Source organism: Alkalibacterium sp. m-11 (assembly GCF_054658155.1).
On record NZ_BAAGIR010000001.1, the window covers coordinates 1 to 57,671 of the forward strand.

51 protein-coding genes and 1 riboswitch (1 of these 52 running past the window's edge) are annotated in these 57,671 nt (G+C 41.9%); of the genes, 3 read left to right on the forward strand and 48 right to left on the reverse strand.

The genetic code is table 11. The annotated features are described in order from the left end of the window. Positions 1-226 precede the first annotated feature (226 nt). The gene (locus ACYQ2O_RS00005) at positions 227-1,294 is read left to right on the forward strand and encodes a tyrosine-type recombinase/integrase (protein WP_459769892.1); all 1,068 of its coding nucleotides are present in this window, start codon (positions 227-229) and stop codon (positions 1,292-1,294) included. 259 nt (positions 1,295-1,553) lie between these two features. On the opposite strand, the gene glnA (ACYQ2O_RS00010) is transcribed toward ACYQ2O_RS00005, so the two are convergent. The 26 genes from glnA (ACYQ2O_RS00010) to ACYQ2O_RS00135 all read right to left on the reverse strand — a co-directional run bounded on the left by glnA (ACYQ2O_RS00010) (position 1,554) and on the right by ACYQ2O_RS00135 (position 31,340). After that, entirely contained in the window at positions 1,554-2,897 is a 1,344-nt protein-coding gene (gene glnA, locus ACYQ2O_RS00010) for a type I glutamate--ammonia ligase (RefSeq protein ID WP_459795766.1), read from the reverse strand. A gap of 235 nt (positions 2,898-3,132) precedes the next feature. Further along, complete coding sequence (glnA, locus tag ACYQ2O_RS00015) at positions 3,133-4,473, reverse strand: type I glutamate--ammonia ligase (RefSeq protein ID WP_459795767.1); 1,341 nt, start codon at positions 4,471-4,473, stop codon at positions 3,133-3,135. Between the two features lie 200 nt (positions 4,474-4,673). Beyond that, positions 4,674-4,949 carry an HU family DNA-binding protein gene (locus ACYQ2O_RS00020; RefSeq protein ID WP_091266765.1) on the reverse strand — a complete coding sequence of 92 codons (276 nt, stop codon included), beginning with the start codon at positions 4,947-4,949 and terminating at the stop codon, positions 4,674-4,676. 216 nt (positions 4,950-5,165) lie between these two features. Beyond that, a complete protein-coding gene (gene der, locus ACYQ2O_RS00025) occupies positions 5,166-6,479 on the reverse strand; it encodes a ribosome biogenesis GTPase Der (protein ID WP_346024600.1) in 1,314 nt (437 codons plus the stop codon). Positions 6,480-6,590: 111 nt separating this feature from the next. Then, positions 6,591-7,988 carry a 30S ribosomal protein S1 gene (rpsA, locus tag ACYQ2O_RS00030; protein WP_428830609.1) on the reverse strand — a complete coding sequence of 466 codons (1,398 nt, stop codon included), beginning with the start codon at positions 7,986-7,988 and terminating at the stop codon, positions 6,591-6,593. 97 nt (positions 7,989-8,085) lie between these two features. After that, a complete protein-coding gene (gene cmk, locus ACYQ2O_RS00035) occupies positions 8,086-8,763 on the reverse strand; it encodes a (d)CMP kinase (protein WP_459795768.1) in 678 nt (225 codons plus the stop codon). Positions 8,764-8,796: 33 nt separating this feature from the next. Next, a complete protein-coding gene (locus tag ACYQ2O_RS00040) occupies positions 8,797-9,417 on the reverse strand; it encodes a LysM peptidoglycan-binding domain-containing protein (RefSeq protein ID WP_459795769.1) in 621 nt (206 codons plus the stop codon). Between the two features lie 61 nt (positions 9,418-9,478). Continuing rightward, complete coding sequence (locus ACYQ2O_RS00045; protein WP_459795770.1) at positions 9,479-10,924, reverse strand: RecQ family ATP-dependent DNA helicase; 1,446 nt, start codon at positions 10,922-10,924, stop codon at positions 9,479-9,481. Further along, positions 10,921-11,970 (reverse strand): helix-turn-helix domain-containing protein, encoded by a 1,050-nt coding sequence (locus tag ACYQ2O_RS00050; protein ID WP_346024709.1) that lies wholly within the window; start codon positions 11,968-11,970, stop codon positions 10,921-10,923. Before ACYQ2O_RS00050 ends, ACYQ2O_RS00045 begins: the two co-directional genes overlap by 4 nt. Before the next feature lie 237 nt (positions 11,971-12,207). Next, positions 12,208-12,816 (reverse strand): ECF transporter S component, encoded by a 609-nt coding sequence (locus ACYQ2O_RS00055; protein ID WP_459795772.1) that lies wholly within the window; start codon positions 12,814-12,816, stop codon positions 12,208-12,210. 170 nt (positions 12,817-12,986) lie between these two features. Then, positions 12,987-13,105: riboswitch (FMN riboswitch) on the reverse strand. A 94-nt stretch (positions 13,106-13,199) separates the two neighbouring features. Continuing rightward, entirely contained in the window at positions 13,200-15,011 is a 1,812-nt protein-coding gene (locus ACYQ2O_RS00060; protein WP_459795773.1) for a sensor histidine kinase, read from the reverse strand. Between the two features lie 5 nt (positions 15,012-15,016). Beyond that, on the reverse strand, positions 15,017-15,766 hold the full coding sequence (locus ACYQ2O_RS00065) for a response regulator transcription factor (RefSeq protein WP_281241338.1): 750 nt from the start codon (positions 15,764-15,766) through the stop codon (positions 15,017-15,019). Between the two features lie 122 nt (positions 15,767-15,888). Further along, positions 15,889-16,611: a pseudouridine synthase gene (locus ACYQ2O_RS00070; RefSeq protein ID WP_459795775.1), complete on the reverse strand. Its 723-nt coding sequence runs from the start codon at positions 16,609-16,611 to the stop codon at positions 15,889-15,891. Positions 16,612-16,647: 36 nt separating this feature from the next. Beyond that, positions 16,648-17,202, reverse strand: coding sequence for an SMC-Scp complex subunit ScpB (gene scpB / locus ACYQ2O_RS00075; RefSeq protein WP_346024707.1), 555 nt, complete (start codon positions 17,200-17,202; stop codon positions 16,648-16,650). Between the two features lie 16 nt (positions 17,203-17,218). Further along, positions 17,219-17,965, reverse strand: coding sequence for a segregation/condensation protein A (locus tag ACYQ2O_RS00080; protein ID WP_346024706.1), 747 nt, complete (start codon positions 17,963-17,965; stop codon positions 17,219-17,221). A gap of 14 nt (positions 17,966-17,979) precedes the next feature. Then, entirely contained in the window at positions 17,980-18,348 is a 369-nt protein-coding gene (locus ACYQ2O_RS00085) for a GNAT family N-acetyltransferase (RefSeq protein WP_346024705.1), read from the reverse strand. A gap of 11 nt (positions 18,349-18,359) precedes the next feature. After that, the gene (gene lysA, locus ACYQ2O_RS00090) at positions 18,360-19,697 is read right to left on the reverse strand and encodes a diaminopimelate decarboxylase (protein ID WP_346024704.1); all 1,338 of its coding nucleotides are present in this window, start codon (positions 19,695-19,697) and stop codon (positions 18,360-18,362) included. A gap of 253 nt (positions 19,698-19,950) precedes the next feature. Next, positions 19,951-20,772 (reverse strand): purine-nucleoside phosphorylase, encoded by an 822-nt coding sequence (locus ACYQ2O_RS00095; protein ID WP_346024703.1) that lies wholly within the window; start codon positions 20,770-20,772, stop codon positions 19,951-19,953. A 35-nt stretch (positions 20,773-20,807) separates the two neighbouring features. Then, complete coding sequence (gene deoB / locus ACYQ2O_RS00100) at positions 20,808-21,977, reverse strand: phosphopentomutase (protein ID WP_459795777.1); 1,170 nt, start codon at positions 21,975-21,977, stop codon at positions 20,808-20,810. 116 nt (positions 21,978-22,093) lie between these two features. Continuing rightward, positions 22,094-22,990, reverse strand: coding sequence for a site-specific tyrosine recombinase XerD (gene xerD / locus ACYQ2O_RS00105; RefSeq protein WP_346024712.1), 897 nt, complete (start codon positions 22,988-22,990; stop codon positions 22,094-22,096). Next, on the reverse strand, positions 22,983-23,462 hold the full coding sequence (fur, locus tag ACYQ2O_RS00110; protein WP_346024701.1) for a ferric iron uptake transcriptional regulator: 480 nt from the start codon (positions 23,460-23,462) through the stop codon (positions 22,983-22,985). The genes xerD and fur overlap by 8 nt, the downstream gene beginning before the upstream one ends. Before the next feature lie 102 nt (positions 23,463-23,564). Beyond that, the gene (locus ACYQ2O_RS00115; RefSeq protein ID WP_346024700.1) at positions 23,565-24,431 is read right to left on the reverse strand and encodes a S1-like domain-containing RNA-binding protein; all 867 of its coding nucleotides are present in this window, start codon (positions 24,429-24,431) and stop codon (positions 23,565-23,567) included. Between the two features lie 153 nt (positions 24,432-24,584). Next, complete coding sequence (gene pyk, locus ACYQ2O_RS00120; RefSeq protein WP_459795778.1) at positions 24,585-26,342, reverse strand: pyruvate kinase; 1,758 nt, start codon at positions 26,340-26,342, stop codon at positions 24,585-24,587. Between the two features lie 82 nt (positions 26,343-26,424). Then, on the reverse strand, positions 26,425-27,387 hold the full coding sequence (gene pfkA, locus ACYQ2O_RS00125) for a 6-phosphofructokinase (RefSeq protein ID WP_346024698.1): 963 nt from the start codon (positions 27,385-27,387) through the stop codon (positions 26,425-26,427). Positions 27,388-27,591: 204 nt separating this feature from the next. Then, positions 27,592-30,912: a DNA polymerase III subunit alpha gene (dnaE, locus tag ACYQ2O_RS00130; RefSeq protein ID WP_346024697.1), complete on the reverse strand. Its 3,321-nt coding sequence runs from the start codon at positions 30,910-30,912 to the stop codon at positions 27,592-27,594. Between the two features lie 86 nt (positions 30,913-30,998). Then, positions 30,999-31,340 carry a metal-sulfur cluster assembly factor gene (locus tag ACYQ2O_RS00135; RefSeq protein WP_091266826.1) on the reverse strand — a complete coding sequence of 114 codons (342 nt, stop codon included), beginning with the start codon at positions 31,338-31,340 and terminating at the stop codon, positions 30,999-31,001. Positions 31,341-31,516: 176 nt separating this feature from the next. Between ACYQ2O_RS00135 and ACYQ2O_RS00140 the strand changes: the two genes are divergently transcribed. Further along, positions 31,517-32,329, forward strand: coding sequence for a Cof-type HAD-IIB family hydrolase (locus tag ACYQ2O_RS00140; RefSeq protein WP_346024696.1), 813 nt, complete (start codon positions 31,517-31,519; stop codon positions 32,327-32,329). 59 nt (positions 32,330-32,388) lie between these two features. Here ACYQ2O_RS00140 and ACYQ2O_RS00145 read toward each other — a convergent pair whose 3' ends face one another. From ACYQ2O_RS00145 to ACYQ2O_RS00205, 13 genes are all read right to left on the reverse strand, one after another. After that, positions 32,389-33,879, reverse strand: a complete 1,491-nt coding sequence (locus tag ACYQ2O_RS00145) for a phytoene desaturase family protein (RefSeq protein ID WP_346024695.1) — start codon at positions 33,877-33,879, stop codon at positions 32,389-32,391. Positions 33,880-33,899: 20 nt separating this feature from the next. Further along, the gene (locus tag ACYQ2O_RS00150) at positions 33,900-34,568 is read right to left on the reverse strand and encodes an ABC transporter ATP-binding protein (protein ID WP_346024694.1); all 669 of its coding nucleotides are present in this window, start codon (positions 34,566-34,568) and stop codon (positions 33,900-33,902) included. Between the two features lie 9 nt (positions 34,569-34,577). Then, positions 34,578-35,675, reverse strand: coding sequence for an ABC transporter permease (locus tag ACYQ2O_RS00155; protein ID WP_346024693.1), 1,098 nt, complete (start codon positions 35,673-35,675; stop codon positions 34,578-34,580). 196 nt (positions 35,676-35,871) lie between these two features. Then, positions 35,872-37,764, reverse strand: coding sequence for an oligopeptide ABC transporter substrate-binding protein (locus ACYQ2O_RS00160; protein WP_346024692.1), 1,893 nt, complete (start codon positions 37,762-37,764; stop codon positions 35,872-35,874). 18 nt (positions 37,765-37,782) lie between these two features. Further along, the gene (locus ACYQ2O_RS00165) at positions 37,783-38,730 is read right to left on the reverse strand and encodes an ABC transporter permease (protein ID WP_346024691.1); all 948 of its coding nucleotides are present in this window, start codon (positions 38,728-38,730) and stop codon (positions 37,783-37,785) included. A gap of 34 nt (positions 38,731-38,764) precedes the next feature. Continuing rightward, the gene (locus ACYQ2O_RS00170) at positions 38,765-39,724 is read right to left on the reverse strand and encodes an ABC transporter permease (protein WP_346024690.1); all 960 of its coding nucleotides are present in this window, start codon (positions 39,722-39,724) and stop codon (positions 38,765-38,767) included. A 2-nt stretch (positions 39,725-39,726) separates the two neighbouring features. Then, positions 39,727-40,719 carry an ATP-binding cassette domain-containing protein gene (locus ACYQ2O_RS00175; RefSeq protein WP_346024689.1) on the reverse strand — a complete coding sequence of 331 codons (993 nt, stop codon included), beginning with the start codon at positions 40,717-40,719 and terminating at the stop codon, positions 39,727-39,729. A gap of 2 nt (positions 40,720-40,721) precedes the next feature. Then, a complete protein-coding gene (locus ACYQ2O_RS00180; protein ID WP_091478800.1) occupies positions 40,722-41,726 on the reverse strand; it encodes an ABC transporter ATP-binding protein in 1,005 nt (334 codons plus the stop codon). Between the two features lie 222 nt (positions 41,727-41,948). Further along, entirely contained in the window at positions 41,949-42,188 is a 240-nt protein-coding gene (gene acpP, locus ACYQ2O_RS00185) for an acyl carrier protein (RefSeq protein WP_346024688.1), read from the reverse strand. Between the two features lie 168 nt (positions 42,189-42,356). After that, positions 42,357-43,355: a phosphate acyltransferase PlsX gene (gene plsX / locus ACYQ2O_RS00190; protein ID WP_346024687.1), complete on the reverse strand. Its 999-nt coding sequence runs from the start codon at positions 43,353-43,355 to the stop codon at positions 42,357-42,359. Between the two features lie 28 nt (positions 43,356-43,383). Then, entirely contained in the window at positions 43,384-45,426 is a 2,043-nt protein-coding gene (recG, locus tag ACYQ2O_RS00195) for an ATP-dependent DNA helicase RecG (protein WP_346024686.1), read from the reverse strand. 78 nt (positions 45,427-45,504) lie between these two features. Continuing rightward, complete coding sequence (locus tag ACYQ2O_RS00200; protein ID WP_428830613.1) at positions 45,505-47,163, reverse strand: DAK2 domain-containing protein; 1,659 nt, start codon at positions 47,161-47,163, stop codon at positions 45,505-45,507. A 45-nt stretch (positions 47,164-47,208) separates the two neighbouring features. Further along, complete coding sequence (locus ACYQ2O_RS00205; protein ID WP_346024685.1) at positions 47,209-47,574, reverse strand: Asp23/Gls24 family envelope stress response protein; 366 nt, start codon at positions 47,572-47,574, stop codon at positions 47,209-47,211. A gap of 362 nt (positions 47,575-47,936) precedes the next feature. Here ACYQ2O_RS00205 and rpmB point away from each other — a divergent pair, with 362 nt between their 5' ends. Next, positions 47,937-48,125, forward strand: coding sequence for a 50S ribosomal protein L28 (gene rpmB / locus ACYQ2O_RS00210; RefSeq protein WP_346024684.1), 189 nt, complete (start codon positions 47,937-47,939; stop codon positions 48,123-48,125). A gap of 194 nt (positions 48,126-48,319) precedes the next feature. Here the strand turns inward: rpmB and ACYQ2O_RS00215 are convergent, their stop codons facing one another. From ACYQ2O_RS00215 to priA, 9 genes are all read right to left on the reverse strand, one after another. After that, positions 48,320-48,694 carry a PilZ domain-containing protein gene (locus ACYQ2O_RS00215; protein WP_346024683.1) on the reverse strand — a complete coding sequence of 125 codons (375 nt, stop codon included), beginning with the start codon at positions 48,692-48,694 and terminating at the stop codon, positions 48,320-48,322. A gap of 328 nt (positions 48,695-49,022) precedes the next feature. Beyond that, positions 49,023-49,667, reverse strand: coding sequence for a thiamine diphosphokinase (locus ACYQ2O_RS00220; RefSeq protein ID WP_346024682.1), 645 nt, complete (start codon positions 49,665-49,667; stop codon positions 49,023-49,025). Then, a complete protein-coding gene (rpe, locus tag ACYQ2O_RS00225; protein ID WP_346024681.1) occupies positions 49,668-50,321 on the reverse strand; it encodes a ribulose-phosphate 3-epimerase in 654 nt (217 codons plus the stop codon). After that, positions 50,321-51,235 (reverse strand): ribosome small subunit-dependent GTPase A, encoded by a 915-nt coding sequence (gene rsgA / locus ACYQ2O_RS00230; RefSeq protein WP_346024680.1) that lies wholly within the window; start codon positions 51,233-51,235, stop codon positions 50,321-50,323. The genes rpe and rsgA overlap by 1 nt, the downstream gene beginning before the upstream one ends. A 14-nt stretch (positions 51,236-51,249) precedes the next feature. Continuing rightward, a complete protein-coding gene (pknB, locus tag ACYQ2O_RS00235) occupies positions 51,250-53,262 on the reverse strand; it encodes a Stk1 family PASTA domain-containing Ser/Thr kinase (protein WP_346024679.1) in 2,013 nt (670 codons plus the stop codon). Next, a complete protein-coding gene (locus ACYQ2O_RS00240) occupies positions 53,263-53,991 on the reverse strand; it encodes a Stp1/IreP family PP2C-type Ser/Thr phosphatase (protein WP_346024678.1) in 729 nt (242 codons plus the stop codon). 103 nt (positions 53,992-54,094) lie between these two features. Beyond that, positions 54,095-55,447, reverse strand: a complete 1,353-nt coding sequence (rsmB, locus tag ACYQ2O_RS00245) for a 16S rRNA (cytosine(967)-C(5))-methyltransferase RsmB (RefSeq protein WP_346024677.1) — start codon at positions 55,445-55,447, stop codon at positions 54,095-54,097. Then, a complete protein-coding gene (gene fmt, locus ACYQ2O_RS00250) occupies positions 55,440-56,384 on the reverse strand; it encodes a methionyl-tRNA formyltransferase (protein ID WP_346024676.1) in 945 nt (314 codons plus the stop codon). The genes rsmB and fmt overlap by 8 nt, the downstream gene beginning before the upstream one ends. A gap of 19 nt (positions 56,385-56,403) precedes the next feature. Beyond that, positions 56,404-57,671, reverse strand: partial view of a primosomal protein N' gene (gene priA / locus ACYQ2O_RS00255; RefSeq protein WP_459795780.1) — the 3' portion only. The gene runs 1,147 nt beyond the window's last position; only the last 1,268 of its 2,415 coding nucleotides appear in the window; its start codon lies beyond the right edge, outside the window — the gene reads right to left on this strand; it ends in the stop codon at positions 56,404-56,406.

Here is a 57,671-nt window from a genome sequence, read left to right on the forward strand (position 1 = left end):
ATTGAGGCATTTGAAAATCCAGGCAGTGCAGTACGAGTGGGTGAGATTACGAAGAAGCAGTCGCAATTATATAACACCTTAGGTGTTGTGCCCCCGACCACGTTATAATTTTTTGGGAATCTAGGTTTTAAAAGAAAATCAGCTGAATCAAATATCAAAAGCGGCATAATAATCGGTACCAAGTCAATGACACCAAGGGTCAAAGGCTATTTTTTAACTGCAAAACTTGAGTTATAAAGATTACTTAACAGGAAAATATAAGGAGAAAGCCAAGTATAATTTTAAACGTAAAAAGGATGCATTACTTTGGGAAGCTAATATGAAACTTAACAAAGCCAGTGGAATGGATATTGGGAGCAACCCTTATTTTTATGATTACTTTGAGAAATGGATTGATACATATAAATCAGTACCCAATGTATCAGCACGTACGTTTGATAATTATGTTACCACGAAGAACCATGTTAAAACATATTTTGAATTTGTAAAAATAAAAAATATAACAAAGGTGAACTACCAAACGTTCTTAAATGAACTAGCCTCTAAAAAAGCTAAATCAACTAATCAGAAGATGAATAAACATATCAGGTCATGCGTTAAGGATGCCATTGAATCAGGTATAATAACAAAAGATTTCACGTATAATGTAACGGTATCTGGATTAGAAGGACAGTCTGAAGAAGATAAATTTTTATCTGAAGATGAAATCAAACGTGTAATGTCTGAAATAAGAAATGGGATAACTTTAGATATGACCACTCGTTGGATGGCTATTCTACAATTTGCTGCTGGATTACGATATTCAGAAGTAGCTGGTTTAACAGTTGATGATCTTAAAAATAATACATTACGTATCAATAAAGCCTGGGATTTTAAAGGGAAAAAACTAGGGCCAACTAAGAATGGCCTTAATCGGACGATTCGTATTGAACCTGCCGTTTTTAAAGAGTTGAGAGCCTATGCCATCAAAAAGAAAGAAATGAACTTAAAACAAGGTATTTCCAACGATTTACTCTTTACAACTATTGAGGGTCTACCACCCTCTCATACTGCGATGAACAAAACTCTTAGAAGAGCATGTAAAAGAGCTGATGTGAAAAAAGTGACGTCTCATGCTTTACGACACACACATGTCTCTTTACTAATTTATCATGGTATGGATATAGTAAGCATATCTAAAAGAATTGGACATTCTAGTCCAACAACAACTATCGAAAAATACTCTCATATCATTAATGAGTTAGAGCATAAGAATGATCAAATCTCGGATGAAATGATTGCTAGCATCTTCTAAATTTGTTCAGAAACTATTCAGAAATTTATTCCTGAATGGCGATTTATGCCGGTTATCTAATTGTCTGATGATGATTAAATCAGTATAGAGGTTGATAACGAGCATGTATTTAAGTTCTCCCGAAACGTATAAAAAAAGCAAGTGATCCTGAAGATCACTTGCTTTTTTTATTTGATCCTCTTTCCAATACAAATAGAACCGGCAGACTATCCACAGCCTGCCGGTTCTATTTATTATTATTTCTTAAAAGTACAGGTGATCAATAAAGGTGCAAGTAGTTGTCTTTCTCCCACTGACTGACCGCAGCTTTATAAGAATCCCATTCGACCATTTTAGCTTTAACGAAATTCGTATAGATATGATTACCTAAAGACTCCTTGATCACATCATTTTTCTTCAGTGCTTTAAGAGCGCTATGAAGGCTGGTAGGTAAAGACTTGATTCCCTGCTGTTCCAGCTGAGCCTCGTCCATATCATAGATGTTGTCATTCGTTTCTTCAGGTGGTGTCATTTCATTGGTGATGCCGTCCAGTCCAGCTTTCAGCATCGCTGCTAATGCCAGGTACGGATTAGCCATCGGATCAACTGAACGTACTTCCAGACGAGTAGACATGCCTCTTGATGCTGGAATTCTTATCATCGGTGTACGGTTACTTCCAGACCAGGCGATATATACAGGAGCCTCATAACCAGGTACCAGACGCTTGTACGAGTTAACGGTTGGATTGGTAATCGCAGTAAATGCCGGGGCGTGATGGAGCAGGCCTGCCAGAAATTGATACGCTTCTGTACTTAATTGTCTTTCATCCGACTCATCATAAAATACATTCTCGTTATTTCTGAATAAAGACATGTTACTGTGCATACCTGATCCATTAATACCAAATACAGGTTTAGCCATGAATGTCGCATGTAATCCATACTTACGGGCGACCGTCTTAACAACTAATTTAAAGGTCTGAATATTATCACAGGCTTCAACTGCATCTGCATACTTCCAGTCGATTTCATGCTGTCCAGGGGCCACTTCATGATGACTCGCTTCAATTTCAAATCCTAGATCTTCCAGTTCAAGAACGATATCCCGTCGGCAGTTTTCAGCCAGATCAGTTGGAGCCAAATCAAAGTATCCACCATTATCATTAGGTCTTTCAGTTATTTCATCGTTTTCATCTAGTTTAAGTAAAAAGAATTCAGGTTCGGGCCCAAGATTGAAAGACGAATAGCCCAAATCTTTTGCTTCTTTAAGTACACGTTTCAAATTGTTTCTCGGATCTCCCAAAAACGGCGTCCCATCAGGATTCACGATATCACATATCAATCGTGCCACACGCCCTTTTTTAGTCGATTCCGTTTCCCAAGTAAATACCAGCCAAGTATCAAAGTCTGGTTTCAGATACATGTCCGATTCCTGTATACGAACAAACCCTTCGATAGAAGATCCATCAAACATCATTTTGCCGTCCAGAACTTTATCAAGCTGACTTACAGGCACCTCTACGTTTTTTACTGTTCCCAGTATATCTGTGAACATCAAGCGCAAAAAGCGTACATTACTCTCTTTTACATCTTTCATTATTGTTTCTCTTGTCACCTTTGTCATGTCTTCCTCTCCCCTATCTATACCACTTGTTGTATTACTTACATTTAGGTTGCTATTAAAAGCACTTTTGAATGGTACCACTAGATGATGCACCATGCAATAGGAGGTTAATATGTAAATGAAATACGGTTATTTACAGAAGATTATTAAGTTCAAGGTGAATATACTTTCGATAATTAATAACCCACCTGCCTCCCTGCTGCTTTTCAGCAACAGGAAGACAGGTGGGTATATTTTAATAGAGTTCAAAGTAACGATCGGTTTCCCACTGCGTAACAACCTTGGTAAAGTTATGCCAGTCTGCAGATTTCGCTGCGACAAATCGTTCAAAAATATGCTCTCCTAATCCGTCGATAATTGTTTGATCTTTTTTAAGAGATTCAATTGCTTCATAAAGGTTCTGTGGCAGAGACTGTATATTATTTTCGTCCCGCTCGATCTGGTCCATATTATAGATATTCTTGTTAACTGGACTAGGCGCGCTTTTTGCTTCACCGATGCCTTTTAGTCCTGCTTTGAGCAATACTGCTAATGCCAGATACGGGTTAGCTGTCGGATCTACGCTTCGCAACTCAACTCGCGTAGAATTGCCTCTAGAAGCCGGTACTCTAACGAGTGGGGTTCTATTAGTTCCTGACCAGGCAACGTAAACAGGTGCTTCATATCCAGGCGTCAGACGCTTGTATGAGTTGACTATCGGATTACATACCGCAGTGTAGGCTTGAGCATGATCCAGAAGGCCTGCAATGAACTGGTAAGCTGTTCCACTTAATCCATCTTCAGATTCAGAATCGTAAAATGCGTTACCCTCTTCATTGAAAAGAGACATATTGAAATGCATACCGGATCCACTGATGTTTTCGATCGGTTTAGGCATAAATGTCGCATGAAGGCCGTGCTTTCTGGCTACCGTCTTGACAATCAGCTTGAATGTCTGGATATTATCACATGCTTCAACGGCATCTGCATATTTCCAGTCAATTTCATGCTGTCCGGGAGCAGCTTCATGGTGGCTTGCTTCTATTTCAAATCCGAGAGCTTCCAACTCCAGAACAATGTCTCTACGACAGTTTTCAGCCAGATCTGTAGGCGCCAGATCAAAGTAACCACCATTATCATTTAATGTTCTGCTCGGTTTACCATTCTCATCTAGTTTAAAGAGGAAAAATTCAGGCTCTGGTCCCAGATTAAAGGATGTGAAGCCAAACTCCTTCATTTCCTTCACAACACGTTTAAGGTTGTTTCTTGGGTCTCCCGCAAAAGGCTGACCGTCAGGCATGTGGACATCACAAATAAAACGGGCAATCTTGCCGTCACCATTTTCAAGTTTCCATGGGAATATCAGCCATGTATCTAGATCAGGATGCAGCTTCATATCACTTTGATCAATTTCTACAAATCCATCTATTGATGAGCCGTCAAACGCCATTTCATTATTCATGACTTTTTCCAGCTGACTAACTGGTACCTCCACATTTTTGATTACTCCATCGATATCTGTAAACATCAATCGGAGAAACCTCACATTCTTCTCCTCTGCTTCTTTTCGAATCGTCTCTTTTATCTCGGCGGACATAGTCCTGTCATCATTCCTTTCACCACTTCTCAGCGGCTCTTTTTATTCATACATATTAGGGTACTAGTAAGACAGACTGATGTCAAACGAGAGGTCTTGATGTGTGAATTCAAAATTATACACTCTTCTGTTCATTTTTTAGATAGAAGCAAAAAAAAGCCGAGATCAGCTGATCTCGACATAACAAAAGTAATTACTTTTTATTTTACTGCGTCTTTCAATGCTTTACCAGCTTTGAATGCAGGGACTTTGCTTGCAGGGATCTGGATTTCTTCCCCAGTTTGAGGGTTACGTCCTTTACGTGCAGCACGATCACGTACTTCAAAGTTACCAAAGCCAATTACTTGAACTTTTTCACCTTCAGCTAGTGAATCTTTGATTGTTTCGAAAACCGCTTCTACTGCTGCAGTCGCGTCTTTTTTAGTAAGGTCAGCTGTTGCTGCTACTTTTTCGATTAATTCTGCTTTATTTGCCATTGTATTCTTTCACCTCCTCAAAAGAAGATCGATGCATGAAGACCATTAAGTCCACTTGCGATCTTGCAACATTCCTTTGTTTTGAATGTAATGGGTGAAATAGTCTATTCTTGACATTTCATTTAAAAAGATACCACAGAATCGTTGATACTGCAATGGTTTTGTCAAATTCTCTTCCATTCCTCACATAGGGCCAGCCGATTATTTTGTTAGAAACTACTTTCGTCGTCTCGGTATAATACGAATAGGTGTTCCTTCAAATCTGAATGTATCACGGAATCTGTTCTCCAGATACCTTGCATATGAAAAGTGCAGCAGCTCCGGATCGTTCACAAATATAACGAATGTCGGAGGTGATACAGCGACTTGGGTCGTATAATAGATCTTCAGACGGCGCCCTTTATCAGTAGGCGTCGGATTCGTAGCGACGGCATCCATCACGACATCGTTCAAGATTGAAGACTGAATTCGAAGATTTCGGTTCATAAATACTTCTTCAATTTTATCCGGCAGCAGGTGAAGACGCTTTTTGGTCATAGCGGATACGAAAATGATTGGAGCATAGGCTAAGTACTGAAACTCATCTCTGACATCCAGTTCAAATTCCTTCATTGTATTTGTTTCTTTCTCAATCGTGTCCCACTTGTTGACGACCAGTATGATTCCTTTGCCAGCTTCATGAGCATAGCCGAATACACGCTTATCCTGCTCTCTGATACCTTCTTCAGCATTAATGACACATAAGACCACATCAGAACGTTCAATTGCTCTCATTGCTCTTAGAACACTGTATTTCTCTGTATCTTCGTATACTTTCCCTTTTTTACGCATGCCTGCGGTATCGATCATGACAAAGTCACGGCCATCTTTCGTTTCAAAACGCGTATCGACCGCTTCTCTAGTCGTTCCTGCTATATCAGAGACAATGACTCTTTCCTCTCCGATAATGGCATTAACCAGGCTGGATTTCCCTACGTTGGGTCTTCCGATCAGACTGAACTTGATAGTTGATTCATCGTATTCTTCTTCCATGTCTTCAGGAAATTCCTTGATCACTGCATCCAGAACATCTCCAAGTCCCAGTCCATGAGCCCCTGAGATAGGATACGGTGTGCCTAGACCTAATGAGTAGAACTCATAGATTTCCGTACGTAATTCCGGATTGTCTGCTTTATTGACAGCCAATATGATCGGCTTTCCAGACTTGAATAATATAGGCGCGACCTGTTCGTCTTCATTAGTGACACCTTCTCTGACACTGGTCAGCATGATGATCACGTCAGCTTCTTCGATAGCGATTTGAGCCTGATTTCTAATCTGAATATTCAACGGTTCATCTTCCATAGTGATCCCACCGGTATCGATAAGAGAGAATTCTCTGCCAAGCCATTCGGCATCAGCATAGATTCGGTCTCTTGTGACTCCCGATGAATCTTCTACTATAGAGATACGTTCGCCAACTATTCGATTAAAAATAGTGGATTTGCCCACATTTGGTCTTCCAACGATCGCTACTGTTGGTTTAGTCATTCAAACACCTTCTTCCATAACACTTTGCTTTAAATAGTCACACCCAACTAAAGCAGGCATAACACCTGCTTTAGTTGGGTGCGGTAATAATATACCGATTTGTTTAGCTGACTAGTCTTCGTCGCTGTCGTTATCCATAAATCCAGATAACTGGTCGCCGATCTGGTCACCTAGAGTAAACGCACCTTCGGCATCATCATCACGAAGTGAAGGCTGTTTAACTGAAAGTCTTTCATTCTGAGAAGACTGCTGGGGTGCCTCTTTAGCAGGAGCACTTTCGGTGTTTTCTGTGAGTGCTTTGATGCTTAGAGAAACACGTTCTTCCTGAGGATTGACACTCAGAACTTTCACTTCAATTTCTTCGTCTTTAGCTACAATTTCATGAGGAGTTTCCACATGTTTATGAGCCATTTCAGAAATATGAACTAATCCTTCAACACCAGGTTTCACTTCAACAAAGGCGCCGAAGTCAGTCACTCTTTTCACTTTACCTTTAACGACTGTTCCAGGAGCAAGCTCTTCTTCAACGTTATCCCACGGTCCAGCTAGTGTTTCCTTGATAGATAGGGAGATGCGTCCCTGTTCTTTATCGACTTTTAGGACTTTAACGTCTACCTGATCACCAATAGACAATTTGTCTTTAGGATGATTGATACGCTCATGAGCAATTTCTGAAATGTGAACCAGACCATCTGCACCACCGACATTGACGAATGCGCCAAAGTTGGTCAGACGAACGACTTCACCAGAAACTACAGATCCTTCTTCAAGGTTTTCAAGAGCTTTCTCTTTTTCAGCAGCCTGTTCTTTTTCAAGCAGAACTTTACGAGATAAAATCAGCTGGCGCTCATTCGGATCGATTTCTAGAATCTTGAATGTGTAGGTTTGTCCTTCAAACTGACTTAAATCGCTGACAAATGATGTATCCATCTGAGACGCAGGTACAAACCCTCTAACGCCCAGATCAACTGTCAATCCGCCTTTAACTACTTTAGATATAGGTGCTTCAACTGTTTCATCATTATTATATTTTTCCTGAAGCTCTTCCCAGACTTTACGCTGATCGACACGCTTCTTGGATAGTATGAAGCTTCCCTGTTCTTTATCTTTTATATCTCTTAGTACGACTACATCGATAACATCTCCGACAGAGACGATATCTGATGGATGATCAAAGCGTTCAGAAGCAAGCTCTCTAGGAGGGATGTGCCCTTCCTGTCCTCCACCAAGACCGACAATAACTTGTTTTTCATTGTCGATGGCGAGTACTTCACCTTTGACTAAATCACCCGGTGTAATGTCGACAACGTCTTTCATAACGTCTGACATTGACTCCGAATGCGTGTCATCTGTTTCAACAGCAGGCTGAACTTGAGCCTCTTCGTTTTCTGCAATCACATCTTCTGGAGATGTATCAGCAGATGAATTTACTTCAACTTGTTCATTCGCTGTTTCCACCGCTTCTTCGTTTGTCACTTCTTCTTCATTTCTGTTTTCTTTTTCTGTCATCTTTGTATGCCTCCAATACCAATAATTCCTACACTATTAATTGTACCGAATATGCTTTTTAAATTCCAGTAAAACATTTTCAGTTAAAAATCACCGTTTAGTTTAACTTAGTGCTAATCAATGACTTGATTTTTTCGACTACTTCTTCAATAGACAATTTAGTCGTATCGATGCGCACCGCATCCTCTGCCTGCTTAAGCGGTGATGTGTCTCGCGTTGAGTCCTTATAGTCTCGTTCAGCGATATCTTTTTTCAATTGTTCCAGATCAGAGAAAATACCTTTGCTTCTGTTTTCCTTGTGGCGGCGTTCAGCCCGCTCCATTACGCTAGCCACCAGAAAAATCTTTACATCCGAATCCGGAAGAACAACTGTACCAATATCTCTTCCGTCCATGACCACACCATTATTTTCAGCTAGTTTCTGCTGACGGGTCACCATCTCTTCTCTTACTAGCGGGTGAGCCGCTACGATTGAAACAGTATTGGTCACATTATTCTTACGAATATCTTCAGTGACATCTTCATTGTTCAGATAGACAGACTGGGCCATGTTTCTCTTTTTCAGAGTGATTTCTGTATGTTTGAGGAGCTCTAATAGAGCGCCCTCATCTTTAATGTTGACCTTCTTTCTTAAAGCTTCAAAAGTCAGCGCTCTGTACATTGCACCTGTATCGACATATATCAGGCCAAGATCATCTGCTATGCGTCTGGCCACCGTACTCTTCCCCGAAGAAGCTGGTCCATCAATAGCAATCGTTACATTATGGGTTTCCATTCACTTTACACATCCAATATAATATTTTAGCAATTATTCAACTCGGAGTTCCTGTCCTACATATACTGTTTCTACCGTCAAGCCGTTCAGCTGCATCAGCTCTTCAGTACTCATGCCGTGATTCAGAGCGATACGGTACATATTATCTCCTGCTTTAACCGTATAGTATTCTCCCTGACCAGCAGGTTCTGGTTCAGGCTCGGGTTCGGGCTCTGGCTCGGGCTGAGGCGCCGCTGGCTGCTCAGTTACTGGGGGTGTCTGAACATTTTCCTGTTCTTCTTCCAGTTCAGGCTCCACTTCAGGTTCAACTTCTGGCTCTGGTTCATTTTCTTCCTCATCTGGTTCCTCATCTTCGATTTCCGGTTCTTCCTCTTCCGGTTCTTCTTCATCATTGACAGCCAATGACTGCTCAACTGAGGGGGATGAGGGATCCTCGGACATATCTTCCCTGTTTGAAAACCATGCATACGCAGAGATAGGTAAAATAATTAATAATGCCAAAAAAATCACGATTACTGTTAAAATAGGGGAAATACTCTGTTCTCTTTCTCGCTTCGCTTTTCTGGACATCGGTTCATCATCAGTATAATCAACTTCTTCATCAAAACGTTTGGACCAGAGTTCTTCCATCGATTCACGATCTTTTTTACTCATTCATATACTCCTCTCAAACTAATCGTGTCTCATTATATCATAGAATCCTTATTCTTTGAGTCTAGCTTTGCAAATTAAATAAAAATTTTAGCTTGTCCTGCCACAGATCTTCACTCTTTTGTAATAAATTGGGCCATTCAAATGGTTCATAAGGAAGTGAGAGGGGCCGGATGCACCCAGTGCAGCAGCCATTACGTCTAACTTCAGGTTTTTCACCAAAATAATCGAGTAGAGCTTCGCGTTTGCATCCCTGTCGTTTAGCGTAATCCACCATGGTCCTTAGCTGGACTGATTTATGTGTATGATAACGGTCAACCATTTCAGCAGCCTGTTCAAAAGGAATGTTCTGCTCTATAAAATGCCGACTTATATTTATCTTGGTGTCGTCTTTCAGATGATCGAGTGTCTCAGCATGTCTGTAAGCGAAAATCAGTTCATCTCTGTTCGGTAGAGTATTTTCCTGCAGTCTCATCTGGATCGCCTCATCGCCATTTTCATAAAGAAGTAAAGCGACCCCACCTTTTCTGTCTCTGGAACACCTGCCGATTTCCTGCAGGTACATCTCCGGACTTCCAGGTAGATGGTAGTGAATGATGAATCTGATGTCCGGCTTATCGATCCCCATCCCAAAAGCACTGGTAGCACAGATAACGGGTAAGGCATCTGATAAAAATTGAGACTGTATCCTGCGCTTGTCCTCTTTATCCAGATCACTATGGTAACTTTCACAGGGAATCCCCATTTGTGATCGTATCAGTTCGGCCAGTTGATCGGCAAGTTTCTTACTGGAAAAATAAATAATGCCAGGTCCTTTGAACTCACTGACTGCATGTAGCAGCCGGTCCTGCTTGTCTCCGGCAGACTGTTCCACTCTCAGTTGTATAGACGGCCGGTCCACAGGATAAATAATCTGGTCCACTTCTGAACTGAGGTTAAGTACAGAAAGAATATCCTTTCTCACCTGTTCAACTGCCGTAGCAGTCAGTGCCAGTGTCAATGGATTGTTCAATTCCTGCCTGACTTTACCCAACTTCAGATAGTCTGCTCTGAAGTCCATTCCCCATTGAGAAATACAATGAGCTTCATCTACTACAAGTAGAGACAAGTTGATTTGTTTCAGCTGATCGATCATCCCTCGCTGCTGAAGCATTTCGGGAGACACGAATATAAATTTATATGCTGATAAATTCCGAAGAATATCCTGCTTTTCCGTATAGGAAAGAAAACTGTTCAGTGCAACTACCGACTTTTCACCGCTGCTTTTCATTTTTTCCACCTGATCTTCCATAAGTGAAAGCAGTGGCGAGATGATGACAGTCGATCCGCCAAGAATGTATGATGGAAGCTGATAACAGAGCGTTTTCCCCGTGCCTGTCGGCAGCATGACAAGTGCATGCCTCTCTGCAAGAACACTGCTTATCGCTTCTTCCTGTCCAGGGCGAAACTTATCAAATCCAAATTTGTCATTTAAAAGTTTTTTAGCCTGATTACTCCTGTCATTTATCATAAAAATCCACGGATCCTTTCGATTTCAATTAATCGATACCAGAAAAACTCAAGCTGCTGAATCTCCTGTTGTGCCTGAGCATAGGTTAGAGACGGATTGTTTTTAAAAAGTTCTTTCAGTCGATCTCGAACACGCCCTGGAATTAATGATTCGTACCCTTCATACCGACTCATCAGCACTGCTTCAAGAACATGTTCTTTTATCGTATTCTCTTTTACTTTACGCAGGGCTGCTGTTTTATGAATCGTACTTCCATTCATTAAAAGTGTCAGACTTCTATAGGCACTAGCACTGAGTCCATAATGACAGGACTTGTGAACACTCTCCCACAAAGATTTCAACAGGACCGATTCATCAAGAGACTGGTATAATCTGGCCATGAGAATCTCTGTAGTGATCAGGACTTCTAAAGGTGTCATATCATATTTCTGAGCTGTCTGTCTTTTAGTCATCCCTTCATAGTTATGACCGATCATCTGATCTACCATAAATGAAGGATATACATCTGGCAAGGTCTCGAGAAACACCTTAATCTCTTCCGACCATTTTACAGACAAGGATCTCTGAGGAAAACCTTGTTCTGCTAACCATTTTTTTATGCGGTTCTGACTGATTCTGTTACTGATATAAGGCATATATTCCTTGTTACCATAACTGAACTCAGATAAGATCTGGCTGACAAATATGAACGAATGCCAGAATTCTTTACGTGTCAGCGCACTGGACATATCCAGCCTGCAGTCCAGCATTGTATACTCTGAAATGAATGCTTGTTTAGCCTGCTGACCTTTGGTAGTCGCCTGGTATCGTCCTTCTTTTTCTGAGAGCCAGCCCAGAGCTGACAGTTTATACATCCTGTCTGTCCATTGTGCTGTAGATAGTGACAATGGAGAAAGAAAAAGAGATTGGAGCTGATTCTTCTCAGCAGTAAATAGGGTGGAAGGCGTCCGCTTTCCTTCTGCGATCAATTCCAGCTGTCTGATTGAAACAGCTGTTTCCTGAGAAAACAAGTAATTGATGTAGTTCAATTCAAACCTTTGTGTCATACGTCACCCACTGTATTCATATTAGTTTCTCCACCTCTACAATACACTATACAAGCAAATAATTTAAGTTCTTTATTATGTCATGTAATTTTGCAGAAGGAAACGTCGCCTGTGAACTGAACATGTAAAAAGCCTGCAGAGACTTGAACAGAAGCATTACAGGAGTGACCCTGTCATAATCCATACAAATTTCTGCAGACTGAAGTGTTCATATACAACGATACTTAATGTGTCTTCTTAAGATTGAGATACAGTAACCTGTGTCTGCTTCTTACGATTAATTTTCTTTCTAGTCTTATCAAGCCAAGGTTTGAGTTTCGAAAAGGCAATAAAGAACAGTACTGCTACTATAGGACCTTTAATCATATTGAAAGGCACAATAGCAAACAGCAGATAAGTTCTCATTGGTCCGACACTGAGACCCATTACTGCCATATAGGCAGGTGCAATAAACAGCCAGTTTGCTAAAGCCATAGTTGCAGTCAAAGAAACACTAGCAGCACCGCCAGCAAGAAGTTTAAATTTCAAGGCAGTTCCTTTTTTTGCGATAATCAAGTACAGCGGAAGTGTATAAGATAATGTTGCAATAAAAGCTGCTGTATCTCCAATCGGAAATCCCATTTCTCCGCCCTTTTGAGCGTACGACAGGAGTGAGCGAATGAATGCAATAGCAACACCAGCCAGTGGTCCGTAGACATACATTCCGAAGAGCACCGCAAGATCACTGAAATCTATTTTCAGGAATGGTGATCCGGGCAGTATTGGGAATGAAATCATGGATATGACCCATGCAAGGGATGCCAGCATAGCAATGCCTACCAGTCGTTTTGTTTTGTTATTTGTCATAATAAATCCTCCTGAAAGGATCCATCCTGCTTAGGGTGAACTTAATGATGAGAGTGTTCTGGCCCTCTGCTTGTCTGATACTTGAAGCAGGAAAGACAAAAAACTCTGCCAGTTCCCCACCTCAGGTCACTAACAGAGCAAAAAGACAGAATTTATTTTCAGTCAGAAAGCTCCATCTTCTTTATCCAGACTATACTGTCGGTACTGGAATTACACCAGTTCAGCAATCACTGATCGCTCGTGGACTTTACCACCGGTCGGGATTTACACCCTGCCCCTGAAGATGAATCGTTATATTTATTTCTGATATTATTATACTGAGTATAATCGATGAAGTCAAGCGCTCTTGCTCAACATTACACAGGACACTAAAACTATTGACATTATTCACTTTCCCCAGTTTCGATCGGAAGATGAATAAGGAACGACGCCCCTTTTCCTAATGTTGATTCGACTTCTATATACCCTTCATGTGCTTCTACGATGTTCTTAACTAATGACAGTCCAATGCCTGTACCATTTGCATTGAATGAGTAATTATTTCGGGATTTATCTGCTTTGAAGAATCGGTCGAAGATATACGGAACATCTTCTTCCGGTATTCCAGTCCCAGTATCTTTCACGACCATAACTACTTCGTTCAAGTCCTGCTCATTGTATAGCTGTAGCGTCACGACTTTTTCAGACTTATCAGTCATACTTGTGTGTCTGATCGCATTATTTATTAAATTGACAAACACCTGATCCATCTTATCTTTATCCATGACGAGATGAACGTCTTCTTTAGGCATGTCAAGCTGAAGCGAGACTTCGGATTCATTCGCCATTTTATCAAAACGGAAAAGCAGGCTTCTCAAGTAACTGTTAAGGTTCACATCAGTTTTCTGAAGCTCGATATAACCTGCTTCCATACGTGACAAATCAAGCATCTCATTTACCATACGGTTCATTCTCTGTGATTCATCACGAATGATCGCCGCCATCTCTTTTTTCTCTTCAGTGCTTTCCGCAACGTCGTCGAGTATCGCTTCACTGTAACCCTGAACCATGACCAGAGGGGTTCTCAATTCATGAGAGATATTATTAATAAAGTCGACTCTCATTTTATCAAGTCGATGTTTCTTCGTCTGATCATTAGTTGAAACAAGAATACCTCTTAAGTCTTCAGTAAAATCATCTACTAGAGGGAGAATCGTTACATCGTGATAAGATTCTTCCATTTCGATTGAAAACTCTCTGATTTTCTTATGTGTAACCACTTCCCGCAGCTGGTCCCCCAGATCGATAAACTCTTCATCATGTGAAAATGCAGATTTTTCGATTTGATATTGGGTAAGAAATAAGTCCCCGACCGGGTTGGACAGCAGGAGGGTCAGTTCTGAATCATAATAAAGAATACCTGTTTCGATGTTTTCCAATATATGAGCAAGCAGTTCTTTTTCCTGCTTAACCACTGTCCTGTTCGTTTCAAGTGAATGACCCATTTTATTCATTGCCATAGCCAGTTCAGACAAATCATCTCGCCCAGAAATCGGAAGCTGATGACTAAAATCGTCTCTTGCAAAGTCAAATGCTATATTCGTCATCGCATTTATTGGTTCGGACACATTTTTTTTGAGATACATGTAATAATAAGCTGCAATAAGCAGGTGAAGGATAGTCAAACCAGTAATGACCCAGGTCATCTGTCTCTCAATTGAGATAAGAAAAAATAGATCCGCATACGAGTATAGGATGAGTTCCTCTTCTTCTGTAGATGTCGGCTGGATACGAAACACAAAAGGAATGTTATAACTCACTTCATTATCCTGATCTGAGCGTATATTCACATGTTCCTCCTGGGGCTGAAAGTTCTGGATGATATCCGGTTTATTTTCCATTGTATCAAGGACATCCGCTGGGAAAGAGTAGACCCATGCTTCACCATCTGGAGAATCGAACGTTTCAGAAGCCAGAGCGAAATGAATACTCGAATGGAGATTATTAATAGACTCAATGTTATCTATTAAAAAATGTGGATCCGCAATAGCTAAGCGTTCCACATTTATAATAATTTCTTCAAAGTCATTCATGAAGTTTTCTTTAATCTGCTGGGAATAAAATACACCGTAAAACACTGTAGTAGCAATAAAAGAAAATAGAGTGATACCAAAGGTGATAAGCCATATTCTGATTGCAACTACATTGATTTTCATGCTGTCTACTCCTCTTCTTCATGAGGATAAGAATTCAGCTTATATCCTAGTCCCCAGACTGTCTCGATCATTTTCGCTGCCACATCAGATTCTTTTTTGAGCTTTTCTCTCAAACGTTTAACATGGGTATCAACTGTTCTCAAGTCCCCGAAAAATTCATATTTCCACACTTCTCTTAAAAGCTGCTCTCTGCCAAAAATCTGATCAGGTGCTGACATGAGGTAATGAAGCAAATCATATTCCTTCGGAGTCAGATTGACAGTTTTCCCGTCCGCAGTAACACGTCGGGAATCGTTGTCGATTTCAAGATGAGGAAGCTTGAGGGTATCTGAAACATCTCCTGCAGCATCTGTTCCACCTGCGCTTGATTTTGTCCGCTTAATGATCGCTGCTACACGTAAAACGATTTCTCTTGGACTGAAAGGTTTAACGATATAATCGTCTGCTCCTACTTCAAACCCTTGTATCCGGTTTAGCTCTTCCCCTTTTGCCGTAAGCATCATGATAGGTGTCTCTTTTTCTTTTCGGATTTCTTCAGCTACCTGAATCCCGTCCATCTCAGGCATCATGACATCGAGCAGAATCAGGTCATATTCATTTTCCAGTGCGAGGTCCAGAGCAATCCTGCCGTTTTCAGCTTCATCAATATCGTAATCAGCTTTTTCAAGATACATTTTCAGTAAACGTCTGATTCTATCTTCATCATCTACAACTAATAACTTTTTAGCATTCCCTTGACTAGTCTCTTCGGTCACTTTAAGACACTCCTCTAAATAATAGTGGGTTCGTTCACTTATCGATCGCTGTTGATCTCTTGTCTATCATTATAAATGAAGAACAATGATACTTCCAATCATTTCGCCTGTGATCCGGTGGGTTAGGACTCTTCGACAAGCTGCTTGAGTTTATTGACCTCGAACTGTTTAAGTTCTCTCCATTCACCTGATTGAAGCCCTTCAGCAGTCAGGAAGCCGTATTTATCACGATTCAGTTTCTCGACTGGAAAGCCGACACTTTTAAGCATCTTTTTAACCTGATGGTTTTTCCCCTCATGAATCGTCAGTTCCACAAGACTAGTATTTTTTTTAGAATCCACATCAATAATTCGCGCTTTAGCCGGTCGTGTCTTGTAACCATCGATCACTACGCCTTTTTCTAGTCTGATTACAGGTTTTTTATCGATCAGACCAGTGACTTTAGCAATATATGTTTTTTCCACGCCAAATTTAGGGTGAGTCAACTGATTTGTCAATTCACCATCATTGGTCAAGATAATCACACCAGTTGTATCATAATCCAGACGACCTACAGGATAGATGCGCTGTTCAACCCCGGAAAGCAGATCAACAACTGTTTTTCTTCCTTTAGGATCATCTGCGCTCGAGATTACACCCCTAGGCTTATTTAAAAGAAAATAGTACTTCTGTTCCTGTACAATAGGGACACTGTCCACTTCAATCAGATCAGTCTTTTTTACATTAATCCCCATTTCTTTCACTACTGCACCATTCACCTTGACTCTGCCCTCTTTTATCATCTTTTCAGACGCTCTTCTAGAAGCTACACCTGCGTGAGCCATGACTTTCTGTAAACGTTCCATAAACGTTTCTCCTCCATCTCTAGTATCAGACTATAACTAAAAATCAGCTGACTCTTCAAATAAACTCTGATTAGTCAATTCTTCTTCCAGTTCTAGTTCAGGTAATTCTGTTAAATCGTTCAAGCCGAAATAATCGAGAAAATAGTCAGTCGTACCGTAAAGTACAGGTTTACCGGGAGCATCAAGTCTTCCAATTTCCTGAATAAGATCACGGAGCTTCAATTTCTGAAGACTGGACGACAGCTGAACTCCTCTAATTTCTTCGATTTCCATTCGTGTGATCGGCTGCTTATAAGCAATTACCGCTAATGTCTCAACAGAGGCTTTACTCAGTTTCTTGCTCAATGGCGACTGAGCATATACTTGAATTGCTGGTGAGTATACTTTTTTTGTTGCAAGCTTGAAACTATCTGCTGTTTCGAGAAGGGTCAGTCCGCTTGTATCATCGCCTTCATATTTCTCTTTCAGCTTAGTCAGACAGACCTTTGTATGGTCCATCGTCGATTTTGTTAGCTGAGCCAGTTCATTTAACGTAACTCCTTGTTCACCTGCCACAAACAGCAATGCCTCTAATGTACCTAATTCATTCATCGCCTGTCGCTTCCTTTCATTGACCCACTGCTGAACTAAGATATATTTCTCCGAAACACTCTTTCTGTTCAATAAACAATCTGTTTTCTTTTATCATTTCAAGAACAGCTAAGAAAGTGACGACGAATTCCTTTTTTGTCGGCACGGTGAACAGGTCTATGAATAATATTTTCTGTCTGTTCTCCGATAACTTTTTCTCAAGCCATTCTATCTTATCACTGATCGTAATTTCTTCAAGATCAATAGTGGTCGGCCCAGGCTCCATCCACTGTTTTTTTCTGATCATTTCACCAAAGACACCCACAAGGTCGCCCAGTGACAGTTCATTGGGGCTCAACGGAATGGACTGCTGAAAATGTGTAAGATCTGAATGATCTTTTAAATAATACTGCTCCCTGTCATCCCTACGTTCAGACAGTTGTGAAGAGGCGTACTTAATTCTGCGATATTCAAGAAGGCGCTCTTGCAGCTTTTCAATAGAGTCTTCTTCAACATCGAACAGTTCGCCTTCTTCTTCCCACTCATCATTACGAGGAAGGAGAAGCTGACTCTTGATCGACATCAGGGTGGCAGCCATTACTAAATAGTCTCCAGCAATGTCGAGCTGCAGCATCTGCATTGCGTGGAGATAATTCAAGTACTGATCGGTTATTTCTTTTATCGGTATATCATAAATATCGATCTCATATTTATTTATGAGATGCAGCAGTAAATCCAGAGGCCCTTCAAAGACATCAAGATTGACTTTCCATTTTTCACTCATATGCTGTCCCTGCTTTACTCATCTCTATCGGCTTCTTTTTTCCACTTTGTCACGAGTGGAGCAGTTTCCAGTGTGCCGACAATCTTCTTAGGTGAACAGATCCTTGACAGAGCTGTCAGCATTCGAAACGCCATGCCTTCTTCTCGATAAGACGGATTGATTGCAATGTGTCTGAGAAGAACAATTTCCTCTTCATCTTCAATACCGATCACTCCTGAAAGATCACCGGTTTCCTGACTTTTCCATAGGTAAAGCTGTCTGTTTTCTTCCTGTTCGTACCACTGCATCTCATTTGTGAGTCGAGTAGTATCTTTTAGATCAGGTACATAGGAAAGCAGTCCCATCGTTATTTTCTGGTAGTCTGATTTATATTTAATGAGCATCTTTCGCCCTCCTATCCCTCAAACTGTTGTGTGCTAACTTCCAGGTTAAGAAAATCAGTATAAGTTTCTCGTTTAACTGCCAGCGCATGTCTGCCTTCTTCGACGAAGACGACTGCTGGTCTCGGTAACCGGTTGTAGTTACTGGCCATTGAATAGCCGTACGCACCAGTACTGAATACAGCCAGTATATCATCCTGAGCGGGTTTTGTAATGGAAAGATCCCAGATAAGCATATCTCCGCTTTCACAAGCTTTACCTGCGACAGATACTTCTTCTGTTTTTTCACCATTCACTTTATTGGCTAGAACTCCCGTGTATTTTGCCTGGTATAAAGCAGGACGAATATTATCAGCCATGCCTCCGTCTACAGAGATGTACTTTCTAATACCAGGAATTGATTTCTCAGTACCGATCGTATATAAAGATGTCCCCGCTTCTCCGACAATACTTCTACCCGGTTCGATCCAGATCTCAGGCAGGTCCATTTCCAGCTTCTGTGACTGATCTCTGACAGCTGCCATGATTGCATTAGCATAAGTGGATAGTGGCAGCGGCGCATCTTCCTGGGTGTAACGGATACCGAATCCCCCTCCGGTATTTAATACCGAGAGAGTAAAATCATATTTATTTTCCCATTCTTTTGCTTTGGCCATCAGTTTTGCAATAACTGCCTGATACCCGTCTACTTCAAAGATCTGTGAGCCTATATGAGCATGCAGACCGATAACGGTCAAATAAGGGGAATCCCGAAGCTCTCTGATTGCCTGTTCGGCCTGATCCGAAGACAAGTCAAACCCGAATTTAGAGTCTTCCTGTCCGGTGGTAATGTAATCATGGGTGTGAGCAGCCACGCCCGGTGTGACCCGGATGAGTACGTCCATCTGCTTTTTCTTGTTCTCAGTCAGTTCTTTCAGCATAGATAACTCGACGAAATTATCTACAACGATACAGCCGATATTATAATCGATGGCTTCCCTCAGCTCCTGCCATGACTTATTGTTGCCATGGAAATGAATTCTTTCTGCAGGAAAGTCTGCTTTGATTGCCAGAAACAATTCTCCTCCAGAGACGACATCAAGCGAGACATCTTCTTGGGCAAGAATCTCATATAATGCAAGGGACGAAAATGCTTTACTCGCATAAGCCACTTGGCTTTTGTTTTCATAAGCTTTGAAAGCATCTTTAAATGCTTTGATTTTCTTTTTAACAAGGCTGATATCATAGACATATAAAGGCGTACCGTATGTTTCAGCCAGTTCTACTGAGTCAACCCCACTGATTTCAAGATGATTATCATTAGTGACGGTCATATTCTCCATCAGTCTGCTTTCATTTGAAAAATTAGTCATTCTATCCCACATTTCTATTTAGTCTGAACCCTGATTGCTCTGTTTTTCAGTTCAAAAAACATCCAAGAATATCATACCTACATATGGCTGAAAAATCAAACTTCCATTAAAAAAAGTACAGAATATGCACTTATACACACATGCTGGTCATGGGCGTTATCTCTTAGACTCCTTTTTCAAAATATGAGGAAAGGAGTCCTTAGTTATTTCTAAGAACTCCTTTCCTTTATCTTCTTTATACGTTCAGATCTGTTTACAGTTCAGCAATAACACGTTTGACCAGTGTTTTGAATGAATCTCTGACGCGCGTCGTCACTTCAACGACCTCGTCATGGTTCAATGATTCCTGCATCCCTGCAGCGTAGTTCGTAATACATGAGATGCCGGCGACTCTCAATCCAGCATGTCTTGCGACAATTACTTCCGGAACAGTTGACATGCCCACTGCATCTCCACCAAGAACGCGGATCATTCTGACTTCCGCTGGTGTTTCATAAGTCGGTCCTGTCAGACCAAGATAAACACCTTTCTGAATAGCAATATCATTTTCCTTAGCTACTTTTTCGATTGTTTCCTGATAGTCTCTATCGTAAGCCTGGCTCATATCAGTGAATCGAGGACCGAATGTTGCATCATTTGGTCCTAGAAGCGGATTGTCACCAGTCATATTAATATGATCAGTAATGATCATCAGGTCACCCGGTGTATACGATTCGTTGACTCCCCCAGCTGCGTTGGTCACCATCAGCGAACTCACGCCAAGCGCTTTCATCACTCTGACAGGGAAAGTGACTTCTTTAAAGCTATACCCTTCGTAATAGTGGAAACGTCCCTGCATAGCAATGACCTTGCGATCGCCCAGTGTTCCATATACAAGCTTGCCGGCGTGTCCTTCGACTGTTGACACAGGGAATCCTGGAATATCTTCGTAAGGGACTTCTACTGCATTCTCTGCTTCGTCAGCAAGTTCTCCAAGTCCAGATCCTAAAATAAGTCCGATTTCAGGATGTTCCATTCCTTTTTCTTTCAGAAAAGCTGCAGCGTGTTTAATAGCTTCTACGTATGTTTCGTTCATTAGTCAGTCTCCTTCGCACGATCTTTATAATCTACCTAGTTTAATTTATCTAAAAAACTTTCTCCGAATCCAGTTCCTTCGACACCAAAGTTTTCAGCAACAGTTGCGCCGATATCAGCAAAGTGTCCCTGAGGAAGAGCTTCGGGGTTTTTAAATTTCGAGCTGAATGCAAGCAATGGTACATACTCACGTGTATGATCAGTCCCATGATGAGTTGGATCATTCCCATGATCGGCTGTGATGACAAGCAGATCCTCTTCATCAAGTGCCTTGATGAGTTCAGGTACTCGTGCATCAAATGCTTCAAGAGCCTCTTTGTAGCCTGTTACATTACGTCTGTGTCCATACAAGGCGTCAAAATCGACCAGGTTGGTAAAACTCAATCCAGTAAAGTCTTTTTTCATGACATCAAGCAGTTTATCTACTCCATCCATGTTGGAAGATGTACGCACGGAATCAGTAATGCCTTGTCCATTGAAGATATCATTGATTTTACCTACAGCTACTACATCTTTTACAGCTGCTTTCAGTTTGTCCAGCACAGTTTCTCCGAACGGGTCCAATGCGTAGTCATGGCGGTTGCTGGTACGAGTAAAGTCCCCAGGTTCTCCCACATATGGTCGAGCAATGATTCTTCCAATCATATAGGGCTCGTCTTTAGTAAGTTCTCTGACATATTCACAAATGTCGTATAGTTCTTCGAGAGGAATTACTTCTTCATGTGCAGCGATCTGAAGGACAGGGTCTGCAGATGTATATACGATCAGATCTCCCGTTTCCATCTGATGCTTGCCGTATTCATCCAAAATATCAGTTCCAGAAGCAGGTTTGTTCCCGACTATTTTACGGCCGGTATGCTTTTCGATCTGATCGATCAGCTCAGCCGGGAAACCGTCAGGAAATACGCGGAAAGGCTTATCAATGTGCAGCCCCATGATTTCCCAGTGGCCAGTCATCGTATCTTTACCAACTGATACCTCTTCTAATTTTGTATAATAAGCAGAAGTATCATCAACTGGATCGATCCCTTTAAGCGGAGCAATGTTGCCTAACCCCATTGCCTGCATATGCGGCAGATGAAGACCAGCTTCTTCTGCTATATGGCCTAGTGTGTGAGCGCCTTCATCATTGAACTTTTTGGCATCAGGTGCTTCGCCGATACCGACAGAGTCCAGTACCATTAAGTGTATTCGTTTAAATGACATACTATGTCCTCCTAGATTGTCTTTCATTCAGAATAAATCAGGTCAACTGAAAAAGCAAGAATACATGAAAGTCGGGCCTTATATATGATAGATTTTTTATCATTTACTCATCTTATTCAGGCTCTCGGATGGTATTTTCCATAAATATCCTTTAAGCGATGTTTGGTAATATGTGTATAAATCTGTGTTGTAGACACATCGGAATGCCCCAGAAGCTCTTGAACTACTCTTAAATCTGCGCCATTTTCCAGAAGATGAGTAGCAAAGGAATGCCTCAAGGTATGAGGCGTAATCGAAGCCCTGATTCCCGCTTCCTGTTTCAGTTGTCTGATTTTTTTCCACACCCCTTGCCTTGACAAGGGTGCCCCCCTGGAATTGAGAAAGATAACGGGGGTTTCTTTCCTTGCCTTGTTCAATAAAAATGGACGAGCGCTTTCCATATAATACTCAAGCCACTTACACCCCATTTCACCAATTGGAATGAGTCTCTCCTTATTCCCCTTACCAACGATTTTAATCAGTTTCATCGACAGATGAATATCCTCAGTCGTCAGTTCGATTAGTTCAGTGATCCGGAGCCCCGATGCATAGAGGACTTCCAGCATTGCACGGTCTCTTATTCCTAAAGGTTTCGTTGTATCCGGCGTTTCCAGCAGCCGGTCTATATCGTTCATAGAAATAATTTTAGGCAGTGTCTCTGCTTTTTTTGGCGTCTTGACATACAGCATCGGATCTTCTGAAGTGACCCCTTCCTGTTTTAAAAACTGATGAAATTTTCTCAGACTGGAAAACTGCCTGATTATCGTATTATCTGACTTATCAGATTGTCTTTCCTCACTAAAGAAAGAGAGGAGAACGTAGCGATCGATCTCCTCCCAGCTGATTAACCCTTGTTCGTTCAAATAAGCTACGTAGTGTCTGATATCTCTCTGATAACTCTCAACAGTGTTAGGAGCCAGCCCTTTTTCAACCTTGAGATAGATGAGATAATCTTCAACCGGTCGTCTATCCATTGACATCGCCCTCTTCTTCCTTGTCCTGCTCTGCACAGTTTCTGCAGATTCCGTGAAAAGTCAGACGATGGTCCTTAACGAGAAAGTGATAATCTCTTTCAATTTCCTTTTCGATTTCAAACAGCATATCCTGCTTCACTTCTTCAATGCTGCCGCATTTAAGGCAAAGTAAGTGATGGTGCTGATGTTTGTCACTTCCCATGTTCAGGTCGTACCTGGCAATCCCGTCCTGAAAAGTCAGCTTGTTGATGATCTGCAGCTCCGTAAGTATTTCTAGCGTTCGGTAAACTGTAGCTAGACCGATGCCGGTATTCTTGGCCTTGACTAATAGATAAATTTCTTCTGCACTCAAATGGTCCTTTTCTTTTTCAAGCAGCACTTCCACTGTCAGTTCCCTCTGTGGAGTCAGTTTAAATCCGGCTTTATGGAGCTTTTCCTTGATTAGTTTAAATGAAGAGTCTAGTTTTTTCATGATGAACTCCCTTAGTTGATAATGATTACAAAGTATTCCGATTATTCATCTTATTCATTAGAATAAGTATAAAATAATCGACACTAAGTCTCAACTACTATTCTAGTCCTCTTCAGGCAATCTGATCAGATTCGTCCCATTATCATCCTGATTGACCAGTCCCTTTTTCATCAGCCTGCCGACAGCACGTTTGAACTGGCCTTTGCTGATACCGAACTGCTGTTTTATAACTTCCGGATCTGTTTTATTATGGAAAGGAATAGAATGGTCTTCTGAACGCTTGAGCACTTCCAGGAGCATCAATGCATCTTCTTCCATCACTTCATGTGCTCTAGGTTTTAATGAGGTATACAGTACCCCGTCTTCTCTCAGACCGATAACTCTTCCTGAAATAGTTTCTCCCAGTTTCGGTTCCTGCTCCCGTTCACTCGGATGCACAAACAGAATGTGCTTATCTTCAGTGATCGCATACGTCCCGCTTTTCTTCAAGTGAAAAACAATGCCGCTTACATTATTGTTATGCATGTCTTTCGTGCCTTCTACGTAGTCTTCAAAGAACGCCTCTTCATCTGCTGGTTTCCCCCAGATACGGTCTTTAGAGTCTGTTGTAACAGTCAAATAAAGCCTGTTTCCTTCTTTAGGCCACAGCCTCCCTTCAACTGGCAAGTCATCCATTGAGACGACTACATCCTTTTCTTCCCATCCTATATTCACAAATACGCCAAGTTTACGATTAACTTTAACGACCTCTCCCCATCCGTATATCCCTGGTCGAATCGCTGGAATATCAATGGTAAAAACCAGCTGATCATTTTTGTCTGAATAGACAAACCCTTTCAGTACGTCTCCAATTTCAGCAGAGTCGCCGGACAGCACTTTGTATGTGATTCCGTCTTTTTGTACAAAAAGCTGATCATTATGCTTATCTGTGACTATAGCGGTTATTTCTTTAGCTAAATTATTATTCATGTTTATCTCCTTTATTTCAGTTTAAAAAAGACGAGACAATGACCTGGAAGAATCATTATGGACAGCTGAGTCAGCAAACAGAGTATGTCCGATTCCTATCAATCATTATCTCATCTTTTTTTGATGTTTATATCATTTCTTTCGTTAAATCAATTAGATGGCAGTTGTCGCTCCACGGTAGATGATTCCACGTCTTGCGTCAACAGTGATAAGCTCATCCTGTTCAATCAGTTCCGTAGCATTTTCTGCAGAAACGATCACTGGGATACCCATTGCGATACCGATAACAGCGGCATGAGAAGTCAGTCCGCCTTGTTCTACAACGATAGCTGCAGATTTTTCAATAGCCGGCAGATAATCCTTGTCAGTGTTCTTGACAACCAGTACGCCACCTTCAATTGCTTTTTCCATAGCTTCCTCAGCAGAACCGGCAACAATTGCTTTTCCGATAACTGATTCAGATCCGACACCTTGACCGCTTGTCAGTTTAGATCCGATAAGCTGAATCTTCATAACGTTAGTCGTTCCACGCTCACCTACTGGAACACCTGCAGTAATAATGATCAGGTCGCCTTCTTTAGCGTACCCTTTCTCTACAGTAGTCTGAGTAGCCAGGTTGAACATGTCGTCAGTTGATGTCGGTTTCTCAGATACTGTCGGCTGTACTCCCCACTGCAACGCCAGTCCTCTAGCTGTTTCTTCACTGAATGTAACCGCAAGGATGTCAGCTTTGGGTCTGAATTTTGAAATCATGCGTGCTGTATGTCCTGATTCAGTAGCAGCAACGATTGTTGAAATGTTCAAGTTTTTAGCAGTGTGACCGACAGCCTGACCGATTGCTTCAGTCATATCATTCTGGTCGTATGCTTTAAGTGCAAATGCATCCTGGTTAACTAAAGCAGTTTCAGTACGCATGGCGATGTTGTACATTGTCTGTACAGATTCTACAGGGTAATCTCCTGCTGCAGTTTCACCAGAAAGCATGATTGCATCGGACCCGTCAAATATAGCATTCGCTACGTCTGAAGCTTCAGCTCTAGTTGGACGAGGATTTGCCTGCATTGAATCCAGCATCTGAGTAGCTGTAATAACTGGTTTACCAGCATCATTACATAGACGAATCATTCGTTTTTGAACAATTGGCACGTCCTCAGTCGGGATTTCAACTCCAAGGTCACCACGAGCAACCATCAGGCCGTCAGAAATCTTAAGGATTTCTTCAAGGTTGTCTACACCTTCCTGGTTTTCGATCTTAGGAATGATCTGAACATGCATTTTATCTTCTTTTTCCAGGATTTCAGTAATTTCAAGTACATCAGAAGGACGTCTGACAAATGAAGCCGCGATATAGTCAATGTTGTTATCAAGTCCAAACATGATGTCAGAACGGTCTTTGTCAGTCAGACCAGGCAGATTTACAGAAACGCCAGGGACGTTTACACCTTTTTTGTTTTTAAGATCGCCTGTGTTCTGAGCAGTAGTTACGATATCTTCGTTTTCACGATCGATATCCGTTACTAGTAGATTGATAAGACCATCGTCAAGAAGAATGTTCGATCCAGGAGTCACGTCATTGATCAAATCAGTATAAGTGACTGAAAAACGTTCGTTTGTTCCTTCTACTTCATTCATAGATACACGAACTGTGTCCCCTTTAGTAATGGTCACTTTTCCGTCTTTCATGTTGTTCGTTCGGATTTCAGGACCTTTAGTATCCAGCATGATACCGACCATTTTACCAGTCTGTTCAGATGCTTTTCGGATATTCTTGATACGGTTCAGGTGCTCTTCGTGATCGCCGTGTGAGAAGTTAAGTCTTGCAACGTTCATTCCTGCTTCGATCAGTTTAACTAATGTATCAAGTGATTCACTTGCCGGTCCAATGGTACAAACAATTTTCGTCTTCTTCATTATCTGACTCTCCTAAAAAATAGTATTTGGTGTTGCATTTATATAAATGATGACTTAAAGCAATCCAACCTTAGAGGTATAGTTAGTTGGAAATTTCCTCATTCAGCTTAAACAAGTCCATGTTAGGTGTGTGGGTCATGTTGTCGAGTGTTTCAACGATATCTCTGACTATAATTTTCTCGTTGTTTATTCCCAGACAAACCCCGCCTTGTCCTTCTTTAAGGACGTCGACTGCTTTAGCTCCAAATTGAGAAGCAAGGACTCTGTCTCTAGCTGTAGGTGACCCCCCACGCTGAACGTGTCCCAGGACTGTCACTCTGACATGGAAATTATCAATAGCATCCAGCTTTTCAGCAAACTCATTGCCGCCCATAACTCCCTCGGCCAGGATAATGATGCTGTGCTTTTTGCCTTTCTCTTTTCCTTCTCGGATGTTATTAGCTACTTCTGTAATATCGAAGCCTTTTTCAGGAACAATAATCTGCTCTGCACCGCTGGCAACACCAGTCCACAAAGCGATATCTCCCGCATCTCGGCCCATCACCTCAATGACGAAAGTGCGGACATGGGATGTAGCTGTATCTCTGATCCTATCCAGTGCATCAAGCACTGTATTAATTGTTGTATCGAATCCGATCGTGTAATCAGTTCCTGCAATGTCATTGTCGATCGTTCCGGGGATACCGACACATGGAAAACCACGTTTAGTCAAAGCATATGCCCCACGGTAAGACCCGTCTCCACCGATGACGACTAGTCCCTCAATGCCAAAGCGCTTAAGCTGCTCGATTCCTTTCAGCTGTCCTTCTTCAGTTGCGAATTGGGGATACCTCGCTGAATATAAGAAAGTTCCTCCTCGCTGAATCATGTCGCCGACATCTCTTCGTGTCAGTTTTCTGATATCACCGGCAACAAGACCGGCATATCCGTAATTAATACCATATACTTCCATGCCTTCATGCAATGCCTTCCTTACAACAGCACGTATGGCAGCATTCATTCCGGGAGCGTCTCCTCCGCTTGTAAGAACGCCAATTCTTTTCATCTCATTTCCACCTTCAATGCAAATTTTCTTCATTCCCTGTCAGAAACTCACAGAGATATGTAAAATACCTCAGGTCATCATTCAACATGTTTCACCCTAGGATATTTTACCTTAAACCATCATTTATTTACATACATTTATTATTTTATCATTTTTAACCGGCCTTGTCTTTTAAAATACAGAGATAAACGGATTTAATGCTGATTATTTCAGAAAAACATTCTCTTTTCCTAATGCATCTATCAATTCATCGAGCAGATCTTCGTCAGGCTGCACATTGAATTTGCTTTTAAGCTTTTCTTTTCTCTCTGTAGAAGGATCATAAATAATAACGGGTACAGACCCAGATCTTTTTGACACTATAGCTAAGATCTCCTGAAGTCTGTTTCTGTCCTGGTCAATATCCCTGATTCTTAGGAACAGACCTTTGTGCGCAGATTCTTTTTCTATCAGCATTTCAACTGTGCTAGCAATGACGTTGATTCTATCGCCTTTCCACTCTGCTTTTCCCCTTACTTGGAGAAGCGCACCTTCCTTGCATAATCGGGAGACCCTTCTATAAACATCAGGAAACAGAATGACCGTGCCTTCACCAGAGGAGTCCGACACATCCATGAAAGCCATTGGTTCTCCACGTTTAGTCTGTATTTTTTTCATGGCTTCAACCTGAACAACATAGGTAGAAAAACGTCCGGCTTCAGATACAGCAAGAAAATCAGTCGTACTCTGGGCATATTGTTCTGCAGGATGCCCAGACAGGTAAAAACCAGTCACCTCAAACTCCTGCTGTAGCTTTTCCTTGAAAGAAAAATCAGGCAACTGTTCCATTCTAGGAGCCAATGATTCGAAAAGTTCTGTATTCCCATTACTCATCTTGATACTGTCAATAACAGATACTAATGCATTAATAAGTGTATTTCTGTTCGTTCCCAGCTCATCAAAACACCCTGCCTTGATTAGCGGCAGGATCATCTGCTCTTTGCGCCACTTATCATCCAGCCTACTAACGAAAGACATCAGATCCTTAAATGGGCCATGAGCTTTTCTCTCATTCATTATATGACTAATGAACTCTCTTCTCAAACCTTTCACCGTATCCAGCCCAAAAATAATCGATCCACTGCTGACAGTAAAGGAATGCCAGCTGGAATTAATAGAGGGTTTCACGAGCCGCAGTCCCCGCTGCTTAGCTTCCATTAAATACTTTCTGACCTTTTCTCTACTATTGGAAGTGGAGCGCATAAGCGCAACATAAAATGCTGCGGGATAATGTGCCTTGAAATAAGCTAACTGGAAAGCCAGTTTTGAATAAGATACTGCGTGAGATCGGTTGAAGCCATAATTGGCGAACCTTTCTATATGAGTGTATATCGCCTCGGCATCTTCTTCCTGATACCCTCTTTCCTTGGCACCAGCAACAAATTGGTTGCGTCCTGCATCTATTTCATCTTTTATCTTCTTTGAAATCGCTCTTCTCAGTATATCAGCTTCTGACAAGGTGTATCCTGCGATTTTTGAAGCAACTTTCATTACTTGTTCCTGATAGACTATAACGCCATACGTGACTGACAAAATTTCTTTCAGATCATCATGAATGTATTCAACCGGTTCTTTGCCTTTTTTTCGGGCAATGAAATGATCGATCTGCTCCATAGGACCTGGTCTGTACAATGCATTGACAGCGACTATATCTTCAAATTCAGTTGGCCCAAGTTTTTTAAGTACTCTTTGTATCCCGGCAGACTCAAACTGAAAAATACCATTTGTATCAGCTGTTCTAAACAAGTCTAAAGTCTTTGGATCGTCTAAAGATATTGCTGCAAGGCTATCGTCTATAGACCGTCTGTTCAGACCTGAAAGTGAAAGGCAATCAGCTAGTATCGTCAGGTTCTTCAATCCAAGAAAGTCCATCTTCAAAAGACCCACAGTCTCGACATCACCCATCGTAAACTGCGTCAATGGCATGACCCCACTGCCTTCCTGGAGCGGTGTTGACAAAGTAAGAGGGTCCTTGGAGATAACAACTCCTGCAGCATGCGTGGATACATGTCTGGGGAGTCCTTCAAGTTTTACAGCTGTTTTAAACAGCATCAAATTCCTCTCAGATTCATTTACTAATTCCTTTAGTTTATCCGATTCGTTATAGGCTTCTTTTAACGTAACTCCCGGTCGTGACGGAATGGCGTTAGACCAATTCTTAAGATTGTCTGTTGTCAATCCAAAAACTCTTCCGCTGTCTCTGACCGCCATCTTTGCAGCAAATGTGCCGAATGTCGCTATTTGAGCTACATGATCACTCCCATATTTTTCAAATACATACGATAAAATCATTTCTCGTTTATTGTCAGGGAAATCAAGATCGATATCCGGTAAAGTAAAGCGCTCCTCATTCAGAAATCTGTCGAAAAGCAAATCATACTTTATAGGGTCCACATCTGTAATCTTAAGGACATAAGAAACTAGAGAGCCTGCAGCAGATCCCCTTCCTGATCCTGTTACGATCTGATTATCATGAGCAAACTTCATCAGATCCCAGACTATCAGAAAATAATCCGCAAAGCCCATTTTGCTGATTACCGTCAATTCTTTTGTCAGTCGTCTCTTATACCTGTCGTCATAATCAGGTACTCGCTTCGACAGCCATTCAAAAGAAATATTCTCAAGATACTGCACTGAATTTAGGTTATCTGGTGTATTAAATTCCGGAAGTCTTGTTTCCCATTCAAATGACAGCTCACATTTATCAATAAGATTGTGAGTATTGTCAAGAGCTTCAGTCAGCCCTACAGAAGCATAGTAGCTTAATTGCTCGCTTTTATTTTTTAGATAACCTGATCCATTGCGCTGCATAAATTCATCTTCTTCAATAGTTAAGCCGTTTTCGATCGCATGAAGAACTTTTATCGCAGACCAATCGCTTTCATCATTCAGATAAACAGATTCACTAATTACTAATGTAACGTCTACAGCATCAGCCATCTCCTGCAGACTCCTTATTTCCGACTGATAAGCATCGTCCCAGCTGATCCCTATACTTATTGCCGGACAGTGCTCGGAAAGTGTACGTATAAACGACCGAACAGCTTCAGCGTCCTGCTTCAGACCTTCCAACATAATACTGGTGGCAGGTAAAACGATACTCACATTCTGACTGATCGAAGATAATCGATTGATGTCAAGGGTTTGATGACGAAGCATAATATCGGTAGAAAGAGACATAAGTTCCTGATAACCACTATTATTATTTGCGATCAGAACTATCTCAGTTTCTCCATCCCAGACATTGCTGGCGGTCAAATCAATAGTCAAACCAATAAGAGGTTTCATCTTCTGTCTGACTGCTTCTTTATAAAATTCCACTGCTCCGTACATGACATGCTTATCTGTAAGTGCAATGGATGTATAGCCAAGCTTTTTAGCCTGACTGATTATAGAAGGCACCGACAGTGTGCTTTTTAATAATGTGTATGAACTGAACACTTGAAGAGGAGTAAATTCCATTCCATCACCTTCCACCTTTGACATTCCTCCAGCATTTTGAACAGAATAAAGCCCTCAATGCAGCGTATTAGGCACATGCATGCCTGTTATAGCGTCATTGAGAGCTGCCTTTATCTGATTCCTAACGCAATTCTAGCATATCTGCTCATACGAGTCGTATCCCATGCTGGATACCAGACCAGTTTAACGTCAGTTTCTGTAATTTCGGGTACAGTTTTCATTGCATTAAGAATATCCTCAGTTATGACATCTGCCAGCGGACATCCCATTGTGGTCAGTGTTATTTTCATCTCGCAGTATCCACCATTAAACACATTAACTTCATATATAAGGCCCAAGTTGACAATATCGATTCCTAATTCAGGATCGATCACTTGTTCCATTGCCTGCATGATCCGATTTTTTACATCCTGAATCTGTTCATCAGTCCATACTTCAGTCTCTTTAGTCATACGCTCTCCTCCTTGTTTCTCACTTTCATTTTAACATATTGCAAAGCGTGTGTTCACCTTAAAATAAAACTTTCTTTGACGATGTGACTTATCCTTTTTCAATTCAAATATACTTTTCATTAAGGCTTTGATATACTGGATAAAGATGATTAAACGGTCAACGAGGAGAGATAGTGATGAAAAGAAAACTAATTGCACTCGATCTGGACGGAACGACATTAAACGATGAGTCCATGCTGAGTGTACGCACTAAGGATGTACTGAATCGATTGCGCAAGGATGGACATATCGTATCCATCGTGACCGGCCGGCCTTATCGAAACAGCTATTATTATTACCAAGAACTTGAAATGACCACACCCATAGTAAACTTTAATGGTGCCTGGTGTCATAACCCTTCTGAGCAGAATTGGTCATACGCTTATCATAAGACTTTGAGTAAAGATTTGGCCATCTCTATGCTCTCTTTGAGAGAAAATCCGGAAGTCCAGCTGATTGCCGCAGAGTCTAAACAATCTATCTATATAGAAGGTGAATACATTCCTTATCCTGATTTTTTCCCTGAAGGTATTGAAGTCAGTAAACAGCTGACTGCTGAAACGCTTCTTGAAGATCCTACTTCTGTCGGTGTATTTACTTCTACTCGTCAGTACCAGCCTTACATCGAAGAAAAGATTATCGAACAGTATAGAGATGCTGTTGAAGTAAGAATGTGGGGCGGGGACACGCCTTGCCTTGAAGTAGTGGCAGCCGGTGTACAGAAAGCACTTGGCCTCGAACGGATTGCTGCATACTACAATATCGACCGCAAAGATATACTTGCTTTTGGGGATCAGGAAAATGACTATGAAATGATTCAGTACGCCGGACTGGGTGTTGTTATGTCCAATGGTATTGACAGGCTTAAAGCCATTGCCGGAGATATTACTTCCTTTTCTAATCATGATGATGGGGTCGCGCGTTATCTGGAATCTTACTTTGCAATATAAATAGACATCTAAGACCCGCTGAATCTATTCAAATCAGATTCAACGGGTCTTTATTTCATTTATTTGTCGTCTAAAATAAGTTCTTCCGTTGCTATTTTTGCAGATGTCAAAACGATTGGAACTCCGGCTCCTGGATGAGTGCTGCTCCCAGTAAAATAGAGGTTCTCGACTGTTTTTGACTTAGCCTGAGGCCTAAAATGATTACTTTGAGTTAAAGTAGGTCTCAGGCCAAAGGTCGCTCCGTTATAAGCATTAAACTTGGACTCAAAGTCTTTAGGTGTGGTATAGCTTTCAGAAATAATATCATCTTCTATTGTTTCAAAGCCTTCAATCGTCTTAAGTTTATTGATTACCTGGTTTCTATAATGGGCAATTGTATTATTTGTCCACTCATACTTGGCTGTAGAGAGATCGGAAACAGGCACCAGAACATAGAGTCCATCCTTTCCTTCAGGAGCCAGATCTTCATCCAGTTTGGATGCAATGTAAACATAGAAAGAAGCCTGATCAAGTAGCTTCCCTTCAAAAATATCCTCCAGGTTTTCATCCAAATCCTTTGAAAATACAAAATTATGGATATTATCCACCTTATCGTATTTCTTGTCCATGCCCAGATACATGACGAAACATGAGCAGGAATATTTCATACTGTCGATTTTTTTGTCTGTGTATTTCCCTTTTGCTTTCGTATTTTTTACAAGGTTTTTCATAGCGTATGGAAAATCGGCATTGCACATGACATAGTCGGAAAGGATTTTTTCTCCATTCAGCTTTATTCCTGTAGCCTGCTTATTTTCAATGACAATTTCATCAACTTCTGCTCCATACTTTACCTGACCGCCAAGTTCAAAAAACAGTTTTTCCATTGAACTGGCCATCGTATACATGCCACCTTTTATGAACCAGATGCCGTATAAGTACTCAATCATAGGAATAATTGTGTAAAGAGATGGACCATTCATAGGAGATATCCCTATATACAAAGTCTGAAAACTTAGTATCTGCTGAAGGCGCTTATCTTTGACAAACTTCCCTATTGAATGATTTGCACTGTCAAACGTCTTGAGCTTCATTGCCTGCTTGATCATGAATGGGTTATAGAAGTCAGAGGACTTTCTAAATGGTCTTTGAATAAAATACTCCTTCGCAATCGTAAACCGTTCATAAATATCTTTCAAATAACCAAGAAATCCTATTACATCTTCTTCCCCAATCCCCTCAAGGTGCTCAACAAGTTTCACAAGATCTGACGAGACATCTATCTTCTCATCTTCAAAGAATGCTGAATACATGGGATCAAGCCGCTGCATCGGGATATAATCATCCGGATTCCGTCCTGCCAGCTCAAATACTTCTCTATAAAGTTCGGGCATCATCACAATACTAGGTCCTACATCAAATGTGAAACCATCTTTTTTAAGCTGATGCATCTTCCCCCCAGCCATTTCGGATTTTTCATATATCGTTACATCGTAACCTGCATGCTGCAGGCGGATTGCACTAGCTAAACCTGCTACTCCGGTACCTATGACACTAACTGTTTTTGACATGCCTATCCAACTTTCCTCTATTATTTTCTGCTCAAAACGCCATCTTTCATAACATATACTGTATCGCAGTAATCCGTCAGTCTTTCGTCATGAGTAACCATGATGGTTGCTTTTTTCTTTTTCTTCGTTTCTCTTCCTAATATTTCAACCACTTCAAAAGCTCGGTCTGTATCGAGACTGGCCGTCGGTTCATCTGCGAGAATAACGGACGGATCATGGTACAATGCACGGGCAATCGCCGCACGCTGTCTTTCACCGCCTGAAAGATCGCTTGGGAATTTATCACTTAACTCGTTGATTTTCAACTCGTCCAGCAATGCTTTCGCATTATTTTTATCAAAATTGGAACGATTGATCTTGTTGACCAGACGAAGCTGATCTTTAACTGTCAGAAAAGGAATCAGATTTGATGCCTGTAGAATAAATCCTATTTCATCAAATCTTTTTTTAGCACGTTTCTTTTCTTCAAGCTCACTGAACTTTTCTTCGTTGATATAAACTTGACCTTCAGTAGGGGTCTGCAGACCACCAATTATAGTCAGAAATGTACTTTTTCCAGAGCCACTCGGGCCAATAACGGCCACAAATTCACCTTCTTCAACTGAAAAGTTTGTTTCTTTTAATGCTTCTATTTTTTTTCGTCCATCATCAAATGTTTTTGTAACTTGTTTCAATTCAATAAGTTTCAAGATGATCTCCTAACTTATAGCTTCCAGAGGGTCGATTTTTACTACCGTTCTCACTGAGAAGAATGCCCCCATTAAAGCTACAATAATTAATAAAGTTGTTATACCAGCAAAAAACAGAATATTATTCATATAGGGAACTTCATTTGGCAGAAGAAGACCTGTAATTAAAGTCAGCAAAAGACCAGTCAGCACTCCGAAGAGGGTCAGCAGCAGTGTCTGTCCAACTACGGATTTACCTATATATCCGGACGAAATCCCTTGTGCTTTCATAACACCTAAGATTGAAGTTTTCTGAAGTGTCAGGACATAGATGAATATACCTACGATCATAGCCGCAATAAGCACCAGGAAACCGATCATGAGTCCGAAAGTGAGTACCTGTGCATTATATCCGGGTAAGTTACTGATAAACTCGTCGATTTCAAATATTTCCAGGTCATCAGTCCCCAGTTCCACTCCTTCCAGTTCACCACTATCCGTCTGAACTACAACAGCACTGATGATCTCATCGTCTCTTTCGCCGAATCCACTTGCTCTGATATGCTGATAGGTTGACTGGGCTGTGTATAATACTGGAGCGACATTAAATTTTGCATTATCCGTGAACCCGACGATTGTTACGGTTGTATCGATACCCGCAAGCGACAGTTCATCATTCAGTTCATATCCTTCTTCTTCTTTCAAACTGATATCCGCTATCACTTCATTGTCATTCTGAAGAGATTCCCCTTCCAGAATCTCAGGAAAGATGAATTCATCTTCATTAACTCCAAAAAACGTGACATTGACCTTTGAATCATCGTCATCTTCCGAATCTTCAACTAGCTGAACTACACTTGAGGTTACACCTAGAGAAGCAGTCTCCGAAGCATCGACCTCATCGACCAGTTCTTTTGGAAACATCGACATGTTGATATTAAGGTTTGATTCATCTGCAAGAACGATTCCAGTCGCCTCCCACTTATCAATGCTGGTTCTATTTTCCTGTGCTAGACCGTAAGCCAAGCCAGTCAGAAAAAAAACAAGATATGACACGAGAACAACCACTCCGATAATTAGAGCAAACCTGGTTTTAGAATACTTTATTTCTTTCCATGCTAAAAACATATGCATTACTCCTAAAAATATTAATTTGAATTCGAAGTAAATTGTGAATAAACTTACACCGATTAACTACTATCATATAACATTTTATAAATAACTACAATTATTTAAACTAAAAAAATCACCTGAAAAGATCAATGTCTTTTCAGGTGATTGAGCGATTTTTGAGCGATACTAGATAGTCTATCAGTGATTTTAATTATTCTGTTGCACGATCTTCGTCGATCAGGTACCAAGTGTGGATTCCAGCACCTGGTGTGTCTGGATCTTCTCCTACAGTAATGTCGTAAGCACCTAAACGGTTGTTGACTGGGAAGACTTCATTACGGAATAGAGTCGGGATGATTGGTAACTCTTCCATGAAGTACTCCTGCCATTCTCTGAATACTTCTGCACGCCATTCAACATCGAAGCCCTGCTCGCTGAGCATATCTTCCATGAAGGCGTCATTTTCTTCAGTAGCCCAACGTGTGTAGTTGAACGGTGCATAACGGCCGTAAAGTCCGTCTGGAGTAGGATCTGTTCCAGTTCCCCAAGCAGCTTGGAAGATATCGATGTTTGGATCGTCGGCTTCAACACGGTCGTAGAATGAGTTGAACTCATGTAGACGTCCGTCAAGTAGTTGAACGTTCAATCCGATGTTTCTCCAAGACTGCATGTAGTACTCGGCAATTGGTTCTGCCACTTCTCCACCAGCCATTGATGCAAAGTTGATCACCAGTTCTTCTCCATCTGGAGTTTCACGGAATCCATCGCCATCTATATCTTCATATCCTGCTTCATCAAGCAGCTCGTTAGCACGATCTGGATTATAAGGATAGCCTTCAAGATCATCATTGTGGTAGTCAGCAAAGTTAGGGATGATCGGAGATGTTGCACGGCTGCGTAGTCCCTGGTAGAAACGGGCACCAACAGCATCGTTATCGATCGCATATGCCATCGCCTGTCTCAAGTTGACATCGGCCATTTTAGCATCTGGATCCGGAACGTTTTGAGCAGGCTCTATTACGTTGCCTTCATCATCTTCTTGTGCTTCCTGCCATTCACCTAGTTTAAATCCGATATAAGTGTAGGCATTTTCCTGACGACCTAGTATAGTATAGCCTGGGATATCTTTAAAGTTCTCAAACTGGTCTGTAGGCATGCTCAGGAACAAATCAAACTGGTGATTTTGCATAGCTGCTACAGCAGTTGAAGTTGGAACTGTTTCAAGTTCGATTCTTTCAATGTTTGGAGTTCCTCGGAAGTAATCGTCAAAACGAGTATACGATACTGATTCACCTGGAACGATGTTCTCGACCTTGAACGGACCAAATCCAATTGGGTTTTCACGGATTTCTGGTGCAGATTCAAGTTCAGCCACTGGAATATGTTCCAGATAGTGACGAGGTGCTGCAGAAGTCCAGACTCCACCACCGGCTTGAAGCATCTGTACCCCTACAGATTCGTATTGAATTTCAAGAGTCTGGTCATCTACAACAGTGATCCCTTCAATGCTGTCAGCTTCACCATTTTTGTATGCTTCCATACCAACGATGCTCTGCATGTCAGAACTGTAACGAACGCCTGTGTAGTCCGGGTGACCAATGATTTCATGTGCAAAGGCAATGTCTCCGGCAGTTACTTGTTCGCCATCGTGCCAGTAAACATCATCACGTAAAGTAATCGTTACTAAGTTAGTATCCCGGTCAACATCAACAGTAGCTGCTCCAGAATCATCAAACCGGTAGTTCTCGTCTGTTCCGACAAGTGTACCCATTGCATACTGCATGACGGTTGCATCAGGGGCAGATGTGTATAGCTCATAACTGAAAATACCTGTAAATGGTGAGTCAGTTACAAATCCAACGTTTAATGTTCCGCCTTCGATTGCTTCCCCTTCATTCTCGACTCTCGTCTCGAATTCAATCGGTGCAGGACCTTCATTGGCAGTTTCACCGTTGGCATCGTCTTCTACTTCTTCCTCAGTAGCGCCGTTCTCATCTACGCCGTTATCGTTAGTATCGGCAGTATCGCCGTTACCGCAGGCAGCCAAGATGAATGCTACAGCAGCAGTACTTGCAAGCATGCTATATCTTTTCTTGTTTGACATATTTTTTCTCCCCTTCTCTTATCCTAATCTTTGTTTAGCGTCTGCAGCACGTTGGAGCGCACGACCGACGTAGTTTATACATAGCACCAACACTAGGATGAGTGTTGAAGCCGGTAACCAAACCCAAGCTCTATTCTCCAGAATATCTGGATTGGTGGCATGAGCAACTAAGGTTCCTAAACTTGGTGTTCCAGGCGGAAGCCCGAATCCTAAGTAGGATAACCCTGTTTCTAAGCCGATACTTCCTGCAAAGTTCAGTGTCAGGTTGACGATGATCAGTGAACTGATGTTAGGCATCATTTCACGAAGCATGATCACGAGTGACGGTGTTCCCATTGTCTTCGATGCACTGATAAAATCCAGTCGTCCGACTGTCAGTGCACGTCCCCTGATAAACCTTGCCTGGCCATGCCAGTTGAAAACTATAAGTATCAATGCAAATGTAAATACATTATAAGTCGGAACAATCGTAATAAAGATGATAATGATCATTAGCTGAGGCAAAATCATGATGAAGTCTATGATCCGCATGATGATGTTATCGATAAGTCCGGCATAATATGCGGCAAGAATTCCGATAACAATACCAATAATACTGGTGACAACAGTCACTGACCATCCAAGAAGCAGTGAATTTCTTGCTCCTATTAGCAGAAGACCAAAAATATCTCTTCCCGCTGAATCTGTTCCGAGTATAAAGCGCATGCCTTCTCTTGCCGGATCTTCACTGAAAGACATAGGTCTCAAGTACGAATCCCACAAGCTGACGTTGGTAACCTGGTCCTGATCAATAAGGAAAGACCAGATGAATATGGTGACCAGAAGTCCAACCAGCAATATTAGAGAAGCCAGGGCCAGCTTATCTCTCATAAATTCGCGAACAATTACTTTCATACCCATTGGTGGGGAAGAAGCGGCCATATCATCCGAAAGGACTGCTGCTTCCGCGTCTTGGTTTGTAGCCATAAGATTTATTCATTCCTTTCCAGTTGAAAATAATCTAATCAATTCTAATACGTGGATCTACAGCCATCAAGATCAAATCTGAAAGTAATGTCCCTATCAACCCTAAGAATCCGTAGAACAACACAAGGACAAAAATGACACTGTAATCTCGCGTGTTGATTGACTGGAGGAATAAATATCCCATACCGCGGAAATTAAAGATCTGTTCGATAAAGATTGATCCGGTAAATAGACTTACAATCGTAAATCCAAATCCTGATGCGATTGGAAGTGATGCATTTCTGAAGATGTGTTTAGTATAGACCTTGGATATTGGCACACCTTTAGATCGTGCTGTCTTCACATAGTCTGATACTTTGGCATCAATTATTTCACTTCTTAGATACTGAATAATAGACGTGGTACCTAAAATCGCGGTTGTAATAGACGGAAGTATCAAGTGATATAATCGACTTGTCCAAACTTCCCAAGGGGTACTAGCATTGATGCTGACCGACCCTCTGGATGGGAACCAGTTAAGGTTGTACCCGAATATCCAGACCATCAGCAGGGCCAATACGAATATCGGAACGGCGAAACTGACAAAGTTATAGACCAGTACTGTTTTATCCAGTACAGACTCATTATATCTTCCAGCCAGTATTCCCAAAGGCAGACCGATAAGATACGTCAGAATAACTGATAACAAGGACAGCCTTACAGTATTTCCTAGTCTTGCACCTATTACAGCCACCACTGGCTGCTGATAGGTGAAACTTCGTCCGAAATCACCTTGAAGAGCATCTCCAACCCATCTGACATATCTGACAGGCAGAGGATCGTTTAATCCAAACGCTTCACGCTGAGCCTCAAGATGAGCCGGGTCCAAGTTAGGATCGACCAGTCCTCGGAATGGGTCTCCAGGCATGAAATCAGCAATAATAAAAATCAGGATACTTAAAATAATAATTTGAGGAATCATTAAAAGTATTCGTCTAAAAATCGTCTTCCACATGTCTAACGTTCCCCTCCTGTTTTCACTTTCTCATTTTGCAGAGAAGCATTAGGTGCTTCCGGCTGAAGAGCAACAAGGTGATCTTTTTTGAATTCCTGCAGATCATATACTCGCCCGTCAGGATCATAGTATTCTGTTTCCTGTGCATCGTACTCGGCTTCTACGCGCTGTCTTTCAACTTTATGAGCAGCTCTGGTAGTCGGATCCATATCTGGAATCGCTGACAGGAGACGTTTAGTGTAAATATGCTGCGGGTTGCTGTAGATTTCCTTTTTTGACCCTTGTTCAACGAAACGTCCTCTGTGCATGATCGCAATGTCGTCTGACATGTGCTGAACCACACCAAGGTCATGTGAAATGAAAAGGTAACTTAAGTTATACTCTTTCTGAATACGTCTCATAAAGTTAAGAACCTGAGCCTGGACGGAAAGGTCCAAAGCAGATGTAGGTTCATCAGCAATGATCAGTTTCGGATCACTGGCAACGGCACGGGCAACACCTATTCTCTGTCTCTGTCCACCGGAGAATTCATGAGGGTATTTGTACATAGCCTCTGCATTCATCCCAACGATCTCAAGTAGATCCACAACTCTACGCTTGATTTCATCTGGAGTATAATCAAAGTAATTACGCATAGGTTCTGCAATAACATCTAGAATACGCTTCTTCGGATTCATGGATGATGTTGCATCCTGGAAAATCATCTGAACGTCTTTGTTATACGCTGCATATTTTTCTTTGCGGCTTCTAGCTTTATTAGTTACATTCTGTCCCTCATACATGATCTGTCCTGAAGTCGCTTTCTCAAGACCAATGATCGTCTTTCCGATCGTCGTCTTTCCTGATCCTGATTCTCCAACCAGACCGTATGTCTTCCCGCCTTCAATCGTCAGGTTGACACCATCGACGGCTTTTACATAGCTCTGAATCGTGTTCAGCACGCCGCCTCGGATCGGATAATGTACTTTTAAATCTTTAACTTCAATAAATCCCATTATTATTTTTCCTCCCCTTCAAAGTGGAAATGCTTCCAGCATGTACATCTCACTTTGTGGTTTGGACTCACTTCATGCAGAACTGGATTTTCTTCATGTGCACTTTCAGGAATCCATGGAATACGCGGAGCAAAACGGCACCCTTTTCTTGGCAGTTTCTGAAGAGAAGGAACAGTTCCATGTATAACATGAAGCTCATCATCATCACTTTCCAGTTCATGAGGAATGGAGTTAAGTAAAGAACGTGTGTATGGGTGCTTGGGATTGGCAAACAGTTCTTCAACCGGTGCTTCTTCCACAATTTGTCCTGCATACATGACAGCTACTCTATCCGCTGTTTCTGCTACAACGCCCAGGTCGTGAGTGATCAGGATAATTCCTGAACCTGTTTCGTCCTGTATGTCATTCATCAGGTCAAGAATCTGAGCCTGAATGGTAACATCCAATGCGGTAGTCGGTTCATCTGCAATGATGATAGGCGGCTTGTTGGCCAGTGCGATCGCAATGACGACCCTCTGTCTCATTCCACCTGACAACTCATGCGGATAAGCTTTCATTATCTGTTCAGGGCGGGGGATCCCAACCTGGTTCAGCAGTTCAAGCACTCGGTCTTTACGCTGCTGTTCATTTAAATCAGAATGGTATTCAAGTGATTCTGATATTTGATTAAAAATAGTCATAAGTGGATTTAGAGACCCCAATGGATCCTGAAAAATCATACCTATGTCATTACCTCTAATTCGGTTATACAACTTTTCATTCAAGTCGAGAAGGTTTAAATCTTTATATAATACTTCTCCTTTAATTTGGGTGTTCTTATGATCGTGAAGTCCCATGATCGATGTAGCCAAAGTAGATTTCCCGCAGCCGGACTCACCGACTATTGCAAGTATCTCATTTTTCTTCAGCGTCAATGACACGCCATCTACAGCGTTGTGGTAAACATCTCCAAATCTGAATCCTGTTTCTAAGTTGTTAACCTCTAACAAACTTCGTTCGACGGCCACTACTTAACCTCCTATACTCTACTTCCCTGTAAGTCAGAGAAGATTATTAAACTTTCATTTGATTTTCATTAAAAGCTTAATAATATAAATCGAATTATACACCTGATTTATTATAACATCAATACTCTTTTTTTAATTTTATAACAATAAGTTAAATTTTCAAGCTTTTTTTCTAACTTTATTCTAATCAAACTCAAGGAGTCATATTTTGTTCAAAATAAACTATGCGTTACTCTTGATGTAATCGACTGCTTTTCCGACAGTTGTGATCTGTTCAGCGTCTTCATCTGATATTTCTTTACCAAATGTGTCTTCCATTTCCATGACCAGTTCCACTATATCCAGGGAGTCTGCTCCCAGATCATCTTTAAAAGTAGTGTCGCGTGTAATTTTTTCTTCATCTACACCTAAACGCTCAACAATAATGTTTTTAACTTTATCAAATACTTCCTGTTCACTCATTCTACTCTACTCCCTCACTGATAATTGATCAGATTCTATTATTTCTATTAATCTATTATTAAAATATCATTTGATTCATAAGGATAATTGTATAACATCCTCATTGTAATTTCCATATATTTAAAAAGAATTACAAAAAAACGTCATATATTACAGATGAGCCTGTACTTACTGATTTTCGAAATGCCTGATTAGATCTTCGAGGAGACTAGATTCGAGCATTTCTCTTATCTGTCTGATCGTATGATAAACGGGCTCTTCTGTTGCTGATCCATGCGTCTTTATAACCGGTGCTTTAAGACCAAACAGGACTGCTCCTCCATACTTGGAATAATCTAGCAGATCTTTCACTTCTTTAAGACTGTCTTTAAGCATCAGCCCGCCAAGTTTGGCTTTGATCCCGTTGTCCATGATCGCACCCTTAATGACGCTCATCAGAGAGATCGCGGTCCCTTCAATTGTTTTAAGCACCGCATTCCCTGTAAATCCATCAGTAACAACGACATCAGCAACTCCATCCAAAAGGTCTCTTGCTTCTACATTACCGATAAAATTGATTGCATCGTTCTCTTTTAATAAGGCATACGATGATTTGGACAGGTCATTTCCTTTGTTTTCTTCTGTTCCGTTATTCAGCAGCCCAACAGTCGGCTTAACTATGCCGTGGACATGCTTTGAGTAATAGGTCCCTAAAGTGGCATACTGATTGATATTCAGGGGTTTCGAATCTGCATTTGCCCCTACATCGATCATATTGAAAACTGCGCGTTTATCTGATAATGCAGGAAATGTCGCCAGAAGTCCGGGACGATCGATCCCTTTCATACGACCAATAATCAATGTTCCTGCAGCAAGAAGCGCGCCGGTGTTCCCTGCAGAGAACAAGGCATGGTTTTCACCATTTTTTACAGAGTAAGCAGCTTTGACCATCGATGATTCTTTTTTTCTTCGAATTGATCTGACTGGATCGTCATCACTTTTGACCACTTCTTCAGAGTGAACGATCTCGATGTTAGGAAGATCTTCGCTCAATTCATTTCTGATGGCTTCTTCCTTCCCATATAAGACAAGTGTCACGTCTGAAAATTCTCTGGCTGCCCTTAAACAACCTTTAACGATTTCTTTAGGGGCGTTATCTCCGCCCATAGCATCTACAGCAATTCTCACTTTAATTTCCTCCTGTTACTTTCTAATGTTAGTCAAGGATCGGCTGCTGATCGAGGATGATTCCTATCTCATTTCTGAGTCCAGCATACGCTTCTTCCTGATAAAACTGTTCTGAATTCAGTAGAAGTATAGCCTGCTTACGAGCGTCTTCTAAAATTACTGCATCTTCATTGATATCAGCAAGTTTGAATTCAGGCATCCCCGACTGCTTCAACCCGAACATATCTCCGGACCCACGCATTTCCAGATCCTTCTCACTGAGGACAAAGCCGTCACTCGTTTCGGTGACGATTTTCATTCGCTCTGCTCCTTTTTCTCCTTTGGGATCAGCGATCAGAACACAGTAAGATTCATCTGCTCCACGCCCTACTCTGCCTCTCAGCTGATGCAGCTGAGCCAGGCCGAACCGGTCTGCGTCGTGAATGACCATTAATGTAGCGTTCGGGACATTTACGCCTACTTCGATGACTGTTGTCGAGACGAGCACATTCAGTTCGTTTGCCTGAAATGCTGTCATAACTTCTTCTTTTTCTGAAGGTGTCATTTTACCATGAAGCAGCCCGACTGATGCCTGACTTCCTAGAGCTTCCTGGTAGGTGGCCTGCAGCGCAGTTACGTTTTCAAGATCCATGGTTTCCGACTCTTCAATCAGCGGGCTGATGACATAAACCTGGTGGCCTTTACTCAACTCTTTCTGTACAAATCCAATCAGTCTGTCAAAATGAGCCGGACGGATCCAGTAAGTGGATATCGGTTTCCTTCCCTTTGGCATTTCATCGATGATCGATACATCCATCTCTCCATATGCCGTAATCGATAACGTTCTAGGTATAGGGGTGGCCGTCATGAAGAGTACGTCGGGGTGATAGCCCTTTTCTCTCAAAGCTTTTCTCTGGTTCACTCCGAACCGATGCTGCTCATCAGTGATGACGAGAGCGAGAGACTTGTAATTGACCCCTTCCTGTATCAAAGCATGGGTTCCAACGACACAATCAATCGATCCATTTTCCAGACCTTCAAGGATGGCATCTCTTTCTTTCTTACGAGTAGATCCCGTCAGCAGAGCAACTGTAATGTCTATATCAAGGAACATCTCATCAAGAGACTCTTTGTGCTGAGCGGCAAGAATTTCAGTAGGTGCCATGAATGCCGTCTGCCTGCCATCTGTTTGGGCAGCTAATATCGCTGCAGCGGCTACCACTGTCTTTCCGCTCCCAACGTCCCCCTGCACCAGTCTGAACATCTGGCGGGAAGACAGAAGATCTTTACAGACTTCATTGACTACTCTTTTCTGAGCCTCCGTCAGTTCGTATGGCAGACTCCTGAAAAATGACTTCAGTCTATCAACATTATATTCGATACGATTACCAAACTGGCTGTTCTTCAGCTGTTTCTTGCGCCAGATCAGTTTCATCTGATAGTAAAAAAACTCTCTGAATACAACTGAGTACCGGGCCTTTTCAAGCTGCTCATCACTTTCCGGAAAATGCATATTGAATATCGTCTCTTTCATGCTCGACAGCTGATACTCTTCCAGTAGAGTCAGTGGTATATTATCCTCTATAAAAGGATGATAAATGTCCCATGCTTGTTTTATCAGTTTGAGAAAAGTAGACTGTCTGATTTTTTTCGTAGTATGGTAAATGGCCTCGGTATTCTGATTCTCATTTCCTGTAGAAAGGATTTTTATGCCGTTAAGCTGTTTTCTATTGATATCCCAGCGCCCGTATATCTTTAAAAGGTTACCGGCCTGTACCTGTTTCTGAAGGAAAGGCTGATTAAAGAAAGTCACGCTAACTATCACATGATCGCAGTTGATACGGAAAGTCAGTCGATTCTTTCTTCTCCCGAAGTGACTTAATACACCATCTGACAGTGCAATGCCTTCCAGCACCACTTTTTCGTTATCTTCAATTTCATCGATAGCTCTCACAGTCAGGTCTTCATAGCGAAAGGGATAATGGGTCAGAAGATCGTAAATGGTGTAAATCCCCAAATCGTTCAGAGCATCGACTCTTTTTTCTCCAACGCCTGAGAGTACTGATACCGGGTCTTGAATAGACTGATTCACAAACTCTCTCCTTTCTAAAAAAACAGGAATAGAGGAAACAACAGAATCACAAGTCGTTTCTCCTATTCCTCTTAATAATTATTCTACAGAAATCAGATACGGATAAACGGGCTGATCTCCAGCATGAATTTCAACTTCCAAATCAGGGAAGTGATCATTGATATACTCAGAGATTTTTTCAGCTTCTTCTTCAGTTCCATCTTCACCGATAAGCAGTGTGACGATCTCGCTGTCTTCATCAATCATCAGCTCTATTGTCTTTACCGCTACATCAAACATATCAGGTTCTGTTACTTTGATTTCTCCATCGATCAGACCCATGAAATCGTCCTTGCGGATCGCCAGGCCGTTGATTTCGGTGTCTCTAACTGCAAAAGTGATTTGACCGGATTTTACAAGATCCAGTTCTTCAGTCATTGTCTCTTTGTTTGTTTCCAGATCATGTGCCGGATTGTATCCCAGCATAGCTGTCAGCCCTTGCTGAATCGTACGTGTCTCAACGACAGCTGCACTTGCTTCGACGACTTGTGCAGCCTGCTCAGCAGCCATGAAGATATTCTTATTGTTAGGCAGAATAATGTAGTTGTCAGCCGGTACGCTTTCCATGGCTTTGACGATATCTTCAGTACTTGGATTCATCGTCTGTCCACCTTGAAGCACATAGTCAACACCCAGACTTTCAAACAGGACTTTAAGCCCTTCTCCAGGAGCTATAGCTACAACAGCAAAATCTTTTTTCTTAGTAGTCTGCGGAGTAGATTCGTCAGAATGAGACAGCTTAGAGTGCTGCTCACGCATATTATCGACTTTGATCTTCATCAGTGAGCCGAATTTCTGACCGTAGTTCATGACTTCGCCCGGTTTTTCGGTATGCACGTGCACTTTGATGACTTCTTCATCTGATACGACTAGAAGAGAATCTCCGAGTTTATCTAAGTAATTTCTGAACTCTTCGTAGTCAAATTCCTGCTCAACTGTTTCCCCTTCGCCGATACGAACCATAATTTCAGTACAGTATCCAAACGTGATGTCTTCAGTTGATACATGCTCATGCACGCCGCCTCTATGGTGTTCTGCACGAACCAGTTCATCCAGTTCATGTCCTTCTTCAACAAGCTCTTCTCCAGTCAGTGAAGAAAGAAAGCCTTCATAAATATAGACTAGACCTTGTCCGCCACTGTCAACCACGCCTACTTCTTTAAGAACCGGCAGAAGATCAGGAGTCTTTTTAAGTGATTTTTTAGCAGCAGTGAGGACAGTTTCCATTATCTCGATAACGTCGTCAGTTTCCTCAGCCTTTTTCGATCCGGCTTTTGCTGACTGTCTTGCAACTGTCAGTATTGTCCCTTCTACAGGTTTCATCACTGCGTTGTAGGCTGTGTCTACTCCACCTTGAAAAGCTGCAGCTAATTCCTGTGCATTGATTTCTTCTTTGCCTTCGATCGCTTTAGAGAAGCCTCTGAAAAGCTGGGAAAGAATAACACCGGAATTTCCACGGGCACCCATAAGCAGACCCTTGGCCAGTGCCTGGGCAGTGTCTCCCATGTTGTCACTGGTTGAATCTTTAACAGCATTCGTTCCGCTGGTAAATGATAAATTCATATTTGTCCCTGTATCACCATCCGGTACCGGGAATACATTCAATGAGTTGACATATTCAGTCTGTTCGTCCAGACGTTTTCTACCCAGGGCCACCATTTCTTTAAACTTTTTTGATTTTAAACTCTTAGCATCCACTTTTGCAATTTCCTCCTTTGTCACTTTTAGAACAGTGACTATGGCTTACATGTCATTTTGAACTCTTACGCCCTGAACATATACATTCACTGAACTGGCGACAATACCCAGGTCATGTTCCAGCTGGTATCTCACTAGCTCCTGAACATTTTTAGATACTTCAGTTATTTTCGTGCCGTAACTGACTACGATGTAGACATCTACAACAATACCCTGATCTTCCTGTCTGACCTCTACACCTCTTGAGTAGTTGTCTCTATTTAGGATTTCATTGATCCCATCTCTCACATGTTTACGGCTAGCCATACCTACGATTCCGAAAATCTCAGTAGCTGCTCCACCCACTACAGTCGATATGACATCATTTGACATTTCAATCGTTCCAAATTCATTGTTCAACTGAACACTCATCCTTTTTCCCCTTTCTCCTACTATATATACAGATTTTTTTTAAAGGTTTCTTTGATATTCAAACATATTTTAGCATATCGCACCCCGTAAAAAAAGGCAAGATAATCCGGACCTTGCCTCTGGGTATGTGATGAATAAACTGTTTATGTTATATCCTCCAGTATACACTGTTCCAGCCTACTTTTGTAGATAAAACTTAGTATTCATAACGACTTACAGAAAAAAATGTATACCGTCGGCTGTAAAGTAATAATCCTTGAACGATTACAAAAAAAGACTTGCTTCATTCACTGATATGTGATACTTTATATAAGTATGAGTTAGCTTTGTTTGTTAAAGCTATGCACGAAGGAGGAGAAAAAATGGCTAAAGAATGTTTTGTAACTGGACGTAAAGCTAGAAGCGGAAACAACCGCTCACACGCTAACAACAAATCAAAACGTCGCTTCGCTGCGAATTTACAAAAAGTTCGTATCATGGTTGATGGAAAACCTAAAAAATTATGGGTTTCTGCCCGCGCTTTAAAATCAGGAAAAGTTGAACGCGTATAATAATAAAATCATGGAGCCTGCAGATGTTAAGTAATTTAGCATATGCAGGTTTTTTTTGATATTTTATTTTTTTAAAATGGGTTACCTAAGACAATCAGCAAAACAACCCTACAGCCCAGGACAAACTAGTCATGGACAGTCGGGTTGTTTTAATGGAATAGCACTTAAAGGATCTCAGCAAACATAAATAAAGTTCAGTCTTCTGAAAAAAGATCAGATTTATTCTGTTTGATCTGATACTTATTTATCACTCCTATTAGTCTTGACTCTTCTTTTACTGATAAAGGAGCTAGTTTTACGCCGTACTTAATGTACCGGTTCTCCTCTCCGCTCTTGCGGATAATGCATCCCTCCAGTTCAAACCATTCTTCTTCCAGTTCAAATTTAAATGTATATGTCAGAAACTCGGTGACCTTGAATGTTTCTCTGCTCACAAAGGACAATCCGTTACCACTAATATTGCTGAGTGTTACTGTATACACTCTATCTTCCTTTGCCGGTAGGATCATCGTCGCTTCTTTGAACCCACTGATCCGGCAGCGGAAGAACTTCCTTCTATTACTAATCATCTGCATACCTCTATTCGCTATGTAAAAGCTTAATTTGTTATGGTATCAATTATTATATTTCTATATTAACATATCGGAGAGCGGTCTATACTAAAAATTTTAACTTTAGACATATCACCTGCTGTCTTCAGTATGGTGTTCAGACAACTATATTTTAATAAGGGATTGGATCTGTCACTATCATCCTTTCGCCACCTGATTCTTCTGACTAAAAAAACAATGAGGACTCTCGCCACTTTTGGAGAGGTCTCATTGCTTTTCGTTCAGTCAAAGTTTAGTCATCTGGATTTCTTATCATTCCTGAAATCATAATCTGATATAAATGTATTCAGTCTCTACTTTGAACAAAAGCTATTATACCCGACTTAAAGGACAGGTTTGCAGTTGCTGCCACGAACTCGTTACTGATCAGAGCTGCTGGGTAGTCATAATCTGCTCCATCGAGCTGATACTTGAACCCCTGACCAAGAGACAGGTGCTTGACCGGAGTCATCCCGATAACAGAGCAGTAAGTTTTATTCTGCTCTTTAACCACTTTGTGTACGCCGGGCTGATAATATTTTATGCTGTTAGTCTGATTGACAAACTCTATTTTTTCTTGGATGTTGTGGAATCTAGGCTGCAATGGAATCATAAGAATGCTCATCAGATGATCCAGACGCCCACCTGACCAGCCATAGACAATCACTTTTTCTGAGTCAAACTGCTTCATGGCATAGACCAGACTAAGCTCTGCATCCGTATCTTCTTTATCAGGATCTACTTCAATAAATGTCCCAACATGTTCTTTTATCTTCTGCTTTTCCATCTCTGAAATCGAATCGAAATCGCCAAGAGCCAGGTCAGGACTGTAGCCATTTTCAGTTAGGTAAAACGCCCCTCTGTCCACTCCGATGTAGTGATCCTGCTGTTTCTTTGGAGGCCAGGCTCTTTGCTCATCCGGGCTGCCCAGCATAATATGGATCGTACTCATCTACTTCACCGACTGTTTCAGATTGGTGATCTGCTGTCCAGCATCACTTGCACCATAGACGTATGAACCGGCTACCAATACTGTGGCGCCTGCTTCTATACAGACTTTTGCAGTCTCATCATTTATTCCACCGTCAACTTCTATTTCATAAGAGTACCCGTGCTCTTGTTTCAGAGCAGCCAGCTGCTCTATCTTACTGACCGTCTCTTTAATGAACGACTGCCCTCCAAATCCAGGATTGACTGTCATGACCAGGACGAGATCTGTCATGTGCAGACTATCAGCTATCATGGAGACGGGAGTGGCCGGATTGATTACCAGACCTGCTTTAACTTCAGCTGACCGGATCATCTGGAGAGCACGATGAAGATGGACCGTGCTTTCAGCGTGAATCGAAATAATATCTGCTCCTGACTCAGCAAAGTCATTGATATAATTTTCAGGGTTTTCTACCATCAGATGACAGTCAAGAGGCAATTGGGTGTGCGGTCGCACTGATTTGACTATCGGCACACCAAAGGACAGATTGGGTACAAAATGACCATCCATCGTATCAATATGGATCCAGTCTGCTCCCCCATCCTCGACCTTCTGAATCTCTTTCTTCAGTTCCGCAAAATCCGCACTAAGAATAGATGGCGCAATTTTAACCATTATTTTCCCCTCTTCTTTCCATAACGTGGTTTTCTGTTCTGTATCTCTTCGATAAGAGAGAGATAGTTGTTGTATCTAAATGATGCTATCACCTGTTCTTCTACAGCCTTCTTGACGGCACAATTTGGTTCATTCTGATGTATACATCCGCTGAACCGACAGTCTTTTCCTTTTTCCCAGATTTCCGGAAAACAGGCTGAAAGATCCTGTGCATCCAGCTCTTCAAACTGAATCGCACTGAAACCAGGCGTATCTGCAACCAGGCCTCCGAGTAAAGGCACAAGCTCAACGTGTCGTGTCGTATGCCTTCCTCTTCCAAGTGATTTGGAGGTTTCCCCAATCTTCAGTTTAAGTTCCGGGTTAAGACTGTTCAGCAGGGTTGACTTGCCAGCTCCGGACTGCCCCATGAACACTGCCAGCTTATCTTTGACAAGATCTCCAAATCTCTCCTGCAGTGTCACTGGACTCACCTGCTTATTTTGATCCGGTAATATCACTTTGTATCCGATAGAAGTATAAATATCGGCAAGATCCTCTGCAGCAGCGTATTCTTCATCTGTCGTCAGGTCTGTCTTGGTAATGTAGATGACCGGTCTGATATGATGCTGCTCAAGAGACACAAGATAACGGTCAAGAAGTGAAGTAGAAAAATCCGGGTCCTTGACCGACATGATGACAAAGCCCAGATCCACATTGGCAACGGATGGACGCGACAGTTCATTTTCTCTCGGCATTATTTCTTCCAGTGTTCCTTCTTTGTCTGTCTCGAATGTAAACTTCACTTTATCACCGACGAGAGGTGTTTCATTTCTATTTCTGAAAATCCCTCTTGGACGGGTCTGATACACATCTTTTTCAGGTGTCTGGATATAGTAGAAACCGCTGAGGGCTTTTATTATTCGTCCTTCGTGCAAGTACCTTCCTCCTTCTAGTCGTTCGGGCTTATCCCTGTTTCTTCTCTGATGACTTCCCCGTCTCTAACGATTCGGAAACTGGCTGTCTGCCCTTCTTCCACTACGAATGTAATGATTTGCGGAGTGTCCTCATAGATGTCAAAGGCTCGGTAGACATCGTCAAACGAGTGCTCAGCATCTTCGACATAAATCTCAATGGCATTGGGTGTCAGCCCTTCGTCTGATTCTCCGTTTTCATCATCTTCTTCATTTTCTTCATCTCCATCATTTTCTGCCTCTTCTTCTGTCTCACTTAGGTACTCAATGATGATACCTCTGTCAAACGTTACATATTCGGGTTCTTCAGGCCCAGTTGAGAAGACAACTGAGATTCTCGATCCCGGATATACCGTTGTTCCCGGTTCAGGAGACTGTCGGGCAACCTGTCCTTCAGGAATAGTATCGTGCGGTTCATTGGTAATAGTTACTGAAAGGTTCAGATCATCGGCATAGTCTTCTACTCCTACAGAAGAATATCCGACAAGACGCCTTAGAGTAAAGCCTTCCGGACCGCTGCTTACTTGAAGGGTGATCGTCGATTCACTTGGCACTACTTCTTCGCCGGCAGATATACTTTGGGAGACGACATTCCCTTCAGATATATCATTACTGAATACGTCTTCTCTTTCTACAGTGAAGCCCATATCTGTCAGTTCAGCCCTCGCATCCTCATATGAGACATTTTCATAATCTTCAAGGGTGATCATCTCTTCCCCCAGGCTGACAAACAGGTTAACTGAAGCAAATTCCCGGAGTACTGCATCAGGTGACGGATTTGTACGGATTATTCTACCTGCTTCCACATCAATGCTGTTCTGCTCAATGATATCTCCCACCTGCAAATTCAGTTCTTCCAGTTCTTCTTCGGCCTCCTCCAGAGTAAGGCCTGATAGATCCGGCACACTCACCTCTCTTGGTCGTGTCATACTGAAGACCAGAAGAGAGCCAATCAGCATCAAAAGAAGAAGAATGATGAAAAGCAAGCCTTTCCTCCGCCGTTTTCTCTTCTTCTCTTTATTAGGTTCGGGTGCAGCTCTATCCGGCTCTTCAACTGGTTTTTGCTCAGCTGAAGGTGCTTCAGTTTTATCCGGTCTGATTTTTACCGGTTCAATCATACGTGTTTCATCATCGTGTGTCGATACAGGCATAAATTTCATTTCTTCTGCCCGTGATTCTGACAATGATGTTTCAAGATCCTTCTTCATCTCTGAGACAGACCGGTAACGATCACCCGGTTCTTTAGCTGTGGCTTTTAGAACAACATTTTCGAGAGCCTGCGGAAGCGAAGAATCGTTTTCTTTTAATGAAGGCATGTCGTTCTGGAAATGCTTCAAGGCAATCGATACTGGAGACTCCCCATCGAATGGCACACGGGCAGAGAGCAGTTCGTAAAGAAGGATACCCAGTGAATAGATATCTGATTGCTTCGTTGCCATACTTCCTCTCGCTTGCTCGGGCGAAATATAGTGAACGGATCCCAGCAGCGAGTTAGTTTGAGTAATGGAATTTTCTGACAATGCTACTGCAATCCCAAAGTCCGTTATTTTTACTTTTTCACTATGATCGATAAGAATATTCTGCGGTTTAAGGTCTCTATGGATAATATTGTGATTATGTGCATATTCTACAGCAGCTAAAATCTGAGACATGATTTCGATTGTTTTTTTATAGGGAATCGGATGGTTCTGACGAATAAATTCCTTAAGATCGTATCCCTCCACGTATTCCATGACGATGTAAGGTGTATCATCTTCCCCTACATCGACCACATTGACTATATTCGGATGTATCAGCTCAGTTGTTGAAAGGGCCTCTCTCTTGAAGCGTCTGATACTGGCCTCATCATTATGAAAATTATAGGCCATCAGTTTAACGGCCACATTTCTTTCAAGGATAAGATCTTCTGCCAGGTAAACTTGTGCCATACCTCCGGATCCTATTTCTCTTATTATCTTATATCTGTTGCTAATTCTTTCTCCGGGAATCACTTACGCTCCCCTCCTAACATTCTGCGACTGTTCAGTCAGATCGATCAGACAGACGGTTATATTGTCTGTCGATCCATTTTTTAATGAAGCATCAATCAAGGCTTCAGCTTTGCTGCTTAAATTTAGTTCACTCTTTACGATGTTGTTCATCTCTTTCCTGTCGATCCCATTCGACAGCCCATCGGAGCAGAGCAGGATCAACTGTGTCTCTTCTTTATTCAGTTCAAAAAAGTCAATCATCACTTTGTCAAACACTCCTAGCGAGCGTGTGAGGGTGTGCCTCTGATGATGATTTTTCGCTTCTTCCTCAGTAATTTCACCGCTCAGGTGGAGTTCGTTTGCAAACGAATGATCGACTGTGATCAAACGCATATCATTGTCAGCATTCAGCTGGTATGCTCTGCTGTCCCCGACGTTTCCTATTACGATCGCTTCATTAATAAACGCTGCAGTAACAAGGGTGGTTCCCATTCCCTGAAGATCATTGTAAGTTCTGGCTACTCTGTAGATCCGCTGATTCTCTATATTGATCTGCCTGTCAAGCCATTCCTTAACATCTGCTGAAGTGGCAAAAGCTGTTTCCTGCCATCTGTGACCCAACTGCATGACAGCCATCTCGCTTGCAATATCTCCAGCCTTGTGTCCACCCATGCCGTCACATAAAATAGCCAGCAGCTGATCGGCCTGATTATAAAAGAGTTCGACAAAATCCTGATTAGTCGTTCTCATTCCAATATGTGTTTTCTTATAAGTATTCAGTTTGTATCACTCCATATTTTCCTATGTAAATCACCGACCATAAGTCTATGATCAGTGAACAGAATTAAACTGACTATGTCTTTCTCAAAGAAGCTATGAAAAAACCGTCCGTATGGTACCGATGCGGGTACAGATGAAGAAAGCCATTTTCAGATAGCTTGATGCTCGAGTTATTTCTATAAACCGGTTCGATTTCGTATGAAGGCTGTTCTGAGAGGAAAGCTTTTACCACGTCATCATTTTCTTTTCTGGTGATTGTGCAGGTACTGTAAACAAGTCGTCCACCTTTTTTCAGCAGCGGAGCGACAGAAGTCAGAATATCCAGCTGGACTTTCTGCAGAGCATTTATATCTGACAGTCTTTTCTGGTAGCGGATATCTGGTTTCCTTCTCATAAGACCTAAGCCTGAACACGGGGCATCAATAAGTATCTTGTCGAATGACTCGTGTTCAAATGTTTCAGCGGCTTTTCTCGCATCCATGGCATTCGTTATTATTATATCAGCAAATCCCAGTCGATCCGCATTTTCTCTTATTTTTCTTATTTTTTTCTCATGAAGATCAAGAGCGGTCACCTGTCCGCCTTTGGTTTTATCCAGATAAGTGGCGATGTGGGTGGTTTTCCCCCCTGGTGCTGCACAGGCGTCCAGAACCGCATCCCCAGCTTCAATTTGCAGTGCTTCAGCAACAAGCATGGAACTTTCGTCCTGAATCGTGATGACTCCATCCTTAAATAATGACGAGTGCACAGGCAGACCTCGCAGACAAATCAGTCCGTTTGCAGACACTTTGCTCTTTTCAGTTTCAAATCCTTCCAGTTCCAGCTGCCTCTGAACGTCTTCCACAGACTTGAGTGTCGTGTTGACCCTTAAACTTAAGCGGGCCTTGTCAGATAAGGAATCGAGTATTTGTTCTGTCTCTTCCATTCCAACTTCTTCTGATAGAAGCGTAACGATCCACTCAGGGTAACTGTACATAATGGACAATTTTTTTATCGGTTCACTGATGTCATCTGCTGAGCGTACGCCTTTTCGCTCAATAGCACGGAGTACGCCGTTGACAAACCCTGTGATCCCTCTGTTTCCTCTGACCTTAGCAATATTAACAGCTTCATTGACTATCGCATGCATAGGTATTTTATCGAGAAGTGTGATTTGGTATAAGGATACACGCAGCAGCTGCATGACCCATCCATCTATTTTCTTCTGTTTTCTGATAAATGGATCCAGTTGATAATCCAGCTTCAGCTTATTCTGAATGACACCATATACCAGCTCAGTCAGAAAACGTGTATCTTCTGGAGACAGCTGATTCTGTCTGAGGACATCGTTCAGTACAATATTACTGAATGCCTGACTGGCTTCAACCTTGTCTAAAATTTCAACAGCCAGGTAACGGCTGCTTTGCTTTATCTTCTGATTACTCAAATCGTTCCCCTTCTTCTAAGTGGTTGACTGCTCCGGACAGAAAGTCTTCTATCGTCATTTTAGGCTTACCGAATGGCTGAACTTCCTTAAGGGACAAGACAGTCTGTTCTCCGCACTGAATCTGCATGTCCTTATTTGTAAGTCTGACTATCGTTCCAGGCTCTTTATCAGATGATTGACTGACTGCCTCTGCCCGCCAGATCTTGAATCTCTGACCTTTCAGCAAGGTATATGCTCCGGGAAATGGATTCATTCCACGTACTTTAAAAGCGATGGTCTCTGCTCGCTTAGTCCAGTCGATTTTTTCTTCCTCTCTGGAAATCATCGGTGAATAGGTCACTTCAGACAAATCCTGACTTGCAGGTGTGTGAGTCCCGGAAAAGATATCCGGAAGGGTGTCCAGAAGGAGGTCTCTGCCGATCAAACTTAATTTACTGAAAAGCGTTCCAACAGTATCTTCCGGATCAATTCTCAGAGACCTTTGGGAAATGATGTCCCCTGCATCCATTTCCTTTTCCATGTACATGATGGTTACACCTGTTTCTCTATCCCCATTGATTAGTGCATAATGAATAGGCGCCGCACCTCTGTACTTTGGAAGCAGAGATGCGTGCACATTGACTGCCTTATACTTTGGCGCTTTAAGCATTTTCGTCGGCACATACTGTCCATAGGCAGCGGTAACGATGATATCCGGATCAAGCGCAAGCACCTGATTCATCTCTTCGGATCCTGATAGTTTTTCCGGTTGGAAAACAGCAATGCCATGTTCAACTGCTTTCTTTTTAACAGGTGGCGGGGTCATCACCTTTTTACGTCCCACTTTACGGTCCGGCTGAGTGACAACTCCAATCACCTCGTAATCTTCTTGCTGTATAAGTCCTTCCAGTATCGGTACTGAAAATTCAGGTGTTCCCATAAATACTATTTTATACATAGGATAAACCCCTTTCCTCTTAAATAAAGTCGAGCGGATGATAGTCCAAGGATATATACAGACCTTTAGCCTGTTCTTTCTGGGTATTCATCAGCAGCTCATGGCACTTTTCTTTTAGTTTCTCTTCTTTTTTATATTTGATGATCGTCTGGAAATGATAGCGGTTATGTGTTCTGGCAATGGACTTTGGAGTCGGTCCTAATATAATAGCCTGTTCACTTAAGGACGGTTTCAAAAACTCTATGAATTCATGAATTTTCTTAGCTGCAGTCATTTCGTTCTCATGACTGACTGACAGCTTAAGCAGAAAATAATAAGGACTGTATTCACTGAGCCGTCTCAGATTCATCTCTTTTTTGAAAAATGAATCATAATCGTGATGCTTTGCTTTCTGAATGGCGTAATGATCAGGATTGTAAGACTGGACAATGACCTCTCCAGTCTTCTGTCCACGTCCGGATCGCCCACTCACCTGAGTAAGCAGCTGAAAGGTTTTTTCTGCAGACCGGAAATCCGGTAGTCCAAGAGATGTGTCTGCATTAATGACCCCAACTAGAGTGACATCCGGAAAATCCAGACCTTTGGCTATCATCTGAGTCCCGAGCAAGATATCAGCCTGTTTCTGTTCAAACCGCTTGAACAGTTTCTGATGTGCCCCTTTTTTTCTTGTAGTATCAACATCCATACGAATGATGCGGGCGTCTGGAAGATACTCCTGCAGTTCCTCTTCAACTTTTTGAGTCCCGGTACCGTAGTAACGGATCGCAGGGCTTGTACATTTCGGACAGTTTCTTGGAATCCCTTCTTCATGGCCGCAGTAGTGGCACTTCATTGTCTTAGTATCCATATGAAGGGTCTGAGATATGTCACAATTGGGACATTCCAGTACGTATCCGCAGTCCCGACAGAGGACAAAAGATGAGTAGCCTCTTCGGTTCAAAAGCAGGACAGCCTGTTCATTCTGATGGATGCGCTTGTCCAGCTCACTCAGGAGCACGTCTGAAAAAGTGGATCGGTTACCGTTTTTAGCTTCCTCACGCATATCGATAACCTTAACTTGCGGCATAGCAGCCTGGTTAGCCCGCTCACTCAGTTCCAGAAGGGTATATACCCCTTTCATCGCCCGCGCCCTTGATTCCAGAGAAGGCGTTGCACTTCCCAGCAGCACGGGACAGTTATGATACTGTCCTCGCCAGACTGCTACATCACGGGCATGGTATTTAGGAAACTCTTCCTGCTTGTAGGTCGTTTCGTGTTCTTCGTCAATGATGATCAGCCCGATTTTTT

What these genes read in the sequence shown, in the direction of transcription:
- der (WP_346024600.1), bottom strand. Translation starts at nt 6,479, where the DNA reads ATGACTAAACCAACAGTAGCGATCGTTGGAAGACCAAATGTGGGCAAA.
- ACYQ2O_RS00020 (WP_091266765.1), bottom strand. Translation starts at nt 4,949, where the DNA reads ATGGCAAATAAAGCAGAATTAATCGAAAAAGTAGCAGCAACAGCTGAC.
- rpmB (WP_346024684.1), top strand. Translation starts at nt 47,937, where the DNA reads ATGGCTAAAGAATGTTTTGTAACTGGACGTAAAGCTAGAAGCGGAAAC.
- pfkA (WP_346024698.1), bottom strand. Translation starts at nt 27,387, where the DNA reads ATGAAAAGAATTGGCGTTCTTACAAGCGGAGGAGACGCTCCCGGAATG.
- glnA (WP_459795767.1), bottom strand. Translation starts at nt 4,473, where the DNA reads ATGTCCGCCGAGATAAAAGAGACGATTCGAAAAGAAGCAGAGGAGAAG.
- ACYQ2O_RS00220 (WP_346024682.1), bottom strand. Translation starts at nt 49,667, where the DNA reads ATGAGTACGATCCATATTATGCTGGGCAGCCCGGATGAGCAAAGAGCC.
- acpP (WP_346024688.1), bottom strand. Translation starts at nt 42,188, where the DNA reads ATGAGTGAACAGGAAGTATTTGATAAAGTTAAAAACATTATTGTTGAG.
- ACYQ2O_RS00170 (WP_346024690.1), bottom strand. Translation starts at nt 39,724, where the DNA reads ATGTGGAAGACGATTTTTAGACGAATACTTTTAATGATTCCTCAAATT.
- ACYQ2O_RS00085 (WP_346024705.1), bottom strand. Translation starts at nt 18,348, where the DNA reads ATGCTCATTAAATATAAATCAGACTACCAGAAAATAACGATGGGACTG.
- ACYQ2O_RS00215 (WP_346024683.1), bottom strand. Translation starts at nt 48,694, where the DNA reads ATGATTAGTAATAGAAGGAAGTTCTTCCGCTGCCGGATCAGTGGGTTC.
- ACYQ2O_RS00155 (WP_346024693.1), bottom strand. Translation starts at nt 35,675, where the DNA reads ATGTTTTTAGCATGGAAAGAAATAAAGTATTCTAAAACCAGGTTTGCT.
- ACYQ2O_RS00145 (WP_346024695.1), bottom strand. Translation starts at nt 33,879, where the DNA reads ATGTCAAAAACAGTTAGTGTCATAGGTACCGGAGTAGCAGGTTTAGCT.
- ACYQ2O_RS00165 (WP_346024691.1), bottom strand. Translation starts at nt 38,730, where the DNA reads ATGGCTACAAACCAAGACGCGGAAGCAGCAGTCCTTTCGGATGATATG.
- pyk (WP_459795778.1), bottom strand. Translation starts at nt 26,342, where the DNA reads ATGAAGAAGACGAAAATTGTTTGTACCATTGGACCGGCAAGTGAATCA.
- dnaE (WP_346024697.1), bottom strand. Translation starts at nt 30,912, where the DNA reads ATGTCAAAGGTGGAAGGTGATGGAATGGAATTTACTCCTCTTCAAGTG.
- ACYQ2O_RS00135 (WP_091266826.1), bottom strand. Translation starts at nt 31,340, where the DNA reads ATGACTAAAGAGACTGAAGTATGGACTGATGAACAGATTCAGGATGTA.
- deoB (WP_459795777.1), bottom strand. Translation starts at nt 21,977, where the DNA reads ATGTCATTTAAACGAATACACTTAATGGTACTGGACTCTGTCGGTATC.
- lysA (WP_346024704.1), bottom strand. Translation starts at nt 19,697, where the DNA reads ATGACTAATTTTTCAAATGAAAGCAGACTGATGGAGAATATGACCGTC.
- rpe (WP_346024681.1), bottom strand. Translation starts at nt 50,321, where the DNA reads ATGGTTAAAATTGCGCCATCTATTCTTAGTGCGGATTTTGCGGAACTG.
- cmk (WP_459795768.1), bottom strand. Translation starts at nt 8,763, where the DNA reads ATGGAAACCCATAATGTAACGATTGCTATTGATGGACCAGCTTCTTCG.
- ACYQ2O_RS00140 (WP_346024696.1), top strand. Translation starts at nt 31,517, where the DNA reads ATGAAAAGAAAACTAATTGCACTCGATCTGGACGGAACGACATTAAAC.
- ACYQ2O_RS00040 (WP_459795769.1), bottom strand. Translation starts at nt 9,417, where the DNA reads ATGAGTAAAAAAGATCGTGAATCGATGGAAGAACTCTGGTCCAAACGT.
- ACYQ2O_RS00055 (WP_459795772.1), bottom strand. Translation starts at nt 12,816, where the DNA reads ATGACAAATAACAAAACAAAACGACTGGTAGGCATTGCTATGCTGGCA.
- glnA (WP_459795766.1), bottom strand. Translation starts at nt 2,897, where the DNA reads ATGACAAAGGTGACAAGAGAAACAATAATGAAAGATGTAAAAGAGAGT.
- fur (WP_346024701.1), bottom strand. Translation starts at nt 23,462, where the DNA reads ATGAAAAAACTAGACTCTTCATTTAAACTAATCAAGGAAAAGCTCCAT.
- rpsA (WP_428830609.1), bottom strand. Translation starts at nt 7,988, where the DNA reads ATGACAGAAAAAGAAAACAGAAATGAAGAAGAAGTGACAAACGAAGAA.
- ACYQ2O_RS00045 (WP_459795770.1), bottom strand. Translation starts at nt 10,924, where the DNA reads ATGATAAATGACAGGAGTAATCAGGCTAAAAAACTTTTAAATGACAAA.
- ACYQ2O_RS00050 (WP_346024709.1), bottom strand. Translation starts at nt 11,970, where the DNA reads ATGACACAAAGGTTTGAATTGAACTACATCAATTACTTGTTTTCTCAG.
- ACYQ2O_RS00070 (WP_459795775.1), bottom strand. Translation starts at nt 16,611, where the DNA reads ATGGAACGTTTACAGAAAGTCATGGCTCACGCAGGTGTAGCTTCTAGA.
- xerD (WP_346024712.1), bottom strand. Translation starts at nt 22,990, where the DNA reads ATGGATAGACGACCGGTTGAAGATTATCTCATCTATCTCAAGGTTGAA.
- ACYQ2O_RS00095 (WP_346024703.1), bottom strand. Translation starts at nt 20,772, where the DNA reads ATGAACGAAACATACGTAGAAGCTATTAAACACGCTGCAGCTTTTCTG.
- ACYQ2O_RS00160 (WP_346024692.1), bottom strand. Translation starts at nt 37,764, where the DNA reads ATGTCAAACAAGAAAAGATATAGCATGCTTGCAAGTACTGCTGCTGTA.
- ACYQ2O_RS00205 (WP_346024685.1), bottom strand. Translation starts at nt 47,574, where the DNA reads ATGAGTGTTCAGTTGAACAATGAATTTGGAACGATTGAAATGTCAAAT.
- ACYQ2O_RS00115 (WP_346024700.1), bottom strand. Translation starts at nt 24,431, where the DNA reads ATGAATAATAATTTAGCTAAAGAAATAACCGCTATAGTCACAGATAAG.
- ACYQ2O_RS00175 (WP_346024689.1), bottom strand. Translation starts at nt 40,719, where the DNA reads ATGGGATTTATTGAAGTTAAAGATTTAAAAGTACATTATCCGATCCGA.
- fmt (WP_346024676.1), bottom strand. Translation starts at nt 56,384, where the DNA reads ATGTATAAAATAGTATTTATGGGAACACCTGAATTTTCAGTACCGATA.
- scpB (WP_346024707.1), bottom strand. Translation starts at nt 17,202, where the DNA reads ATGAATGAATTAGGTACATTAGAGGCATTGCTGTTTGTGGCAGGTGAA.
- ACYQ2O_RS00240 (WP_346024678.1), bottom strand. Translation starts at nt 53,991, where the DNA reads ATGAGAACGACTAATCAGGATTTTGTCGAACTCTTTTATAATCAGGCC.
- ACYQ2O_RS00060 (WP_459795773.1), bottom strand. Translation starts at nt 15,011, where the DNA reads ATGAAAATCAATGTAGTTGCAATCAGAATATGGCTTATCACCTTTGGT.
- ACYQ2O_RS00080 (WP_346024706.1), bottom strand. Translation starts at nt 17,965, where the DNA reads ATGAGTGAAAAATGGAAAGTCAATCTTGATGTCTTTGAAGGGCCTCTG.